Source organism: Pseudoalteromonas sp. GutCa3, assembly GCF_002836155.1.
In the GTDB taxonomy this organism is placed as follows: domain Bacteria; phylum Pseudomonadota; class Gammaproteobacteria; order Enterobacterales; family Alteromonadaceae; genus Pseudoalteromonas; species Pseudoalteromonas arctica.
In genome coordinates, this window is record NZ_PJBK01000102.1 from 1 (window position 1) to 57671 (window position 57671).

Genomic DNA, 57671 nt, shown 5'->3' on the forward strand with positions numbered 1-57671 from the left:
ACCAATTCGCTTAATTAAGTGATCAACTTTGAGGCAAGAAAATCTTGTCGATAACAAGGCAAAAATTTCGTTATTTAGTTGCTCTATATCAGAAATTTTTAACGCAGTTACCGTCAGATTTAATCCCTCAAATTGATTAAGTATTATTGCGGGTTGGTATAAGCACGTGGCATTTTTGAATCAGTCGTATAACGGTCACGCAGTTTATCTTGACGAGATTGTGTAGAAACCTCAACCCCATTAATAAACATTTTGTTCACGTGGCTGCTTAGTTCAAACGGGTCATTACTCCACATTACTAAATCAGCAGCTTTACCTACTGCAAGACTACCTGCATTAATGCCAAATACATCAGCAACGTTTGATGTAACCGCTTTTAACGCACCTTCTTGGCTCATACCATACGATACTGCATTACCAGCATCAAAACGCAGCTGGTAAATGTTGTGACTTGCATCACCACCTACCGTTAATAATACTTTAACGCCTGCTTTTTCAAGCACGCCTGCATTATCTAAACTCGCATGAAGCGAATCAAAACTTGCTGGTAAGCTGTCCATTGCACTAATAATTACTGGGATATTTGCTTTAGCAACGCGCTCTTTAACTACAACAGCGTCTTGTGCGCCGTTAAGTACTAAGTTAATACCAAATTGCTCTTTTACTTTAATAAGCTCAATAATATCTGCCGCACGTGATACACCAACCACTAATGGCATTTCGCCACTAAGGACTTTCACCATTACTTTGTCTTCAGTACTTGGCTTGTCGTCATCTTTTTTAGCTTTTTTACCGGCTTTCGTTTTGTGCTCATCAAGTTTATTAATAAGTGTTTGCAAAGTAAAAGCACGAGAGCCTTTACTGCGCTCACCTAAATAAACAATTAAAGCCGCTTGTTTTTGCATGTCGCTGTCAAAACTACCACTTAAATCAACAACACTCGCAAGGCCTGAAAAAATGCTATCACCACCATGAGGGGTAATTACATCGCGTGTTACACCGCCTTTACGAGCGTAAGGGATTAAGCTTGAATGTGCGTTGTAAGCAAGACTTACGTCAAAATCAATACCGGCTTTTTCCTCGCCTGCATCGCGAGAGCCTGCAACTGCACTTACTTCAACTAAACCAAGTTGATTTACACTTGCAATAAAGCCAGGGGTTACAATTTGGCCCTTTGCATCAATAATTTGATCTACTTTAATTTCAGTTGGGTTAATCGCTGTGATTTTACCATCTGTCATTACAATGCTTGCCGCTTCTAATACACCTTGATCAGATGACGTATGCAATGTTGCATTAATAATTGCTAGCGATTGTGCGCTTACAGCACCAGATGCTAATAATCCTGCAGCAACCAGAGAAAGCGAAAACGAACGTGATAAATTTTTCATTCTGGGTGCTCCTTATTGTTGACCTAACATAAAATCACTTGTTGCTTGATACGCGCTGTCGTTTCTATCGTAAACTTTTGCACCATCAACAAACACTTGTTCAGCTTTAGCATAAACACTAAATGGGCTTTGATTCCAAATAACAACATCGCCCTGCTTACCCGCTTCTAGTGAACCTGTTTTGTCATCAATACCTAACGACTTAGCAGCGTTAGCCGTGATCCATTTAATAGCGTGTTGCTCAGAAATATCAAAACCATTTTCGTTAGCACGGTACATAACCTTGCCAGCTTCTTGGTTTAAGCGCTGAATAGTAGTATCTGAATCTGAGTGAACAACCGCACATGAATTTTTAACTGCATCAACAATGGCTACGTTTTCTTGAACCATGTCGTAGGCTTCCATTTTAAAGCCCCACCAGTCTGGCCAAAGTGCAGCACACGAGCCATTCTCAGCAAGTAGGTCAGCAATTTTATACGCTTCTACACCGTGATGGAATGTACCCGCGTCGTAATTAAATTCTTTTGACAGGTCAATCATCATTGCCATTTCTTCAGCTTTATAACAATGATTATGAATACGTACTTCGCCCTCAAGCACACCACGAAGCGTATCGTGTTTAATATCACGTACTGGTGCTTCTGGGTTTAAACCGGCTTCATAATCGGCATCGTACTTATCCCATGCACGTTTGTATTCAGCGGCTTCAGCCCACGCCATACGATAACCAGCCATATTACCCATACGAGTTGAAGGCAATACACCTTGACGACCATAAACACGTTTAGGGTTTTCACCACACGCCATTTTTAAACCATACGGCGCCTCTGGAAATTTCATACCTTGCATAGTGTGTGCAGGGACGTTTTTAAGCGTAACGCCGCGTCCACCAAATAAGTTAGCTGAGCCTGGTAAAATTTGTAGAGAAGTAATGCCGCCTTCGCGTGCACGATTAAAGCCTGGATCTTGTGGCCAAACAGAATGCTCAACCCACACTTCTGCAGTGTTAGGGCTGGTCATTTCGTTACCATCTTGATGCGACTCAACCGAAGGGCTTGGGTATGCACCTAAATGTGAATGTACGTCAATAATACCCGGTGTTACCCATTTGCCTTGTGCATCAATTGTAATATCAGCAGTAGCAGTTAAGTCTTTACCAACTTGTTGTACTTTGCCGTCAACAAGTAATACATCAGCCTCATCTAAACGCTCACCAGTACCTGTAAGTACTGTTGCATTTGTAATAAGTGTGCTTGATGTAGAAACGGGTTGATAAGTGCTTGGATAAGGATTTTTGTTGATTGTTATTTTATCGTCTTGCGGGCCGTTTTCTTGGCAACCTACAAGTGCAGCAGCTAAGCCAACTGCTAATAAAGAAGGTGCAAATTTTTGCATGTTGTTTGGATCTCCTGTTTTTTTGCTACTTTAGCGAAAGCTAAGGAATAAAGCCAAAAAAACAGGTGAAAACGCAGTTAATTAAGATGAATATCTGTAATTATTTCTTTATATAATTGTTATACAACTTTTCAAGCGCACCTTCGGTTGTAAGCGATGGATCTTTACTAATAAAGTGCTTAACCGTACGCGTTACAAAATCAGAGTTTTGCTTATGTAGCTTAGAAAAATCTTTAATAATTGTATTACCATCTTTAGCTGCAGTTACTTTGTCATGACGATGACGATACTGGCTTAGCGCTTTATTAAAATCCCCTTGGTAGTCTTCAACCAAAATTTTATAAAAGTCACTTTTTTGTACGTTTAAATCATTAATGCAGTAATTTAGCGCCTCTTTAAAGTCGGTAAATATCATGCCTTCTACATCAAACTCTTTTGTTTTTTCACGTACTGCTACTTTGGCATCTTCTGTGGCATAGCTAAAACCAGTAAACGCTAAACGCTCAGCGGCTTCTTTTCCTAATTTCATACCCGCTTGAATACTATGGGCAAACTCATCGCTCATGTCGCCAAGTTCGTTTTCTTCCCACATGTTATAAACACGCAGTGGTTTTGCGTATTTAGTGGCAAGCTTTTTCTTCATTTTAGTGAAACGCTCATCAATCGTCATCAGCCTTTCGTTATGTAAAAGTGCATGACACTCATAACAAGCCGCAATAGATATAAAATCAGCTTCTTCACCTAAATCAACAATGCTTTGCAGCATATGCAGGGGCGGACAATGGTCGCGCTCTGTCGCTTCACAGCCACAATAAAAACACTGGTTAAAATGCTGCTGATCGCAAGCGTATGCTTGCTGATAATAACTGGCTAACGTTTTGCTCACCGTTGCTCCTAAAAAACACGACTAAATTATGGGGGCGATAATAACAGCCTGAAAAAATAAGTCATACCAATTACATTAAATTAGTAATCTATTATTGCGCTAATAAAGTAGCGCAATAACAAGGCGAAATTATAACGTGTAGTTGCTATCACTAATTACTCCCTGCATTGCTCTATCTCTTGCATCCATGCACTCGTACACGAACAATTTTTAACGCAGTAAGTGCGCTATTTAATGCGATAAAATGATTATTTTTTTAATTGGTATCAGTAGTTATATTTAAATCACGGCCGCTATTAAACCAAACAAGCCACCAAACACACCACCCCACACAACAAGCCAGCCTAAGTGCTCGCGGATCATGGTTTGAATAATCTCTTTAACCATTTTAGGGGTAAGCTCATCTAGGCGCTCATCAACTAATTTAAGTACTGTTTTATGTAGGCTTTCTGCACTATTACCTTGTGAAAGCGTTTGGGTTACTAATGCTTTAAAGTCGTCAGTTTGAGAAATCTCACTAAGCGACAATTGCATTTTTTCAATAAACTTTTCACGCATTGGCTCTATTGCTGCTGTGCCGCCAAACATCCCAAGCATGCTACCAAACTGAGATTGCTCTATTACCTCTAACAAATTGTCGAATGCAGGGTTTAAATCAACATTGCTAATTATTGGCTCAAAGTCGATATTGGGCTGCGCTTTATTAAGTAAATTATTAATTTTTTGCTCTGAAAAAAACTCCGTTAATATTAAGTTTCTAATTGCGATTTTAAAGCTTTCAAACTTAAGCGCTATAACGCCTGAGCCATATAAAAAAGGGACTTTTTCGAACAACATATGAATCGCTAATAAATTAGTTACCGCGCCAGAAAGTGCAAATAAACCAACTGATAACACAATTGCTTGGTTAAACATAAAACCTACAACAACACATAAACCCGCTAGCAAATTGGTTATTAAACTTTTGTTCATTTTTACTCCATTACAGTAAGTGTAATTTTTATGCAATATAGTCGTTAATTTTACAACGTTTAGATTGTTAAATTAATACCTTTTTGCCATAGTTTAAGTATCTGTTTAAAAGGCGAGCAATTGTTATGTGGAAAACAGTAAATGAGCACATCAGCCAAGCCATTAATTTTGACTTTAAACACACCTATAAACGCCAATTACAAAGTACAAATACCGACAAACTATTTCATATTACCAATGGTACGCATAACTTCTTCGTTAAAATAGCATTAAAAAGCGAACTCGAGCGTTTAGAAAGTGAATTTATTGGCTTAAAGCTTTTAGCGCAAAATAGTAATTTTAAAGTCCCTGAATGTATTACAACCGGTGCAAATATAGAGTTTTCGTTTATTGTTTTACAGTGGCTTGTTTTGGATAAACAACCTCACGACACGTGGGCAACTATGGGAAGCAGCCTCGCTATAATGCATCAAAAACACGACCAAGCCATGTTTGGTTTTGATGTAGACAACTACATAGCCACTACCATACAACCTAATCGCTGGCATAAAAAATGGGATGTATTTTACGCCGAAGAACGTATAGGGTGGCAATTACAGTTACTCGCTGAAAAAGGCATTAACTTTATTGAACCCGAGCGCTTAATTAATGCCGTTAAAGAACAGCTGCATAGTCATCAAGTTGAGCCCTCATTACTGCATGGCGATTTTTGGCGAGGAAATATGGGCTTTTTAAAAGCAGAGCCAACGGTATTTAACCCCGCTTGTTATTATGGTGATCGGGAAGTGGATATTGCAATGAGCGAACTATTTGCGCCACTGCCAAAAGACTTTTATAGCGCCTATAACCAGCACTACCCGCTTTCTCAAAATTACGAAAAACGTAAGTTAATATACCAGCTATACCCTATTTTAAATCACGCTAACATCTTTGCCGGTCACTATCTTACAGAAGCTAAACAACATATAGAAAAGCTGGTATTTGAAGGTATAAAATAAGTGTCATAAGCTGCATTTCAGCACTATATTTAATGAGTAAGTAGGCGTTCATCTGTAAGCGATTAAGTTGAATCTAACTTAATTATTTATAACTGGAGTGATTATGAAAGATTTTTTATCACAACGAATAACGTGCCCACACTGCGGACACCACATACATTTAGACTTAGACGCAAGCATGGGCGATCAAGACTACATAGAAGATTGCACTGCCTGCTGTAACCCAATTCATTTAAATATGCATATAGATCATGCTAACAATAAGTTAGAGCTACACGTAGACAGTGACGACGAACAAATATTTTAACTTAAGCCTGATGGCGTAAGTAGTTTTCTACCGTATTTACAATAGTGTAAGTTTGCTGATCAACTTCAATATTAAACTTGTCACCCACTTGCGCTGCACCAATGTTTGTAATGGCGAGCGTTTCCGGAATTAGGTGTAACCAAAAACCTTGTTCATCAACTTCGCCCACGGTTAAGCTTGCGCCATTTATCGCAACAAACCCTTTATATAACACATACTTTTGCCACTCTTTTGGCAGGCTTAATTGAATTTTACAGTTATTCTCACGCTTCACTATTTGAGAAATTTGTGACGTACAATGAATATGCCCAGACACTATATGCCCACCTAGCTCAGTACCAAACGTAACAGAGCGTTCGTAATTAACTAAACTACCTAACTCAAGCAGTCCTAAATTAGTTAACTTTAGGGTTTCGTCAATCACATCAAAATGCACTTGCGCTACCACATCGTGATTACTTAGCTCAACTTGCACAACTGTTAAACAACAGCCATTAATAGCAATACTTGCGCCTAAATCTAAATGCTTAACGTACTCATCGCTCACCGATACAACTAAGCGTAAAACACCGTCTGTTTGAGTCTTAGAGACCACCGTAGCTTGCGTTTGCACTATTCCTGTAAACATAAAATCACTTTAAATTATTACAAAGTGCTAGTTTAACGTATCAACTCATAAAATCATTCACTACTGTGATTTTTATTTAAACCCCAATAGATTACAATTACGCCCTATTTTATCAACTAGCTGTTTTTATGACCTTTTGCAATTGGGAAGCCAAGCGTTTACTTTCCCTCGCTTTACCTGTTTTTTTAGCGCAAGTTACACTTATTTTAATGTCGGTCGTCGACACAATTATGGCAGGTCAAGTTAGCCCTACTGACTTAGCTGCACTGTCTATTGCAACAGGAATATGGAACCCTTTATTACTTGGCCTTCAAGGTATTTTATTAGCGCTTACTGGTATTATTGCGCAGTTTTCGGGCAGTGATGACCGCAAAGGCATTAGCCACTATTTTCAACAAGCGCTTTATTTAACCGCTATTTTGAGCTTTACAGGCTTTGGAATTGCCCATTTAGCAGATGCTATTATTTTTAAGCTCGATACAACGCCTGCAATTGCAAACCTTGCCATTGACTACATTCACTTTGTGAAATGGGGTGTATTTGGATTTTTAATTTTTACGGTATACAGAAACGTTACCGAAGGTATGGGAATGACCAAGCCCGCGTTTTACATAAGCCTATTAGGTTTAGCTGTTAATATTCCGGTAAATTATATTTTCATAAATGGCTTATTTGGTTTTCCTGCTTATGGCGGCGCGGGCTGTGGCATTGCCACTGCAATTGTTTTAACTGTTATGGCAATAGCACAAGTCACTTACTGCCAAATGAGTAAAAAAGTAGATGCTAAAGGCCTGCTTTCATCATTCGAAAAACCTAATTTCACTACCATTGGTATTATTACTAAGTTAGGTATACCAATTTCACTCGCCACCTTTTTTGAAGTCACTTTATTTGCGTGTATACCGCTATTTATAGCGCATTTAGGTGCAGTAGCTATATCGGGGCATCAAATAGCAGCCAGTGTAACTACATTGCTATTTATGATGCCGCTGAGCCTATCAATCGCTATCAGCATTCGTATAGGTAACTTATACGGCCAAAAGAACATGACTCAATTAAAAGTTGCGGTTTCTACCAGCTATATTTTAGCCATTGCTGTGGCGTTATTTTTAGCGCTTATTACGTTTGCCGGTCGTGATTTAATTAGCCAACTGTATACCGACAGCCCTGCTGTTATGGCATTGGCTTCATCAATTATGATTTTAGCGTGTATTTACCAATTACCTGATGCACTTCAAGTTGCAGCAAATGGCATACTCCGTGGGTTAAAATACACCACGCCTATATCGTATATTACGTTTATATCGTATTGGTTAATCGGCTTTTGTTTAGGTTACGTATTGGCAAGAACAGACATAATTGTGCCAGCTATGGGGCCACACGGTTTCTGGACTGGGATAATAGTGGGACTTAGTGTCGCTGCTATTTTATTAATGCTAACGGTAAAAAAACGTCTAAAATATGAATTTCTTAAAATTGATGCACTCAATCAAAACTAATAAACTCAGCCTTAAAACATTACCAGCTACTTTGCTGGTAATGTGTTTTTTAACGCTTACTGGCTGCAACAAACCACAAAGTAGTATAAACGTTACTTATATTGAACGCTTAAGTAGCACAGTTGATACAAGCCCAACACAGCCTGCGCCACTCAAGCAACTCCCCTTACTGCAGCCTACCCCAATAGCACAAAGTGACTTAACACTGAGCATTGTTGAGCTTGCAGGCATTAGCCAATGTAAGCTTAACGTGCTTATAAGTGAGCACAATAACCAATTAGGAAAAACCGCCAGCGCTGCTGGGCAATTAAAATATCAAATAAACTTTATTAAAAGTGCACAGGTTTGCTTAAACACGCTTGATAAAAATAGTCCTAGTTACACAAAAATACTCGCAGCCAAAAACTACAAAGAAACACACCTAATGCACTTTTTTAACACCATGTTATTTAAAGAGCCTGAGCTAAATCGTACTTGGCAACTCACTTCAAACGAGCTTACTACTGAACCTGCTGGTTTTAGTGATACCGTACTTGCGCTAAAGCAACTTGTACTCATTAAGCAACAAATTAAGGCTAAAGAATTTAGTGAAATTAATAGCAATTCTATTTTTAGTGCACTCGAGCAGCTTAATAAATTTCAATTTAACCAGGCACTCATTCAATCGGTCCGCAAGCAGGTAGTGTTAAATAACAACGCCACGCAGTTTGTAAAAACATTAAACTTTAATACGCTGTGCCCACAGGATAAAAATAATAAAAACGCAAAAATCATAAGCAACGTATTTCAAAAGTTTTACCTAAAAGAAATTCAGCCCTATCAAGCGCAGTTAACTGGTTATCTAGAGGCACTACAACCGCTTTATAATGAGCTTTGGTTTAACGAAAGTATCTCAAGCCCTCAAATTAATAACTTAGTAAAAACGGGCTCAGCAAGTAACTTACTGAACTTACTAAAAAGCTCAGCTAAAAAACATGTGGTTTGGTGGCAAGTATTTTATAAAACGTGTGAAATAAGCCCAATATGAATAAAAAAACGGCAAATAAACTCAAAAACAACAAACTTGCTTGATTCACCAACCGCCACGCTATATATTAGCCGCCGTTGTTAAGCAATTAACACCTACTTAAATAAAGTAATACGACTGTAGCTCAGTTGGTTAGAGCACTACCTTGACATGGTAGGGGTCGGTGGTTCGAATCCACTCAGTCGTACCAACATTAATGAAACGTATAATTGAAGGAAAGAGCGCTACCTACTCTTGACCACCCGGTCCAAAGGTCAGTAGTTCGAATCCACTCATTCGTACCAAAATTTAAGTAAAATAAATAAAAGTACATCTGAAGGAAAAAGCACTACCTACTCTTGATCACCCGGTCCAAAGGTCAGTAGTTCGAATCCACTCAGTCGTACCAAATTTATTCTAATATCACAGAATAAATTTATTTAAGAATTCAAAAATTGTACGACTGTAGCTCAGTTGGTTAGAGCACTACCTTGACATGGTAGGGGTCGGTGGTTCGAATCCACTCAGTCGTACCACTTCAAAGTAATGAAAAAAACCTAAGTAAAAGCACTACCCACTCTTGATACCCGGTCCAAGGGTCAGCAGTTCGGATCCACTCAGTCGTACCAATTCAAAGTAATAAAAAAACCAAAGAAAAAGCACTACCTACTCTTAATCACCCGGTCCAAGGGTCAGCAGTTCGGATCCACTCAGTCGTACCAATTCAAAGTAATAAAAAACCAAAGAAAAAGAACTACCCACTCTTGATCACCCGGTCCAAGGGTCAGCAGTTCGAATCCACTCAGTCGTACCACTTAAAAGTAATGAAAAAAACCTAAGAAAAAGCACTACCCACTCTTGATCACCCGGTCCAAGGGTCGGTGGTTCGAATCCACTCAGTCGTACCAAATCAAAGTAATAAAAAACCAAAAGAAAAGCACTACCCACTCTTGATCACCCGGTCCAAGGGTCAGCAGTTCGAATCCACTCAGTCATACCAGTTCAAAACAATAATAAAATACCTCAAAGAAAAAGCACTACCCACTCTTGAACACTCAACTTCAACAGTTAATCATTAATTAACGATCGCTTACAACCAGGTTATAGCTTTATTTCTTGTAAATTATCCTTGTGAGTTTTGTTGACATTTCATGATTAAAATTCATTCAATTTACAGGGGGGTAATCGTGCGCGATTTGTAACCTAGCGGGCTCGGTAACGGCTCCTGCGTTACTCTAATGGCTAACATTTTTGTAAGAATAAGTAAAAATCGAGTAACAAAGAGTCAACAACCGCACTGTATAGGCGATGTTTTGATTAAAAAAGTACATACAGCTGCAAATTCAACCTCTAAGATCAACAGCCTCTAGTCTATTTTATTTAGTAATTCGTAACCTGCAAGTACATCACTCAACTCTTCATCAATGGTACTTTGACGAAGAGTATTAAACTCACTCGAAAGCTTATCAAGTAGCTCTTCAATATTTTTTTCAGCGCGTTGCATTGCGCCAAGACGGCTGCTATTTTCGCTGACCAACGACTCGGCACATGCACGATAAAGAGAAATAAAAATATACTCGCGGATCAATGCCCTTATTGTTGTAGAGTGCTTGCAGAGTACTTCTGGCAAAGCTTTAGTTGGCCATAAAATATTTTTAAAATTATCTCGCCATTGCTCGTCAAGTGGGAGTAATCGCTGAGACACACATTCATAAAGCGCGCCTTGTTTAGGTTGATTATAAAACACCAATACACCGCAACCAGGATTAAGAATTAAGCTTGATTCACTGTCTATTTGAATTTGCCTAACTAAGGTATCTATATCGTAAACACTCACTGGCACTGTGTATACTTTTACTAAATTAAAGCCGGCATCGGTAAGTCGAGATGCAGCACGTGCGCCTACTACCCAAATTAGAGGTGGCTGGGTCTCGTTACTTAGCGCTTTAATTGCAAAGTCGGTAATACTTTCATTAAATTGCCCTACCAATCCTTGATCTGAGCCGAATATGATCACACCCACTCTGCTTTCATTTATATTTTCGGGTTGTGGTGAAAATTGAAATGACATGTCATCACGCAAACTCGCACTTAATCCTAACTCAACTGCCCGGTAGTAATCGGTCAATGAGCTAATCGATTTTTCATATTGCCCAATACTCGAGGCAGCAAGTGCCTTCATCGTTTTCACAACGCCTTGTAAATCACTTGCACTGGCTATTTTATGGCGTAAATTAGCGGCACTATTGCTCATGTTGTTATTGCCTTCTTTTCAGACTCAAAATCAACAAGTGCGCGATTAGCCAACTCAACAATTGTTTGTCGATCGTCATCACTTAAGCTTTTAGCGGTATCAAATCTATCACACAAAGTATCGTCTAACTGCGCAACTGCTTTTTTAAGAATATTTTTTGCGTCGTTTATTTTTAGCAGTTCAATCGAATCTAAAAAGCCATTACTGAGTGCGAGTAATAGCATAATTTGCTCAGGCACTGGCATAGGTGATGATTCAGATTGATGTAAGCTCGCTCGAATACGCCGTCCATGTTCAATTATACGCCGTGTATCATCATCAAGTCGGGCACCAAAACGAGCAAAGGTTTCTAGCTCTTCAAATTGAGCATATGCAAGCTTTAAATCGCCAGCAACTGCACGAAACGCAGCACGCTGTGCTTTACCGCCCACACGAGAAACCGACTTACCAACGTCAACGGCTGGTAATACACCTAGAGCAAATAATGAGGGTGATAAATAAATTTGTCCGTCGGTAATCGAAATTAAATTAGTTGGAATATAGGCTGAAATATTTTGAGCTTCGGTCTCTATAATGGGGAGTGCGGTCAAGGAACCACCGCCACGTTCTTTATTTAAATGGGTCGCACGCTCTAGTAATCGTGAATGAATATAAAAAATATCCCCTGGAAATGCTTCTCGTCCGGGCGGTCGTCGTAACAACAAAGACAACTCGCGGTAAGCTCTTGCGTGCTTAGTTAAATCGTCATATACAATAAGTACATCACGTCCTTGCTCCATAAAATATTCTGCAATACTGGTTGCAGCGTAAGGCGCTATATACTGTAAGCCCGGTGGCTCATTACCCTCTGTTGCAACAACAACCGTATAAGCCATTGCATTTTGCGCGCGTAATATTGCTATTGATTTAGCGACCGTTGATGCCCGCTGACCAATAGCGCAATAAATACAAATTACATTTTGTTCTCGCTGATTTAAAATCGTGTCTATGGCTATAGCTGTTTTACCTGTTTGCCTGTCACCTAAAATAAGCTCTCGTTGTCCTCGCCCTATTGGGATCATCGCATCGATTACAATAAGTCCGGTTTGCAAAGGCGTAGTAACAGGAGAGCGGTCCATAATTGGTGCAGCTGGACGCTCTATTGGTAAACGCTGCTCGGTTTGTATAACGCTTCCACCGTCTAGTGCCTCGCCAAGTGGGTTTATCACTCGCCCTAATAGCGCATTGCCAACCGCTACATCCATTACACGACCACTGCGGCGCACTTCATCCCCAGCTTGTAAGTGGGCGTATTCACCTAAAAGCACAACACCAACTTCTTTTTCATCAATATTAAACGCAATTCCAAGCACATTACCGGGAAATATAATTAGTTCCTCAAAGCCAACGCCAGGTAATCCCGACACCTTCGCAATACCCGTTGATACACTGGTAATAATACCAACTTCATGTAAGTTCAATTGTGAGTTAACTATTTTTAGCCCTTGCTGAATGTGCTTAAACACATCACCAAACGCGTTTGTTAAACTGTGTATTTTTGTGTTTTTATTTTGAGTGTTTTCGCTAAGGTTACTCATCACTTATCAACAGGTTGAGAAGTTGTAGGCTGAGCTGTTTTTTGTTTTAGTAGCATATCAACTTCCTGCTCGATTGATTGTAAGTAATCGTCAATACTCCACACCAGCTTTTGTCCATTGACACATAACTCAATCCCGCTGATAAGGCTCTCATCGGTGGTGAATTTAATGGTAATATCTTTTGAAAACACAGTATTAATAGCATTCTTAAGTGCTAAACGCTGAGGTTCAGTTAGCTCAAACGCACTTTGAATTAAGGCAGGTACAAATTCACTATTTGTATTTAGCGCCTGCGCTAAAGTAGTTTTTTTGTCGTCATCAAGCTTATATAAGCGGGCTGTAAACACCTCACATATTTGTTGTTCTAAAGTTGTTGATGCCAGTTCAGTTAAGGTTTTGCGACTAATAGCAAATACCTCTTGCTTAACTTTTCGACTTAAAGACTCCTTTAAATTATCAGTCTCTTTTACTATATTTTGTTGATATTTAGTGCCCCAGCTTTGGACTCTTTTTTGCGCCTCTAATATAAGTGCTTGCTCTGCTTGCTTAGCACTCACGCTTACTTGTTGCATCTTTTGTGTACGTTGTTGTTCAAACTCTTCATTTTTCAGAAAAAACTTTTCACGCTCCGCCAGTGCTTCATTTTGGTTTGTTTCAGCATCGTCTAACTCAGCGGCTATACGCTCTTCTCGCCTATCAATAGCGTGCAAAATTGGTTTATATAAATAGCGTTTTAGTAACCACACCAAAATTAAAAAATTAACCACTTGGGCTGCAACTGTAAACCAATCAATTAGCATGGTTTAACTTCCTGCAGCTTGTGCAATAGCGTAGTTCCAAAACGGATTGGCAAAAATAAGAATCATCGACACGACAAAACAGTATATTGCGGTCGATTCAATCATCGCAAGCCCTACAAAGAGCGTACGCGTAATAGTTGCTGATGCATCAGGTTGCTGTGCTAATGCACTCAATGCCGTTGCTACTGCTTTGCCTTCGCCAAGCGATGGACCTAAACAACCAAAACTAATTGTAATTCCTGAAATAACGATTGATGCCATTGCTATCATTGTCATGCTATCCATGTTCTCTCCAAGTATGATGTGTAGAAATACGTGATTAATTAACTCGTTGTTTGGCTGGTTTTACTGAGCGCGTAGCCGCAGCAATATAAACGGCGGCTAAAATAGTAAAAATATAAGCCTGTACTAAGCCTGTAAGCAAACCCAGTGCCGTCATTACGATTGGGAATATAAAGGGTGTAATGGTTAACAAAATGCCAATGATCATTGCCCCGCTCATCATGTTGCCAAATAACCGCACAGCCAGAGCAAGTGTCCGTGATAATTCGCTAATAATATTAAATGGCAACATAATAAAAGTAGGAGCCATATAAGATTTTAAGTAATTGCCAAGCCCTTGTTCACTGATACCAAATAAAGGCACTGCAATAAATACGGTGAGCGCCAGTGCTGCTGCAGTCGATAACGATGCCGTGGGTGGCTCATAACCCGGAACAATGGTAAACATGCTCGCGGTTACTAAAAATAAAAACAGTGTGCCTAAAAAGCCAAGGTATTTTTTAGCGTCATTCAAGCCTACGTCTTCAATTTGTTGTGTGATCCCCGTTACTATAATTTCTAAAAAATTTTGCCAACGAGAACGCTTTAACGTGGTTGAAAGCTTACGGGTTATCAATATCGAACTAATCACCAAAACCAACATTAAAACCCAAGTGAAAACGATGGTTGCATTGAGTTTTAAAAAACCATTTTGCCAATAAATAACCGTATCAGGACTCAGGTGCATGATGTGTCACCTTTGCTAAATGAGAGGTTGATGCAGTACGGGTAACATAAGTGGTAATAAAACGGGCTATCAAAAAGCTAAATAAACACAGTGGTAATTGCAACCAAGATCTTGATAATAAGTCACTCGTCATCACACTATAAAAGCCACTTAAAGTAATTCCCATGCGTATAAATAAACTCAGCACAACCCATAGCGCTGGGTGAGTCGATACCATACTTTTTTGCACCGTCCACCATAGGCCACCAAAAAATAAGGCACCAAGCATTAGACCTACACTAACAATAATTAATACGCCGACTAGCTCATGCATCTTCGTCATCCTTTTGCTGATTATCACCGTGTTGATCTTGATGTATCGCGCTGTCTTCTTTGCTCATCCAGTGCCACGCGTTAAAGCACCCAAGTGCTAAACCCGCCACCAATAAAGCCAATGTCCATGAATGATCGCTTTCATAATGCGAATCTATATACACACCTAAACTTGCACCAAGTATGGTAGGCACTGCAACCGACCAACCAATGAGGCCCATCATTCCTAAACCAAACCATATTTTTTGATGAGAGTTAAGCCTTGCTTTTAGCTTACGCTGGGCTTTTATTTCTACTTGTTCTGCAAGTGTTGATGAACTGCTTTGTGAGTCTTTTGAACCTAGGTCGTCTTTTTTGTTTGTCATAAATAAATAGCTTTTAGTGGTTAAAGTCGAAAACGATTTAAAAAGCTACTTTCTAATTTAGCCATCACTGTTCTTACTTGTTGTGCTTGTTCATTGAGTGCCAAAAACTCTTTATCTACAGCGCTGCGAAGTGTTGCCAGATCAGTACCTAATATGGCACTTCGCACCGATACCAGCACAGTGTTTCCTGTTTTAATTAATACGCCCTCATCTACGGCTACAAATATCTCACCGTCTTTTTCGCAATTAAATGTCAAAATACCTGGGGTTAGAGGCGCAATACAGTCAAGGCGATTGGGTAAAAATCCGTACGATCCTTCGCTTGTTTCGGCAACAACATGAGTCACATCATGCCTGTCGAAAAATATCTCATACGGCAGCAATAATTTAAGGTGTATCTGAGTTTGCGTCACCGCTTGTATCCTCATTATTATTTACTGTGGATTTTATTCTGACCTCACTTATGGCACCTATCATATAAAGTGCACTCTCTGGCACGTTTTTAAATTCATCATTTAAAATGCGTTCACACCCATCTAGCGCATCATCAAGGCTAACAAGTTTGCCTTTATAACTAGTAAATTGCTCTGTTGTAAAAAATGGCTGAGTAAGAAAACGCTCTAAACGCCTTGCGCGTCCAACAATGTTGCGGTCCTCAACTGATAACTGTTCAAGCCCTAACATAGCAATAATATCTTTGAGTTCATTGTATTGCGCTAAGGTGCTACGTACCTTTTGTGCAAGTAAGTAGTGGCGCTCTCCCACAACCCCGGGGCTCGCCATTTTTGAATTAGATTGCAGGGGATCTATAGCCGGAAATAATCCTTCGCTAGCGCGTTTACGAGAGAGCACAATAGAAGCCGATAAATGAGAAAATGTATGAACTGCGGCCGGATCGGTAAAATCATCGGCAGGTACATACACCGCTTGAATAGAAGTAATAGCACCATTTTGTGTATTGGCAATTCGCTCTTCTAAGCCGGCAAGCTCTGTGCCCATAGTAGGCTGATAACCAAGCCTTGAAGGCATTTGCCCCATTAAGCCCGATACCTCAGAGCCTGCCTGAATAAAACGAAATATATTGTCGATTAGCAACAGCACATCTCGCTGCTCATCATCACGAAAATACTCAGCCATAGTTAAAGCTGCATGCCCCACCCTAAAACGACTCCCTGGTGGCTCGTTCATTTGCCCAAAAATCATCGCCATGTTTGGCAAAACGCCCGCGTCTTTCATTTCGCGATAAAGCTCTTCGCCTTCACGGCAACGCTCACCTATGCCACAAAATAGGCTAACACCTTTGTGCTTGCCCACCATATTGTGAATCATTTCAGTCAATAACACTGTTTTGCCAACACCTGCACCGCCAAACAATCCCGCTTTGCCACCACGTTCTAACGGCACCAGCAGATCAATTACTTTTATACCGGTTTCAAAAATCTCTGATTGGGTTGACCGTTCGGTTAATGGCACTGGCTTATTATGTACAGAGCGCCACTGAACATCTTTAAGCTCACCACCGCCATCAAGCGTGTTACCAAACACATCAAACATTCTCGATAAGGTTCCTTTACCAACAGGGGTAAGTAACGGTCCGCCACTGTCAACAACTTCCATGCCACGCGCAAGTCCTTGTGTAGGCGTGAGCGCAATTGCTCTTACATGATGCTCATTGCGCTGCTCTAGCACTTCAAAAATACACTGTTTATTTGCGCCAGCACTAAGCATTGAATTAATCGCAGGTAGCTTCTTGTCAAAACGCACGTCAATTACGCTGCCGCGTATAGCGGTAATTGTACCGAGATTTTCAAATTTACTAATCGTGGATTGAGCTACAAAATTCATTGATGCGCCTGCCACTGCCAATTACGAATTTCAGGGAGATCTTGCCCATGCTTATTAATATATTTTTTATGCTCAACAAGCTTTTCTTCAAGCTGTTTTTTTAGTGCGTCTCTTTTTGTACCCAAGTTTGGCAGGCGTTCCAGTGTGTCTAACACTAAATGAAAACGATCAATCTCGTTTAATACCGTCATATCAAAAGCAGTTGTAATAGTGCCTTCTTCTTTATACCCGCGAACATGAATATTATGATGATTATTACGCTTGTACGTAAGCCTATGAATAAGCGTTGGGTAGCCATGAAATGCAAAAATAACCGGCTTATTAATAGTAAACAGAGTGTCAAAATCCTCTGCGATTAACCCGTGAGGATGTTCGGTATTAGGCTGTAAACGCATCAAATCAACCACGTTAACGACCCGGATTCTAAGATTACTAAAATGCTCGTGTAAAATCATAACGGCAGCCATCGTTTCCAATGTTGGCACATCACCACAACAAGCCATCACCACATCAGGTGTTGCATCTACGCTATTACCCGCCCATTGCCAAATGCCAATCCCTGCCTCGCAATGTTTAACAGCTGCCACCATATCTAACCATTGCGGAGCAGGATGTTTGCCTGCAATAACTACATTAACGTAATGACGACTTCGCAAACAATGATCCATTACCGACAGCAAGCAGTTAGCATCAGGCGGTAAATAAACGCGCACAATTTCAGCTTTTTTATTAATAACATGATCGATAAAACCCGGATCTTGATGGGTAAAACCGTTGTGATCTTGTCGCCATACATGCGATGCCAGTAAATAATTAAGTGAAGCTATTTTTTTACGCCATGGTAAACCTGCCGCCACTTTTAACCATTTAGCATGTTGATTAAACATCGAGTCAATAATATGAATAAACGCTTCATAACTATTAAACAAACCATGGCGGCCGGTTAATAAATATCCTTCAAGCCAACCTTCGCATTGATGTTCACTCAGCATTTCCATTACTCTGCCACTAGGCGAAAGCTGCTCATCGTTGCTATGGGTTGCTGCATTCCACTGTCTATCGGTTACCTCTAACAGTGCACCTAAACCATTGGATACTGTTTCGTCGGGTCCAAATACTCTAAAATTACGTTGCTCGTCATTAAGCTCAACTATATCTCTCAAAAATGGACCTAAAACTCTGGTATCACCAATTCCGCGTATACCGGGAGAGATTACTTCGCATGCATAATCGCGAAAATCAGGCATATGTAAATCTTCTAGCAGCAACCCACCATTCGCATGAGGATTTGCTCCCATACGGCGATTCCCCGTTGGGGCCAATTCAGCAAGCTCTGGTAATAAACGCCCTTGTGAATCGAAAAGTGTTTCTGGATGATAGCTACGCAGCCAGCTTTCTAATAATTGCAAATGATCTGGATGAGCTGATGGGCTAGAAATAGGAACCTGATGCGCACGCGATGTTCCCTCTATCTGAAAACCATCTACGAGCTTTGGACCCGTCCACCCTTTAGGTGAAATGAGGATAATCATTGGCCAACGTGGACGAGTTGGATCGTTATTATCGAGAGCATCTTTTTTTATTTTTTTTATTTGATGTATTGCGACATCAAGTGCTTTAGCCATAGCCTGATGCATTAGCTCAGGCTCATGTCCTTCAACAAAAATAGGGCTCCAGCCATAACCAAACATTAATTGCTCTAATTCTTCATGGGTAATACGCGCTAAAACGGTAGGATTCGCAATTTTATACCCATTCAAATGCAATATAGGGAGAACAGCACCGTCACTGATAGGATTAAGAAACTTATTAGAATGCCATGCAGTTGCAATAGGCCCTGTTTCTGCCTCACCATCACCCACCACACAAGCAACTATTAAGTCTGGATTATCAAATACAGCTCCAAACGAATGACTCAAAGAATAGCCCAGCTCGCCACCTTCATGAATCGAGCCCGGACACTCGGGCGATACATGACTAGGAATGCCACCGGGAAACGAAAACTGTAAAAACAGTTTTTGCATACCTGCTTTATCTTGGCTTATATCAGGGTAAATTTCACTGTAGGTGCCCTCAAGATAGGTATTAGCAACCATAGCTTGCCCGCCATGCCCTGGGCCAGATACATAAATCATATTTAGATCGTGTATTTTAATAACACGATTTAAATGCGCATAAATAAAATTTTGCCCGGGTGTTGTTCCCCAGTGCCCAAGCAACATATTTTTAATATCACTTAGTATCAGTGGGCGCTCTAAAAGTGGGTTATCGCATAAATAAATTTGACCTACCGACAGGTAATTCGTGGCACGCCAATATGCGTCAATTAACTCTAATTCTTTTGATGTTAATGAAGGAAGAATCATATGCAGGGTTTCCATCTTGTCGCATCCAAAAATGCTTAAGCCATGCTCTATATAAGAGCATGGCGAGGATTAGCCAGCGCACTAACTACGCAGTGGTAGTTATGTCCTGTTTTTTTTGCTCGAATTCTTTTTTGTCAATATCGCCGCTGGCGTATCTTTCATTAAGAATATCAATTGCTGTTTTATTAGACTCTAACCCATAGCGTCTATGGGTTCGGTAGCTATAACCCCAATGGCTTAAACTCGATATGAGCAATAACCACATACCAAACCATAAAAACCAACCCCAACCTGAGTACCACTCACTCCAAAATTCATGACCCATTTTAATCTCCACTTAAAATATGGAGCGCAAAACACTTACACCCCAATTAATACAATGAGTGTAAGTGAGTGATATTATTGGTTCTGTTCGCTAGCGTACGCATTTATTATTGTTAATCATAAGCAGTTGTTTTATTGAGCATATACTTGCTGTTTCTATTAAATTTTGTTTCTATTAAAGTTAATTTCTATTAAGCCAACCTTTACGCCAAAAAATAAATATCATTGCTGCCGTTATCAAAATAAAAACACACCACAAAACGGGATATGCCCAAGTCCAGTTTAGCTCTGGCATGTATTTAAAGTTCATTCCATAAATTCCAGCTATAAATGTTAACGGTATAAAAACAGAAGATATAATAGTAAGCACTTTCATAATTTCATTCATACGATTTGAAATAGCTGACATGTATAGCTCACTTAAACCGCTTACCATTTCACGGTATGACTCAATAATTTCAACAATTTGAATATTATGCTCATACACATCTCTAAGGTAAGGGCGCGTAGAGTCATCTATTCTGCCTCCTTCCTCGCGATACAAATGGTCGATAACCTCTCGCATAGGCCAAACAATTCTTCTTAATAATGCCAATTCTCGTTTAATACTATGGATATGATGCAGTACGTGGGGAGTTGGATTTTCAAGTGTTGTTACTTCAAGTTCCTCAAGGATATCGCCATATTGTTCAAGTACCGGAAAACATTTATCAACCAGTTCATCAAGTAATGCATAAAGTAAATAACCAGTACCATTTTTGCGAATACGACGATTTTCTGTATGCAAACGACCGCGAACGGATTGCCACACGTCTCCTGGTTTTTCTTGAAAACTCAGTAAAACATTGTCATATAAAAGTAAGCTAACTTGCTCAATATCAAGGATTGTATTATTGGGCTCATGCGTCTCTAGCTTCAACATGCTTAATACAACAAATAAATGATCGTCAAAAAATTCGATACGAGGTCGCTGAGGTACATGTAAAATATCTTCTGCGGTGAGCGTATGAAATGCGAAATGATGTTGAAGTAAACCAACAATATAAGAGTCTGTATTACTCACGTGGATCCACCTCACCGTTGCCCACTCAGGTTGGGGAGTTTTTAAAAACTCATCAATATCGCTAACCTCTTTGGCTTCTATACGGCTAGCTGAATAATCTATATAACGTATAACAGCATTGTTTGATCTTGTTGGCGCTAAAACACCAGCAACGTATTCAACTTTGGGTGACGGCCCAGAAATAGTGTTATATTTATGTTTTTTCGACTTGCGCACGTTATATAGCCCCAATGCTGGAGCACCCAACTTTCTCTTTTTATTATGTATTAACATTATATGCTCGATTACTTTATTTAAAGTTAGCTGAATAAAGTGAGTATTCTCAACACTTACAGCGCGAATAAAAGTCAGTCACAAAGCCACGCTACTCAAAAATAAGCATAGAGTCCGTGCGCTAACACTCAAATATAATGCCAGTTTTAAAAATACACTTCGCACGTTCTAATTATTCTTGTTATAGCGCTACCTAAAAATCAATGAAAAATAACATTGCTTGTTCGTCAGCGCACAGACCTTTGTTTTTCAAAAGCCGAAACTGGAAATATTAATCTACTTATCGTTTGTACTTTACAGCTTATAAAGCATGGTTTTTTATAGATAAGCATTAGGGTCTGTTGACCTTTTAAGATAGAAATTTGTTCTATCTAGAGGCTATTTAATCGCGGCGCAAGGTTTGCAACCTAGCGGGCTCGGTAAAAACCGAGCAAAGCTTCCGCATCCAGCTCACGCTCTAGGACAAACCCAAAGGGCTGCGCATGTTTAACCTCAAAAGATAAACGTGCCCTAAATAAGAAGAAAGCACTTGATAAGCAAAAGCGCGTTAAAAACTGCAAAAAATAATGCATTACAAATGCAAATAACCCACTAAAAAGGATCATTATTATGTTACGTAGTATGAAAGACTTAGAAGGTTGTGCAATCGCTGCTAGTGACGGTATTGTAGGCAAAGAAAAAGATTTTTTGTTTGATGACCTAGCATGGGTGATACGTTATTTTGTTGTAGAAACAGGCACGTGGCTATCGAGTCGCAAAGTTTTAATTTCCCCTATTGCGGTGCAAAACCCAAATTGGGATGAAAAGATTTTCCCTGTTTTAATCAGTAAAGACCAAGTTAAAAATAGTCCTGGTATTGATACTAATAAACCCGTTTCACGACAACATGAAATGGATTACCTAAATTACTATGGATACCCGTATTACTGGATCGGTACTAATTTTTGGGGAAGCGGGATATATCCCTACTCCTTATATCCTGGCAATGACATTTTTGAACATAGTGTCGAAGGTGCCCGCAGCGCAAATCTAATTCATAAAAGTATAAAAAGTCAGCATGATCAAAAAGGGGATCCTAATCTTCGTAGTTGCAAAGCTATTATTGGCTATAACATACACGCTAAAGACGGAGACATTGGCCATGTATCAGGGTTTTTAGTTGAAGAAAATACATGGGCGGTTCGTTACCTAATTGTTGAGACGAGCAATTGGTGGGGAGGACATCAAGCACTTATCCCGTCAGCATGGATTTACGAAGTGCAATGGCTCGACAACTCAATTTCAACTGATTTAGTTCGTAAAGCGATAAAAGATGCGCCGGTATATGAGCCAAATAAAGAGATAACTCAGGACTTTGAAGCAGCTGTTTTTCATCACTATGAACTTGCTGCATACTGGGAAAAAATTGCTAAAACAGTAAATAAACAAAGTTAAAACAGGCACAAATTCCAAAACAAGCGTGTCTTAATCTGCCTTTTATAACACTCTTACCAAGCAAATATTCAAGGACGATATTTGCTTTTATACTTAAAAACGTTTCCTCCAAATGTTACTTGTAAAACTCAGGTAAAATTCAAATAAAATAAGAGCAATACACATCAATACACATCAATACACATCAATATAAAACAATTTTTTATTTGAATTTAAATTGTATTCAATTAAATCCACTTTATAAGAAAAACCGTAGTTGAGTAAATCACTTATACTATCAATACTCGTATCTGCCTTTCGATAGGTAAGTAGCTGCTTAATATCGTGGGCATAATGTCCTTGACGTGGAAATATAGTTGTTAAATCATTTTTCCACTGCGCTTTCATAGCAGCTAAAATACGTAACTTATCATCTACCATTACATAATGTTTAGCGGGGTACTGCTCTTTTATTGCTGCAAGCATTTGCTCTTTGTGAACATATATCAACACCCTTCCCTCCACTGCATCCCATAAACCGGAGCGTAAAATTTTAAGTGGTTGTAATACAATATCGCCATCAGACAAAATAACGGTGGGGCCAAATTGTTGTAAATGTTTAATCACAGCAAGTGCGTTAGGATAAAGCCTTTCTTTATATGGATAATTAATTAAAAAAGAAGAAATCAGATGCAGTCTCGGATCATCAGAATGTTCCATTCGATAACACTGTAGTGCGCCCAAATAGTCGGCATAACCGAGTTCTTTACGAAGTTTTTCAAAAATAGACCAGTAATGGTCACTATTTTCACAACCAAATTCACCTTCTAAAAAATCTTTCAAATGGCTTAAAATAGTATCGCTATCGAGCAATGTATTATCAACATCTAGTAAAAATACGATATCGGGAACTGTTTGCACGCGCTGTCCTTAAAATAATTTAAGTACTTTATATTTTATTATATGAGTTTATTAATATTGACTCTGTACGGTATCGCGCCAAACAATGATTATTAAAGCTCATATATTCAACGCTCGTTACCTTCTCAAAATTACTATAAATACAGATAATGGGTGATTTATGTTCGCTGTGGCACAGACTCAAAATTGCAAAGCCATTAGGATAAAGCGGTCATACAAATTGTAGAATAGTCTTTTAAGCTATACGTAGTACTGCTTTTATACCAATTTGCTTAATTAAGTGAGCTATTTTGAGGTAAGAAAACCGTGTCGATAACAAGGCAAAAATTTCGTTATTTAGTTGTTCTTTATCAGAAATTTTTAACACAGTTAGCGTCAGGTTTATGCCCTCAAATTGATCAAGTATTATTGCACATTGGTATTACTATGATAAATCGAGCTTACATTCCACTTAAGATTGAGAATAATGTAACTACACTCAATGTTTTAATTTGGTATTAAGTTTTTTATTTTATCGAGTAATATTTTAGGAATAATCACATGAGTAATAACATCTCAAGTAATTCAGTATCAAAAACTAAACCTAATTTGAATAAAGAAGGTCTCAGCCGACATGACATGATTGAAGCTAAAGCTTACTCATTAGCGAGTGATCGTGACTTTACCGGTGACAATCACTTAAATGATTGGCTTGAAGCTGAAAAGGAAGTAGACGGACAACTACCAAAGTAGGTTAAATGTAAAAAGCCCACTAACAGCAGAACATACACAAATTTTAAACCGAATATATTTATATTCGGTTTATAAATTTATTTTAGAGCCCAGGCTCAATGAACAACTTGCTAGGCTGTTCTTTTGACGCTCTTAAACATTTATTTGATTCCAAAATATATTAACTGATAATGGATAGTTTTCTAACGTTAGGTTTTTTTTCCATATAAGACTCCAACCTGTCTGTTTCTCTTTTTACAACCTCATAGCACTCGCATGACTGAGATTCTAATTGAGGTCGGTCTATCACACTAATATGACCACGTTTATAAGTGATAATACCCAGCTTTTGTAGTTTACCAGCGGCCTCAGTTACTCCCTCACGTCTTACGCCTAACATATTTGCTATTAGCTCTTGAGTCATTATTAAATTGTTACTCGGTAAACGGTCAATCGATAGTAAAAGCCAGCGGCTTAGTTGTTGCACTATACTATGATGACGATTACAAACTGCGGTTTGCGCTGTTTGGGTAATTAATGATTGCGTGTAACGTAACATGAGCATACGCATATCAGGCTCGCTATTAAATTGCCTGCGTAATTCACAAGCGGGTAAGCGATAAGCAGTACCAGCACTTTGCACAATAGCCCGGTTAGGAGTGCTTTCTCCCCCCATAAATACAGCTATACCTACCACCCCTTCATTACCGATAACTGATATTTCAGCAGATGAGCCATCAATCATCACATACAATAATGAAACAATACTATCTATTGGAAAATAAACGTAATCGAGCTTTTCACTTGTTTCATAAATAACTTCTCCAAGGGATAAATTGACTCGCTTTAAAAGCGGAAACATGCGGTGTTGTGCGTCAGTAGATAAAGCATTAAGCAGTTTGTTCTTCAATTGACCCATCTAATGTGAATTTCCTTTTTATATGCCCAACTTATAACTAATAAAACCTAAAAGTAATGGCTTTGAAAGTATGTAAGTCAGGATATTTTAATAATAAACTCGGATTTGTTTATACAGTTATTAGGCGCTAGAAATGAAAGGTCGTTGCTTTTTGATAATAAAAATTGTTCTATTTTTATTAAATAATTTTAAGGTGCCTTTAATTATTTTATATACGTTTATTCACTTTAAATATAAGCCGACACTCCCAGCTGTACTTCACTGAAATAATAAAATACTCAATACAACAAGGCGAATATGTACGCTAACACACATAGTCTAAATTTATCTGCCTTTAGTTGATATATATGCATAATGGTTGATGAAATTTAGAGATAATCCACACCATAACATGGCGACAACTCACTGTTATAAAACACAAAATAGAACTCTACTATTAGACTATGTGTGTTGACGAACCGACCCTTAACGAAGCTTGTTATATGTTGATGTATGTATTCAACAATAAGATAAACTTTATGAATATTTTTAATGATTACTTGCTCACCTCTAATAACCAAAATAATTTAAAACATCTTTTTTTAAATCCAGTGATAAATTTAACCGTCAATATCTTCACTACGACGTTTAGTCTCAAGTATTTACCACGATGAATAAAAATAAGCTTATCAACATCCTTTCGCCATTTTTCCCTTGGCTTAAATCAGCTCCCCCAAAAGAACAAATCCCCATTCGATCAGAGCTCTTAAGTGCTGAACAAATGGAAAAACATGCAAAATTACTAGCAAAAAGTCATATTTTAGATGCTAAAAACACTCAAGATCAGCTACTTGAGCGCCTAGACGAAAACGAAAAAGTACTGATTAAAGCCAATAGTTTATTAACCATTGCCGTTAAAGCAAAGCAGCCTATAGTGCCCTCTGGTGAGTGGTTACTCGATAATTTTTATCTTATTGAAGAGCAAATTCGTACCGCTCGGCTTCATTTACCTAAGCACTATAGTCAGGAACTGCCACGTTTAGAGCAAGGTGCCTCTTTAGGTATGCCCCGAGTTTATGATATTGCGTTAAATGTAATTTCCCATGGCGACGGGCGTGTAGATAGCGAAATTCTAGCGCAATTTTTAGCCGCGTATCAAACAGTAACAACGCTTAACCTTGGTGAACTCTGGGCCATTCCAATTATGCTAAGGTTAGCCTTAATTGAAAACCTACAACGCGTAAGTACACGTATCATAATCGCACGCCAGCACCTAAATCTAGCCCAACAGTGGGCTAATCAAATGTTAGAAATTGCTGAGCAAGACCCTAATAGTTTAATTTTAGTTATTGCCGACATGGCACGCTCAAAGCCTCCTATGGAAAGCGCTTTTGTAGCAGAGCTAACTCGTTTATTACAAGGGCATGGTTCGGCATTAGCACTTCCCCTTACTTGGATTGAACAACAACTAGCTGATTCGAGTTTAACCATAGAGCAACTAGTACAAAAAGAGAATCAGCAACAAGCCGCTGATCAAGTATCAATTAGCAATAACATTAGTAGCTTACGCTGGTTGACCGCGATGAACTGGGCGGATTTTGTAGAAGATCATAGCGCTGTAGAACACATTTTGCGCCAAGATATAAAGGGTGTGTATGGTTATATGGACTTTATCACGCGAGATAGTTACAGAAAAATCATAGATCAACTCGCTAAGCGAAGCTCATTTTCAGAAGTCGATATAGCTAAAAAAGCAATAAAATTAGCCCAGCAGGCTGATCAAGCCCAAACAATATCAAACACAACGCTTGCGCCTAACCATGTAGGCTACTATTTAATTGATAAAGGTATTACGCAATTAAAGCAGCGCATAACAGTAAAAACGTCTATTTTGAAAACGTTATTTTCGCAAGCCAAGCGTATAACATTAATACTTTATTTAGGAGCAATTATATCCTTAACAGCCCTAATTAGTGCCTCTTTTATGGCTATGGTCGTTCCTGATAACATACCTCACTGGCAGTTTATTCTTTTAATAATTTTAACTTTATTCGGAGCAAGTCAATTAGCCTCAGCACTCGTAAACTGGATAGTTACCTTGCTAGTCGACCCACAACGATTACCCAGAATGGACTATTCAAAAGGGTTGCCAGCGCAAAATAAAACATTCGTAGTAATCCCTACAATGCTTACCAGCTCTATAGGTATTGAGCAGTTATTAGAAGTACTCGAAGTTAGATTTTTAGGTAATCGCGATCAACATATACACTTTGCTCTACTGACCGACTTTACTGATGCAGAGCAACAAACACTCCCCACAGACGAAGCGTTGCTATCGCAAGTACGCCTTGGTATAGAAAACCTTAATGCCAAATATGCAGAGCCTTCTCTTTTACAGCAAGAAAGTCGCTTTTTTTTACTGCATCGCCCACGAACCTGGAATCCAAAAGAGCAAATTTGGATGGGGTTTGAACGTAAACGCGGAAAATTATCAGATCTAAACGCACTACTTCGAAACCCAATAGAACATGCATTTGAACTTATCGTCGGTGATATTAACGCTATACAAAAAGTTAAATATGTCATTACTTTAGATACCGATACACAACTTCCACGAGATTGTGCCCGTCAGTTAGTTGCGACCATGGCGCACCCTTTAAATCAACCAAGATTTGATGAAAAAAGACAATGTATTGTAGGCGGCTACGGCATTTTACAACCACGTATGGCAGCAAGTCTATCGGGACATAACCCTTCTCGTTACTCGCAATTATTTGGTGAAGAACCGGGTATCGACCCATATACGCGTTCAATATCCGATGTATACCAATACCTCTTTTCACAAGGCTCATTTATCGGTAAAGGTATATACGATATAGATGCATTTGAACAAACACTTGGTAACCGTTTACCACAAAACCAAATACTCAGCCATGATTTACTCGAAGGTTGCTATGCTCGCTCGGGGTTGATTAGTGATGTGCACTTGTACGAAGAATATCCTACACGTTACAACACTGATATGTGTCGGCGTGAGCGCTGGATCAGAGGAGATTGGCAAATTGTGCGCTGGTTACTTCCTCGTGTTTTAAACACTCGAAGCGATAAATGTCAAAATCCTTTGTCACCTTTATCACGTTGGAAAATTCTTGATAATTTACGTCGAAGTATCGAACCATTCGCAATCTTTTTATTACTTACGGTAGGTTGGTTTACAGCAGCTAATCCATTGAAATGGACCCTTGCCATAAGTGCTATTTATTTATTACCGCCATTGCTGAGCGCGCTAATTTCGTCTATGCGCAAACCCGCAGAAATGCTGATGTCCCACCATTTGCATGATGTTTTACAGTGCTTTGTTCGTCAGCTTATTCAAATCGGTTTTCGTTTAGCATGTTTACCTTTTGAGGCTGTGTTTAACTTAACCGCAATATTACGTAGTGCGGGTCGAATGCTGTTTACTCAACGTCGTTTATTAGAGTGGCATGTCACAGATCATAAATCTAATTATGTAGTAAATGCCTTAATAAATAGTTATTACACTATGTGGACTGCGCCATTTATTGCGATTACTTTAATCGCTTCGCTACTTTACTTTGCCCCTTTACACTTAACCTTTACAAATATATTAGCTGTATTTCCTCTACTTTTATTATGGCTTTTATCACCGGTTATAACATGGTGGTTTAGTGAGCCTAAACTCGATAATTTAGCGCCACTGAGCGACAAGCAACAATTATTTTTACAAACTATTGCCCGTAAAACATGGGCTTTTTTCGACCACTTTAACACTGCAGACGATCATTGGTTAATTCCCGATAACTATCAAGAGGAAGCCGGTCCTGTTATTGCGCACCGTACATCGCCTACTAATATTGGTCTGTCTTTGCTGGCTAACGTTAGCGCCTATGATTTTGGTTTTATTGTACAAAGTGATTTAATTCAACGCACGCAAAATTGCTTTAATACCCTCGATAAACTCGAGCGTCACGAAGGGCATTTTTATAACTGGTACGACACACAAACATTGCAACCTTTGCCACCGCGCTATATTTCATCAGTAGATAGCGGTAACTTAGCCGGTCACCTTTTAACTTTACAAATAGCATTAAAAGAACTCCCTTCTAAACCTATTGTTCACCCACAAATGTTTGAAGGCATAAGTATCACTTTGGCTATTGTGGCAAACTTGTTTAAAACATTGCAATTAGACTCAGAGCAAAATAAAAACAATATTATCGATACCGCTATTAATGCCATGAGCTCAATACTTAACGCTGTTCGTATCACTGCGCCTACAAATCTATATGACGTTGAACAGCACTTAATTACACTCAATAATAATGCGCGAATATTGTTAGAGAATATAAAGCAAGACGCTACTAATGATTTAGATACAAAGTCGCAAGAGCATAAAGTATGGACTCAAGACTTACACAGGCAATGCCAGCGTACCCTAAACGAACTCTATTTATTTTCGCCATGGCTCAAACTAACTAATCCGCCGGTTAGCTTAAAACTGCTATTTCTTGATTCTAATATTTTGACAATGCATCAATTAGTTAAACGTTGCCCCGACACTATTAACGCAATTGATGCGCTTTTATCATCGGTATTACCATCCGACGAAACTCAGTGGCTTTCTTCATTACGTATTCATACTTTAGCCAGTACACAGCTTGCCAAAGATTGCATTTCGCAATGTGACAAATTAGCCAACAGAGCGATTGAATTTGCACAAATGGAATATGCATTTTTATATGATGAGTCTCGCCATTTATTGGCTATTGGTTATAACGTAGATGAGCATCGACGTGACACCAGTTTTTACGATTTACTGGCATCTGAAGCACGTTTAGCCAGTTTTATTGCTATAGCACAAGGTAAATTGCCACAGCAAACCTGGTTCGCTCTAAGTCGCCTACTAACCAGCGCTGGCGCCGAGCCGGTGCTGGTATCGTGGAGTGGCTCTATGTTTGAGTACCTTATGCCCATGTTAGTTATGCCTAGCTACGACGGTACATTGCTTGAACAGACTTGCCGTGCAGCGGTTACCCGACAAATTGATTATGGAAAAAGACAAAACGTACCGTGGGGCATATCTGAGTCGGCATACAATACGGTAGATGCTTCTCTTAATTTTCAATATCATGCCTTTGGCGTACCGGGTTTAGGGCTAAAACGAGGCTTATCAGAAGACCTCGTCATCGCTCCCTACGCGTCTGCATTGGCATTAATGGTTAACCCACAAGCCGCGTGCGAAAATCTTCAACTGTTAGCTGATAGTGGACTTGAGGGACATTACGGATTGTATGAGGCAATAGATTACACCCCTGCCCGTTTATCCAGAGATCAAAAAAGCGCAGTCATTCGCTCCTTTATGGCTCACCATCAAGGTATGAGCTTACTTGCATTGGCATATCATTTACTTGACCAGCCTATGCAAAAACGCTTTGAATCAGACCCTTTACTGCAATCAGCTTTGCTATTACTACAAGAGCGCGTGCCTAAAACATCTATATTCCAACCTCATATAGACCAATACGCAGAGAGCGGGGCTTTATTTGAACATGCAAAAATAAAGGTTAATCCACCTATTCCAGCCATTACCCCGACACCCCAAGTACAGCTACTTTCAAATGGTCGTTACCATGTAATGCTTACAAATGCAGGAGGTGGCTACAGCCGCTGGACCGACTTAGCCGTTACACGGTGGCGTGAGGATCCTACTTGCGACAATTGGGGAACATTTGTCTATATTAGAGATACAGCCACAGGCGACTTTTGGTCGGCAGCCCACCAGCCAACGCTAAAACCAGCCCAGTCGTATAGCGCATCATTTTCTGAAGGTCGCGCTGAGTTTCGCCGAAGCGATCAACATATAGAAACTTACACTGAAATCGTTGTCTCTCCGGAGGACGATATTGAACTTCGTCGTATACGCTTAAGTAATCACTCACCCGATACCCGTACAATTGATATAACCACTTATGCAGAAGTTGTAATGGCAAACCCTGCAGCCGACCTTATGCAACCGTCATTTAGTAATTTGTTTGTACAAACTGAAATACTTCCATGTGGCAATGCCATTTTATGTACTCGTCGTGCACGCTCTGCTGATGAAAAAACACCTTGGATGTTTCATTTACTTTCAACACGCGTCAATAGCAGTACAACAAAAGTCGGACCCCTGTCTTGTACAACTGATCGCATGCAATTTATTGGTAGAGGTCGCTCTTTGGTTTCACCACAAGCAATGCTAGAAATGGGCGAACTTGACGCTAAACAAGGGTCTGTGCTTGATCCTATTGTTGCTATTCGCGCCCCTGTGACTTTACTTGCTGGCAGTGTAGTAACACTCGATGTAATAACGGGTATGGCACAAAGTAGACAGGCTTGCCTTGCGCTAATTGCTAAATATCAAGATCATCACATTACCGATCGAGCACTTGATTTAGCATGGACTCATAGCGATGTGACCTTACGCCAAATTAACGCCAATGAAGCAGATGCTCAACTCTACCGGCAGTTGGCTGGGTATATTTTGTATGCCAATGCAACTCTTCGGGCTAACGCATCTGTATTAATACAAAATCGTCGAGGACAATCTGGACTATGGGGCTACTCAATTTCTGGCGACTTACCTATCATATTATTAAAAGTAGCCAGCGGTAATAATATTGAAATTGCCCGCCAACTTATTCAATGCCATGCATATTGGCGCTTAAAAGGGCTTGTCGCTGATTTAGTCATTTGGAATGAAGAACAAGTTGGTTACCGACAAGGTTTGCAAGACCAAATTATGGGGCTAATCGCAACGGGTACTGAGTCTCATTATATTGATCGCCCTGGCGGGATATTCGTTCGCTCAGCAGAACAAATTTCGAATGAAGACCGCATACTGTTACAAGCCGTTTCGCGGATTATTATTGATCAAAGTGGCACATTGGCAGAGCAAGTAAACCGTCGAACGCTTGCAGAGAAAAACGTAAAGGGACTAATCCCAACTCAAGCATTACATCCCAAAATCAATCAAGCGCTTGGCAATACTCAAGAAAACTTACTTTTAAATAATGGACTGGGTGGGTTTAGTGAAGATGGTCGCGAATATATTATTACCACCACCGAAGCGAATCCAACTCCTCTGCCTTGGGTTAATGTGCTAGCAAACGCACATTTTGGCAGCGTTATTGACGAAAATGGTTTTGCTTATACGTGGAGCGAAAACGCCCATGAGTTTCGTTTAACGCCGTGGAGTGCAGACACTACAGGCTCATCTGGTGGCGAAGCCTTTTATTTACGTGATGAAGATACAGGTAAATTTTGGTCACCTTGTGCGATGCCAAAACGTGGGGCTAATCCCTATATAACCCGCCATGGCTTTGGTTATAGTACCTTTGAGCACAGTGAAACCGGTATCGAATCCTCTCTTTGTGTGTATGTAGATACACTCGACGCCGTAAAATACTCGGTATTAAAAATTAAAAACAACTCATTAACTACCAGGCGCCTAAGTGCAACAGGTTATGTTGAATGGGTACTTGGCGATCTTCGTTCTAAAACAGCGCTACACCTTGTAACAGAAATTGATGCTAAGAGCGGTGCATTGGTTGCCTCTAATGCCTATAACTCAGAGTTTGGTGGCAGAGTTGCTTTTTTTGACGTTGATGATATGTCACGAACACTAACAGGAGACCGTAGCGAGTTTATTGGTCGCAATAAAACATTACACGACCCCCAGGCAATGACTCGTACTCATTTATCTGGCAACTTAGGAGCGGCACTCGATCCGTGCGGTGCAATTCAAGTCCCTTTTGAACTGCAAAGTGAACAAGAGCGCACAATTATTTTTAGGCTCGGTGCTGCGCAAAATAAAGAGCAAGCAAGTACGCTTGCTTTAAAACTCAGAAAACCCGGTACAGCACGCATTGCACTCGAAAAAGTCACTGATTTTTGGCAGCAAACACTCGGCAGTGTGCAGGTTAACACCCCCGACCCTGCATTGAATGTATTAGCAAATGGCTGGCTTGTGTACCAAACTTTAGCATGTCGTTTTTGGGCTCGCAGTGGGTTTTATCAAAGTGGTGGCGCGTTTGGCTTTCGCGATCAGTTACAAGATGCCATGGCATTAATACATGCTTCGCCTGCATTACTAAGGGATCACATACTGTACTGCGCCACACGTCAGTATAGCGAAGGTGATGTGCAACATTGGTGGCACCCACCATCAGGGCGCGGTGTAAGAACACGCTGTTCAGACGATTATTTATGGCTACCATTAGCTACGTGTCGTTACATAAAAGGCACTGATGACATAACTATTTTAGATGAGCTAATGCCCTTTATTGAAGGTCGCCCCCTTAAAGACGACGAAGAATCCTATTACGACTTACCCTCTGTGAGTGCAGCAAGGTCGAGCCTTTACAAGCATTGCGTGTTGGCAATTGAGCATGGTTTACACTTTGGAGAAAAAGGTTTACCGTTAATGGGCTCAGGAGATTGGAATGACGGTATGAGCCTTGTTGGAATACACGGCAAAGGCGAAAGCGTTTGGCTGGGGTTCTTTTTATATAAAATACTACAAGAATTTTCTCCTATTGCTGCATTACATGGCGATATAGAGTTTGCTACTCGTTGTGACGATGAAGCACAAAAACTACAAGGTAACCTAGCTAAACACGCATGGGACGGAGCTTGGTATCGTCGCGCATGGTTTGACGACGGAACCGCGCTGGGCTCATCACAAAGCCCAGAGTGCACTATTGACTCAATAGCGCAAAGTTGGTCAGTGCTCTCTGGTGCAGCTAATAATGAGCGCTCTACGCAAGCAATGTCGTCTTTGTATCAGCATTTGGTCAATAGCGATGATAAATTAATCCAATTACTCAATCCGCCTTTTGATAAATCAAAAATGAACCCTGGTTATATAAAAGGTTACGTCCCGGGCGTGCGCGAAAATGGCGGGCAGTATACGCATGCCGCTATTTGGGCAAGCATGGCATTTGCTCAACAAGGCGACAAAAAAAGAGCGTGGGAATTGATGAATATAATCAATCCATTAAATCATGCTAAAAACGCCGAACAAGTTGAAACCTATAAAGGCGAACCTTATGTCGTAGCCGCCGATGTTTATGCCGTTGCTCCGCATATTGGACGAGGCGGTTGGACGTGGTATACCGGATCTGCGGGTTGGTTATACCGACTAATAATAGAATCTTTATTAGGTGTAACACGAACAGGAAATAAGCTAACCATTTCACCGTGTATTCCAGAGGATTGGAGCACCTACTCAATCGACTATCGCTTCGAGAGCACCTATTACCATATTACAATTGAGCAAATTATAGGGGATGAAAAACATAATAAAAGTGAGCTAATACTTGACGGTATAGCGCTTGAATCAACTTATATTCCACTTGAAAACGATAAGCAAAAGCATGAAGTTCACCTAAGCGTTTACTCAATGACTTCTAATAAATTGAAACCAAGTAAAATATAAACAAACGAATTAAGGATACAAAATGAGTAGTAATACAGATAATAACACTCGCCCAGATTACGACAGTGTTATCCAGGATATCGCTGATTATGTATTAACGTTTGAAGTATCAAGCGCAGAAGCACTAAACACTGCACGTAATTGTTTAATGGATACCTTAGGCTGTGGGCTGCTCGCTTTAAAGTTTTCACAATGTACCAAACTTCTTGGTCCAATTGTCAAAGGGACCGTTGTTCCTAATGGCGCACGAGTACCTGGGACCTCGCTCATACTCGACCCTGTTAAAGCAGCGTGGGACATTGGTTGTACCATCCGCTGGCTCGATTACAACGATACGTGGTTAGCTGCTGAATGGGGGCACCCTTCTGATAACTTAGGTGCTATTTTAGCTGTAGCCGATCACTTGTCTCAAGTCAGAATCGCAAATTCACAGCCTCCCCTGACTATGCGAGACGTACTTGAAGCCATGATTATGGCGCATGAAATTCAAGGCGTTATCGCATTAGAAAATTCTTTTAATCGTGTTGGCTTATGCCATGTATTATTGGTGCGTGTAGCCTCAACGGCTGTTGTCACAAAAATGATGGGTGGCAGCAGAGAGCAAATAATGGCAGCCATATCTCAAGCATGGGTTGATGGTTCTGCACTGCGTACTTATCGTCATGCACCAAACACTGGGTCTCGTAAATCTTGGGCTGCGGGCGATGCAACTGCCAGAGCAGTTTATTTAGCTGATATGGCAATGCGCGGTGAAATGGGTATACCCAGTGCATTAACAGCTGCGCAATGGGGGTTTTATGATGTCTCTTTCTCCAAAACTAATAAAGACCAAGCACTAAAGCCTGAAGCGCAGCGCACGTTTTCGTTCTCCCAAGGTTACGGTTCATATGTAATGGAAAACATTTTGTTTAAAATTTCTTTTCCAGCAGAGTTTCATGCGCAAACAGCAGCAGAAGCCTCCGTTATTTTGCACCCTCAAGTAAAGTCGCGTTTAGACGATATTGAGAAAATAGTGATCCGCACCCACGAGTCAGCCATACGCATTATTTCTAAAACAGGACCGCTTGCCAACGCAGCTGACCGCGACCATTGCTTACAATATATGATTGCCGTTCCTTTGGCATTTGGGAACTTAACTAGCGATCATTATGAGGACGACTTTCACAACACGCACCCTATCATCGATAAACTACGCGACAAAATGGAGGTATTAGAAGATAAACGCTTTACAGCTGAATACTTAGAGGCGGACAAACGCTCTATTGCCAATGCAATTCAAGTTTTCTTTAACGATGGTAGTAAAACAGAAGAAGTGGTTGTGCAGTACCCTTTGGGTCATCGCCGTCGCCGTGAGGAAGGCATTCCATTATTAGAGCTTAAATTCAAATCTAATTTAGCAACACGCCTTGCAACCCAACAATGCCAAACCATATTTACCCTTTGTAAAGATCAAGCCAAGCTTGAAAATACGCCAGTAAACAGCTTTATGGACTTATTTGTTATTCAATAAGTTAAATTGCAGTATGTACGGTGATACTGTAATACCAATTCGCTTAATTAAGCGATCTATTTTTAGGTAATAAAATAGCTCATTAACAAAGCGAGCTTATAATATACAATTGTTTTATATAAATATTTTTAAAACGAAGCTTTAACAAAACACAACGAACGGGACTTATTATGACTAATGAAATTAAACACTCAATCGCAAACTTTGCAGCCTTAGAAACTTCAATAGCAAATGGGGAAGAACAATCGGTAAAAGAATTATTAGCAGATCAGTCAATGCAAGAGCTAGAAAAAAGCTACCTGTTAGACTTAGCTAAACTCGGTAATAACAGCGCTATCATAAAGCTATTAAATGATATTCCCGTAAAAAAATAGACGCTCGTGGCTATGTTATTACTCCATAGCTAGCGAGTTAATCCATGTTGTAAGGTAATAATTGATTATTCTCGTTTTACTTATGATGACTTGTTTTATTTAGGCTATTAATATAATCAATAAGATTATTTAAAGGTATTGGTTTGGAAAAATAATAGCCTTGAACCCTTATACTGCTGAATTGAGATAAATAGGCGATCAGCTCAGCATTTTCAACACCTTCAATGACCACTATTTTTTTAAGCTCTGTACAAATCTTGATGATACCTTCTAATAAAGCGCGTTCTTGGCCCTCATGCTCAGCACCAATCGTGAACTCCCGATCTATTTTTATAATATTAGCAGGCTGCCTCGACAAGTAAGAAAGGCTAGAATACCCAGCGCCAAAGTCATCAATCGCAACGTTAAAGCCCTTAGCCATCAGCTCTCTAAGAACGCCTTCGATAACCCCTTTTTCTGACATGACTGTTTCAGTCACTTCAACGGTGAGCCGATGTGGCTCTATATCTTTATCAGAGACTAATTGGCAAATATATGCAACAAACCCTTGCAGCTGTAATTGCTGGGGTGAAAAATTAACAGCCACAGTAATATTTTTTAACTGCGCAGTATTACTCATATCTTTAAGTACCTGTGTTAGTACTTGTTTGCCAACTTCTAATATTTGCCCCGTTTGCTCTGCTATAGGTATAAAAATAGCCGGGGAAATATACGCACCATTACTTTTCCATCGCACCAAACTCTCAACACTAATCACTTTGTTATCAGATAAACTATGGATTGGTTGGTAATACACTTCTAAGTCACCATTTTTAAGCGCTTTTTGAAGCTCTCCTCTAATGTGGACTATTTCTTTATGCTTATCATCCATTAGCTTATGATAAAAACAAAGCTGATTCCCTCCAAGGGTTTTCGCACTGTCCATAGCAATATCTGCATGCTGTAATAGTACTTTTGAATTTCCTACTCTTTCTTTAGACATCGATATACCAGCGCTGGCTGTAAGATAAATATCAACGTCCTCTAAATAATAAACGTTTGCTAAAGAGCTTATTAATACTGATATTTCTTCTCTTAGTTTATCTTTACTTATATTGCTGTAATAAAGAATAAACTCATCATTACCAAAGCGTGCTATTGAGTCGGTTGTCAGCGCGTTATTTTTAAGTCTTCTTGCAACTAACTTGAGAACTTTATCGCCTATGGCATGCCCTAAACTATTATTTATAGAACTAAAGCCATCTAGGTTTATAAAAACCATTGCACACGGTGAGTTTAACGCTTTAGCCTGCTTAGACTGTTTAGCGCTTATTTCATCATCTAGCGCATCTCGGCGAATTAGTCCTGTTAACTCATCATATTTAGCCATTTTAAACAGCTTTTTTGATTGTTGTTTTAGTAGGTATGAAGAGTCTGAAGCAAGTATAAAAATATAGATAAAGATGAAAGTAAGCCAAATTATAATTTGTTCGACTTTTGCTCTTTCTTTTAATGCGGAGTAGTTATTAATAAAACTATATATATTGTGATTTAAAATGCCCATTACATCGACTTTTTCTACAATATAGTCACTGTATAAACTCAATAGTATATTTAAATTGTATACGTTTTGCTTTTTAGCATTAACAGAAAAGTAAACTTGAGGCGTCAATTCAATAAATACATCAAACGTATTTAGATAATCTATGTACCTGTTCTCAATTAATAAATTCATGTCTAGTAAAGCTAAAACTTGATACTTACCGCCAGTAACTGAATTTATAGGTATCGAAAACATAATAGTCGGCGTACTCGTTTTCAACGTTAATGAATTAGCTGCAAATCTAACTTCATCCGTAGTTGTATTTAACCAGTTCACTACAGACTCACTTGATAGAAATCCACTGGAAATAAATTGCTTAGAAAATATGTCACCTTCAACTAACGTAAGATTTTCATCAAGAATAAGCATCCCTTTGATGATTTTATAATCTCTCGCATAATTTTTCATATCAACAGCGGCAAGCTTTAAAAAATTATCATGACTCACTTTTTCTAATCTCGACTTAATTCGAGATAATGACTTTTTATGCTCATCAAGATTTTTATTAAGCATTGTCCCCACTAAGCTTATTTTTTCTCGTGCTTTTTCTTCTTCACTACTCACTGTTTTTACTGCACTAGCGTACCATAACGACACACCCGTAAAGATAACTAAAAACATGACTGTTTTGGTAAACTTAGCCCCTTTAGTTATCGTTGCAGAACATAAAATTTTAATAATGAGCGCTGAGAAAAAAGAAAAAACCATAACGGCATTTAAAGCAGAAATAAATGGATTATCACTAATTAAAAAAAACTTTTCGTCAACGACTCCCCACAAGCTCAATTGAAAATTTAAGAAAAAAGCACATCCTAAAATGCCTAATACAGGAGTCACATATTTAATTTTTTTTGAAAATTTAAAATTAAATAATAAAGTTAAGATTGAGCCTAAAACTAGCGATATTAAAGCGGTACTAATAGAAATTATAGGCATCAGAGGTGCTTCAAGTAAAATACTCTCCAACCCACCCAAAATTACTACAACAACAAAAAACTGAATAAAGCCTAAATATAAAATACTTGCTGCTGATTGAGTTAGAGATAACCGCATGAGTCTGTTGTAACCTTCTAATTTGAGTCGCCAAGATCTTAAACTGTAAAGCAACTGCCGTATTAGTACAGTTAAATTTAATTATTTTGTATTATATTAAATAAAAAATTACGCCCTTTATAACTAGATATTAGATTGAGGGAATAATCTAATGAAAAGTAAGTAGATTCATAGTCATGCCATATCATCTGCTTCTCATTTTAATACCAACCTGCATAAATATTTGAACAATTTAAACGAGTTAAATCACTCTATAACGTTGTTAAATAGACCCCGTATATAAGCAAATTGGTATAACTGAGTAAACTAGGATTGACTGTCCGGATATGTTGAGCACACCGAATCATTTTACTTAACTCGATTAAAAGAAAAGATCCTTGATATAAATTGATATCACATACATTTGATTGAACTGACACCTTAGTAATACACTAATATTGCCAGTTCAATCAGTCGATTACATATCTGAAAACCGGTTAGCCGATTGCACAATTCTTTTTATCTCATTTTCTTCAATATCTTTTATTGTATCAAGCAACGTTTTTGCGCTTTCGATATCTACACGAGAATATATATGAATGTATAACTCAATAACTTGTTCATGATGGTTTACTATTTTCTCCATAATGTCCGAGATATCTAGCTCTTCAAAGAGTGAGTTGCAATCAACGCGCTCAATAATTGAGTGCTTTTCAATGTAATCAAAACACCAGGTGTTTAGCGCTTTTACGTCTGCCGTATTTTCAAATCCTTGTACAATATTCTCTAAACTCTCCTCATGCTCAGATAGGTAGCGAAGCATCATTCGTGCTCCCTCATCCTTATTTTGTTTAGAGCTCTGGTTTAGGCTATCTTTTAAGTTTTTGTGAAATAAAACGGTCCAATTGAGTACATCTCTAATTGTTTCAATTTGCATTTATTGCTCCTAAGTTTAATGATATCTATACAATATTTTAATATGAAGCATGCTAATTTTTAGGATTAGGCTCACTCGCCTGAGTGTGTTGTAAATACTGAAATAGCTCACTGTCGGTCGATAATACCAATGTTGTGTTTTGGCTAAGGGCAAGTTCAAGCGCCTGCAACGAACGGGTAAATGCATAAAATGCGACTGCTTGATCATTTTTGTTATAGGCTGAGGCGTAAATAGCGGCTGCTTTAGCATCAGCTTTACCTCTAATTTCTGTTACTGCTCGGTAGGCTTCAGATTGAATTTTATCTAAGTCTCGCTCTCTGTTACCTTGTATACGGGCAGCTTCGCCTTTTCCTTCTGACAAAAAGCGTTCTGCTATTTGACGACGTTCGCTGATCATACGTTCATAGATTTTAGGGCGTACACTTTCATTATAATTAATACGTTTAAAGCGAATATCCATAAGCTCAATACCAAATACGCGCACTTTTTTTGCCGCCTCATTAAATATATCTTGCTCGACAACTAAACGTCCCATGCTTATAGGCACTAAACTACCAATATTCTGCTCTTTTTCAGCCTCGGTGAGTGACGAGTCACGCAAAGGTTGGCGACCTTTCGTTGTACGAATAATTTCGATTAATTCGTGTGTGGCTACTGCATTACGCGTTTCACTACCAAAAATATCATCGAGCCTAGACTGTGCGCTTCGCTCATCACCTAAACGTAAAAAATACTGCAACGGATCGGTAACCTGCCACCGCGCATAAAGACTTACAGAAATATAAAGCTTATCTTTGGTCGGCATATCAGAAGGTGTTCCTTCCCATTCCAGCACGCGCTTATCAATAAAATTAACTTGCTGAACAAAAGGCATTTTGAGTTGAATACCCGCCTCTCTAATTGGCTCTCCAACCGGTTTACCAAACTGAGTAATAACGACCTGCTCTACTTCGTTAACCGTATATAAAGCGCTATACAAAGTAACCCCTACAAGTGCAGCTAAAATACTGCTGCCAACGATTAAATAAGATTTCATGGCTGCTGTCCTTTTAGTGAAGTTAAATTGAGTAAAGGTAATACACCGCGTGCTTCGCTATCGATAATAATTTTATTTTTTATCGTTGGCATAACATCTGTCATTGTTTCTATATATATTCGTCTGCGTGTTACCTCAGGTGCCAGTTGGTACTGTGCAAACAGCGCATTAAAACGCAGAGCGTCGCCTTCAGCTTCATTAACTCGCTTAAGGCGATAACCGTCAGCCTCTCTTATTCGTTGATCGCGCTCCCCCTCAGCAAGCGGAATAACGCGGTTATATTCGCGACGCGCTTCGTTAATCAACTTTTCTTTCTCTTGTTGAGCCTGATTAACTTCATTGAACGACCCTTGTACTGGTACGGGTGGGTTAATATTTTTTAGTTGAACCTGATCAATACTAATCCCCATTACATATTTGGTTGCCAATGCCTGCATTTTTTGTAATGCCTCAATTTCAATCCCTTGCCTGCCAATGGTAATTACTTCATCTACAGTTCTATCGCCTACAACTTCACGCATAACTGATTCAGACACATATCGTAAAGTGCCTGCCGGGTCGCGCACCTCAAATAAGTACTTTTGGGGATCGGCTATCCGATATTGAATTACCCATTCAATCAGCGCAGTGTTTAAATCGCCCGTTACCATTTGGGTTTCTTCGCGTTGATTTGTTGCAGGTGAAATTTTTGGCGCAAATGCGCGAATATTATTTTCAGGATTAATATTTTGATCTGGGTCGGAGGCTCCTGGAGTAGAAAAACCAAACTCCTGCTTTAATTGCCGCTTGGTAGGCACTATTGTGACGTGATCAACACCTAATGGGATTTTTACATGTAAGCCCGCAGGCAGAATTTCTTGAAACTTACCAAACCTTAATACCAAAGCAACTGAATCACTGGGAACGGTATAGACTGCGCTATAGCCTGTAGCAATCAATCCCAAAAACAGTACTATGGTTAAACTTGTGCTAAATTTTCCACTCAGCAACTTCTTATACTTTTGAAACGCACCGCTCATCACTTTATCGATATCTGGCGGACCGCTTTTACTTTTAGAATTTGGACTATTTTCGTTTTGTGTAGAAATAATATTCTCCTTTTTAAGAAACCAAAAATATGGAGCCTTATTACTACTTTAGATTGTCATAAGCCCTAGGGCCTGTTGATCTTTCAAGGTTAAATTTGCAGCAGTCTGTTTGGTATTTAGGCAAGGCAGAGCCTATGTAGTGTGGTTATTCCCCATAAATGGGCGATAACGTAGCATTAATGCCAAACAGGCGCTGCCCAAAGGGTTCTTTCTAGGGGCTATTTACTCTTTGTTGCTCGGTTTTTACTTAGCCCACTAGGTTACAAACCTCGCGCCGCGATTAAATAGCCCCTAGTTTGAACAAATTTTAACCCGCAAAGATCAACAGACCCTAGCCTAAAGCGCCAACGTGCTTCGCAATCTAGGTGATAACTTCCTCTGTATAATTTAAGGGTAATAATTTAGGGGTAATGATTTAAGGAATAGTTTTAAGATTTAAATTCATGCACTTATAGATTAATTTAAAGCCAAAAAACCTTAGTAAGACATTAGCGTATTTATTTTAATTGGTCTGTTCGGTACGCCACATAGCGTGTTTTAAACAATAGGTTTAATTGATAAATAAAGGGTTAAGTACAACTAATGAGTACACATTATTGAATACCCATTAGCCCCTTCACGCCCTATTATGGCGTTGAATTAATTGATTTATTGCTCTTTTTTGAGGCAACCACTCGAATATATAAAACCCCAAGTATTGCAGAAAGAACCGAAGCCACTAAAACCGATGTTTTTGCGTTATGAAGATGCTCGGCTTGCCCATCAAACCCCAACGTAGCAATAAAGGTAGACATGGTGAATCCAATCCCAGCGATAAGTGAAGCACCAATAACATGCTGGAGATTGATACCCTCAGGCAAGCAACCTATTTTGTAGCGTAAAGCAAGCCAACACGCACCCGAAATACCAATAAACTTACCAACAACAAGACCACTAATAATACCTAAGCCAACGGGATCACTGAGACTTTCAATAAATGAACTAAAGTTAAAAACCACACCCGCATTAACTAAAGCAAACAGCGGTAAAATAAACAGTGCGACAGGCAGGTGCAGCACATCTTCCCACCGACGCAAAGGTGTACCTGCATTTTCGGCTAAATCACGAATTTCGAGTACCTGTTTATGATCCTGCCTGCTAGCCAGAACATCTACTTTCTCTATTTCTTTTTGCATAGAGGTAATGGTTGTTTTTGCCTTTTCAAGCGACCTTCCTGAGCCCAACATTGAGCGTGCAGGAGCCGTTAAAGCAATAGCAACACCTGCTACAGTAGGATGCACACCTGACTGTAACATCATCCACCAGGTGGCAAGACCAATTATAGTGTAAAAAAGCGGTTGTCTTATTCCGGCATAATTGGCGGCTACTAAAAAAGTAAATAGAACAACGGCGCATGACAAATACATCACCGATATTTCTTGGGTATAAAACACGGCAATAACGAGTATTGCCCCCACATCGTCAACAATCGCAAGACCTACAATAAAAGCCAACAAGCTTGTTGGTATATGTTTTCTTACAATTGTAAGCACACCTAATGCAAACGCAGTGTCGGTTGCCATGGGTATACCCCAACCAATCAGTGAATCTTGCCCCCAGTTAAACAACGAATAAATACCAGCCGGCACGACCATTCCGCCTATGGCGCAAAAAATGAGCATGTGTCTATTTTTGGGCTCAGCTAGATCTCCAGCAAGTACCTCTCGTTTTATTTCAAGCCCAAGCAATAAGAAAAATATCACCATCAAACCATCATTAATAATGTGTTTAAGCGAGGTTTTTAGCTCAAAGTTTCCTAATGAGATCCCAATAGGCGTATGCACTAAGTTCAGATAGGTAGCTGAATAAGCTGAATTTGCCCACCATAGTGCAATGATTGTAGATACCAGAAGAAACAAACTAGAGGTGGTTTGAGCACGCATAAAATTAGAAAATGGGTCGTGCATATAGTCTAAGCCACGATTTAGTATATTTTTAGAATCGTTAGGCATATCAGGTAGCCTTATAAATTGTGGGTGTTCGTTTTATAAAAACTTTTAAGATTTAAGTTCTCCAGTTTTACTATCAGTCAACAAACACTTCGCCTTAAAATTACTCACATTAAGACGAAGTGCACACCCCTAATTAATCTTACGTAAAATTAGATTAGAGATAGATATAATCATTGTGTTATTACGTTATAAGGGTAAATATTTTCGCGGTTTTGGAATGCCAAAATAGCCGTATTTTTAATTATTCCTTGCTCAATGTTTATTGCACGGCGAATGGTTTCATCTTTTTGCCACTGCAAAGCACCTTTAAGTATCGTTTGTAAATATACAATGAGCGCCGCAGAGATTGAACGCGTCGCGCTTTCCCATAAATAACTCGGTGTATGATCAACGCCATAATAATCCGTGTTGTTATATCGAAATAAAGGGTTTTTAAACGTTGTCGGCTTTGCAAAAAAGAATCCCATTCCCTCATCACAGCTAACATCAATAATTAAGCTGTTAGGTTTTAAGCAGTCGGCTTCTGATTCAATTACAAAGTTAACCGGATGAGCTGTTTCTTGATAAGTCCCGTTCACGATAATATCGGCTTCGCTAATAAGATCGCTAAGTGGTCGATTAGTCCCATCATGTTCAACAACCATCATGCGAGCTTCTCCTTCAAGACCTTCTCGTACCTTAACATAGTGACAATCTAATATTTCTTCACGGACTTCGTGATCAGGGCGCTGAATACAAATTGTAATATCTCTAAAACCATGCGCTTTAAGGGCGTAAATAGCGCCTCTACTCACTGCACCAAAACTAAATATAATCGTTTTACGTTGATCGCCATAATGACCATCAATACCCTTAAGTTGCAAAGCATGTATTACAGCGCAATACCCTGCCATTTCATTGTTTTTATAAAAAGTATGGCGCCCTACATTTCCTTGTGGTGACCACACATACATATCTTCAAAAGCAATTAAGGTAAGTTTACGTTCAATTGCCGCTTGTGTTATTTCATGCTGTTGAACGCAGTGGGCATAACCCCAAATAGTGCCTCCTTCGCGCATTTCTTCTAAGTCAGCAAGTACAGGCTTTGCGATAATGGCAGTGCCAATATGGGTAAGTATTTCGCTGCGAGATGCAATGCCACCCGTTAACGTTGCAATATATTCATCGCTAACATTAAAAGCGGTGCCATAGCCTTGTTCAAACACCATTTGTTTTCTAAGATTTTCGGGAATTCGTAATAAGTGCTCTGGGTGAATAGGATACCGTCTTTCATCTGTCTTGCGGGATGTTCCGATAACGCCGATAGTTAATTCACTCATGCTAAGTCCTGTTTATAAAGTAAGTACGCTTGAGTTCATCAACGAATCATCATACTTCGCCAATAAACTTAGGCGGTGTTTTTTCTGTACGTTTTTGGCTCGGATGAACCAACTCTATTTTACAAAGGTGTAATTTTGACAATAAATAATGAAGAGCAGTGAGTTAACTTGCATTGAGTTGCAAGCTGAAGACTATTACCTTTTGAGTAAAAGTGCTGACTGAGTATATCAGAAATAAGTATTACTAACTTGGGTATCTCAAACTGAAATAAAGGGAGTACTCGCTAATTACTGAGGTTTTAACTTAATGATTTACTCTGTAGAGCAGATTTAATCAGCTTTGTATTGGGTTAGCTGAACGTTTGGCTTTTATATCAACTCCGGCTATGTGCCAGTGTAGGTCGGATAAGCGAAGCGCCATCCGACACAGTAAAATACCTTGCCAATTATTATCAACATTTTATGTTGTCGAGTGGCTGGAGAGTGCCAATTGCGGACAGTGGCTTCATAGTCACTTGTTATGTTTTGTCATATACAAGTTCTATCACTCTTTTTTGGGATAATTGAAAACCTAATGCTAAGGCGTAAGTAAAACACCCCATAAGTGCGAGCATACCAATTACAGCCGCACCTTTTGAACCTATAGGTTCACCTTTTTGAATTAAATCTGTAACTTGAAAAAATATAGGTATTAGCTTTGTTCCGAAAAAAAGTGAGGATACACCCAATATCATTGCAGTAGGAATTGCAGCGATTAGCGGAAGGCTTTTAAAAAAATTTATATTTGACATTAACACTCCTTATTAAATTAAAAACATAACAGCTTTATCAGAGGACTATTTCTCTATTTTAGCGCGAAAACACCCTTATTTTATGAGCTTATATTAATAGCAAAAAGCATAAGTTATTGCTAGCTATATATATTATGCTTAAGACGGGTAATTTGAACATATAAAAAAGAGGGGAATTAGTCATTAATTATTCACTCAATGGCTGATTCTCGCTTACAGCAGGCTTCAGCAAAGTGCAATTTGCGGACATTGATGAATATAATGTATGAAGTCATAATTTAACCTCTTTGGCTTGTTTAAATCTTGCCATGAGCAATTCTTTGACTAATACTCGGGCCTTCTCTACATCAAATGCTCTAGCGGCATACCCTTTTGCAAGAATTTCTTGAGGTAAATATTCATCAAACTTATCTATGGCTTTTTCTGCAATAGCATCAGCTAAATCAATTGCTGATATGGTTTGATCATCCCGAAAGCTTTTAAGAGCCCTGATGACATCATCAATTAAGGTATTCTCAACTTCTATAATTCCTGCAAATGCACCTGCTCCAAACCCTTTGTGTATTAGTACTGCAACGAGTGTATTTACAACCTTATCGCCGGCCCAGGGCAAAACAACGGCTGTATTGCCATACTGTAAGAAATGCGTACTTTCAAGTTTTGCAGTTTTAAAAAAGTCAGCACCTTCTTTGAAAAGTGCTTGAGCAACTGCATCACCAAATTCAATTCTTTGTTCACCAACTTGAACTCTGTAGTCACCTTCTTCCAGAATTTTAAGCATTTCTTGTCTCACTACATCATGAACAGCCATCCCTGAACCACCAAATTTAGGTGGTTTCCCTCCTTTTGCATGCTGTACTGAAATCACTTTTTTGTCTGTATCGACTAGCTCAACCACCCAACGTTTACCCGCAAATACAATATGTTGGCCCTCTAAAATAAGGCTATCTACGGGTAATGTCCCTAGTGTTTTACTACCCGTTATAATTCTAAATTCTTCAGGGGTTTTAAAAACGGCATAAAACGTATAATGATTTGTTATTTTTTCACCCATAAAACCTAAAACCAGTTCACCACTTCCTAACTGGGTAATAAGATCTACCTTACCCATGTGAGATAGCAAATCTTTAAAATGTGTAACAGTAACTTGTTGGAATGGACCGTCTTTACAAAGTAATACGTAGATTTGATCTGCTCTTATACCCCCCCATTGCGCGATGAGAGCTAAAACTTGATGAAGTAATGTTGAAAAGTGATAGAGCGAAGTGTCTGCTGGTTCGTACCACTTACTTGCAACCAATAACCGTATCATCGCTAGCGATTGAACCAATTCAAGCCGCAGTTTATCTACAATACTCGATTTTTCTGTAAGGTCAGCCTCAGTTATCAGCATTCGCAAAATACTAGCGCCACCACGCCTACCTGAACGACCCATGCGCTGCCGTAAACTTGCAATAGAATGCGGCGCAGTAACTTGCACGACAGAGTTAACCTTGCCTATATCAATGCCTAACTCCAAAGTCATAGTACACACTGCTGTAGTGGGCATTTGATCTTGCTGAAGCCGAGCTTCAAGTGTTTCTCGCATTTCTTTGGCTAACGAGCCATGATGTGGAAAAAACTCGTTAGGCACAGTGTTACTCTCACACATCTCAGCAAGAGTGGTCGCAATGCTTTCGGTGCGACTTCTGCTGTTTGCAAACACTAAGTGGTTTCCACCTCGGCAAAGGCCATATAAATCGTTACATACGCTTTGCTCCGCAGTAACCGCCTCATCTGTTACTACAGCGCTTTCAATGTATCCCTTCACTTGCATTTTTAACGTTGATGAAGACTGCGTTTGCTTTATTATTTTACAAGACAGTGATTTATTGGGTCTTAAAGATGCCGGGACACTTTCTAAGTCACCTAAAGTGGCACTTAAAGCGGTTCTGGGTATTGGTGCGTTTAGACGGCCAAGCAAATGCTCTAAGCGGTGCAGTAAGCTCAATAAGTGATGGCCACGCTCAGTACCAATAAATGCGTGAAATTCATCTATAACTATATGCTTTAAATTCTGAAAAGCAGATTTTACCCAGCCACTGTCTCTTATTAATAATGACTCTAGGGACTCTGGCGTTATTAACATGATGCCAGATGGATTTCGTTTCAGCTTATTTTTTCGACCTTGAGGGCTATCACCATGCCAAGGTGTAACTTGTATGTCTAACAAGTCTGACAAGCTTTCTAGCCTTCGATCTTGATCGTTTATTAACGCCTTTAGCGGGCTGATATATAAAATGCCTACACCGCTTACTTGATCTGCGATGCTACTTATTGCAGGTAAAAAAAATGCTTCGGTTTTACCTGCGGCAGTAGAGGCACTAATAAGCACATCAGTATTGCCTGAAAGAATAGGGTCAATTGCTAAACATTGTATCTCTCTGAGCCGATCCCAACCTTGTTTAAAAATCCACTGCTGAATGCGCAAATCGAGCTTTTCGTGTGCGTCAATCATAATTTGAAGTCAGCTAACTCATCGTCTTCAGGTTCAATGTCTAGCTCTACATCGGAAGGTTTTTCCTCTGCAATATCAACATTTTTTATTAAACTGTCCCACGAAATGTTTGGATTTTGATCAATCACGGCAAGCATATCTAAAAACGCTTTGATCGTATTTCTTGGCGTTCTGAAGTAAGCGTCTCCAATTGTTTTACTGCAATGGACTAAAAATGCTTTAAGGGACTCGTCAGGAACTAAATATAGCGATTCATCACCTGATGCGAAAACATGTCTCAGGTTTTTAAGTAGTATAAATAACTCTTCTGGCGTTAAACTTGCCAAATGCAATGCTGGAGATGAGTAATCAATAACACCAGCTTGCTTTGCAAACGTATTGCCAGCTAAACGAGATTGCAGCGCCTCATAGCTATATAACCCTTTTCTTGGATCAAGTAAAAACTCGGGTGTACCACCGAGTAAAAACCCTAAGTACTCAGCCGATCCTTGTAAGCAGTCGTTGAGTATTCTTAGAATTTGCTCGTAATTTGATAATCGTGCTTGGGTGCTATTGAGTTTGTATAAATTTACCATTTCATCGAGGTTAACTAATAACCCTTCATAGCCAGCTTGCCTTACAAATAAACTCATAAGCTTTAGAGAGTCATAAAACGACGCATCTGAGATAATACTTCTTATACCAAGATCTTTGCGAGCATCTGTTTTTGTTGCATATTCTGCTCTTAACCATTTTACAGCGTTGTTCTTAAGTTGCTCGTTATCTGTTTCATGGCCAGTCCAGTATGCTTCTATAACTTTTGCAAAGTCGTAACCACCTACAAGCTCAGAGAGAGACGCGAGCCTTTCGTGGATCACTGTGGTTATTTCTTTGCTTGTATTATCTGCTTCTTTTCGTGCCTCGGTAATAAACTTTTCAACCACACTGGTCAATGCATTACCATCAGGCTTATTACGAGTAGACATGTTTCTCATTAACTCAGAATACAAGTTTCTGGCTTGTCCAGATGATGCATGAATACGACGGTCAGGAGATAGATCTGCATTAACAGTAACTAACTTGCGCTCTAATGCTATCGCTCTTACTACACTTAAAAAGAATGTTTTACCTGAGCCGTATTCGCCAATAATTAACCGAAAAGCAGAGCCGCCCTCTGTCACTCTGTCGATATCTTTAATGAGCGCTTTAAGCTCATTACCACGACCTACTTGTATATGCTGTATGCCGACTTTTGGGGTAACACCCGATTTAAGAGACTGTATAATTGCATCGCGCTCTTTTGATCTAATTTTTTTTGCTGCCATTGTTATAACTCCCTTATCTCTTCGACTATCTCTTCGACTATTTCTTCATCAATGTATATATCACCGTCATCATCAATTACTGGTGCATCCACTAAATCAAATGACCAGTCATTAATGGTTTCTATAGCACCATCGACCATTAATTTTAGCTCACTACACATTTGAGCTACCTCTTCGCGACCCCATTGCGCTTTAGCACATAGCTTTTCAAACAACTGGCTATGAGCCTGATCTAATCCTTCAACTTCGTTTGTAGACTCTACAACTTCAACATAATCGCTTTCATCTTCATCTGAGGTAAAGATCTTTTCCAGCATATTTTTAGCTTCTGTTGTTTGGCTTTCATGAAGGGCTAAGATTGTTTCATCTAAGCTAAATTCTGATGAATTTTGACTTTTTGGCGCAAGCTGATGACTACTTGTAGTAAGCTGATGAATATCACTCGTGACAGACTCTTTATTCAACCCTAAATTCGTGTAGAGCTTCTCGATTTGTTTTACTTCTTTGTTATCGACGTTGCCATCAGCGAGCGCAATAGACAGAATAAACCGCTTCACAAATTCTATTTCTGTTTCACCTAAATTATTAAGTCTATTTTTTAAACCCGCATTATCCGATGGGGTAACTAATCGCCATGTAAGATAAGCCTTTAAAGATCGCTTTTCTGTATCCGTTAATTTCTCATCATGAGCAATTAGCTTTTCTAGCTCAGAACTTTCTGACTCATCTACAACCCCATCTATGTTTGCAACCATCACACCTAAGCGAAGTGCGACACCCACTTGGTTAAATACATGACTAGGGACAAACTCTTCCCCATGCCCTGGAGTAAATAAGACAAGTTTGCCATCTAATTTAGGTTTTGCATGGTGGTAACGTAAGTCAGGTGCAATACCTATATCAGCAAAGCTCGCTAGGTTATAAATGAGTTCACTTTCCTTTTTATTTATCGCTTTTGGTGCTGGTAAGTCTGTTTGCAACCAAAATTCAGAAACGTTTGTTACCCCATCATTTTCTAAAATGATAGCCTTAGCCCACTTTTTAAACTTTTCAATTAATGGTGATGGTTGGCTATTAGTAATAGCGCGTGGAAGTAACATCAGTGCAGCTAAGTCATCTCTACTAGTGCCTGCTTTACCTAAGTAACGGCTATAACTAGCGAGCTCTTCAGCGGCTTTATCAGCAATAGGTATTAGCTTTTTAATAGGGGCTTTTAATATACTCGGGTCTGGTAAACTATCTAGTAAAATTTTAACGCTAGGGATACCACCGCTGGCGGCAAAGTACTCAGCGTTTAACTTGGTTTTATTTGGTTTAACTTGCATTCCCTCAGAGAATTTTTGATTGTAGTAAAGTTTAAAAAGTGCATCAAACTCTACATCGCAACGCCTAGCTGCGGTTTTTAAATTGTATTGGTCTGTATTTTTGATCCATTCAAGTGCCAACTCATCATCCACTTTTTCTGTGGCAACGATTTGCTCTGAAAGGCGTAATTTAAAAAGTAGTGAATGACGCGTCTTCGGTAATGTATGTTTTTTACCTTTAAGTAATTTAGGTTTAACTAAATACATAAACTCTAAGAGATTTGCTGAATAACCCGCAAAAGAGCGATTTGAAGCAAACACTTTATGTAAACGAAGTACTTCATCAAAAATATCTTCAAATTGTTCCTCTCCAATTTTATTATCTTGACCATTCTCAACAACAAATCTTTCAAATCCGTAAAAGTACAAAAATACAAAGCCAATTGGGGTGTTGCCCGCACTTCTATCGGTTGCTAACCAATCAAGGTAGGCACCTCTAGACTCTTTAGATAATAAACCGTAGCTTGGCCAGTAGCCTAAAGATTCATCAGTTGGGAATTCGTTTGAATTAGTCCGTGGTGATATTACTGGTAAGTCTGTACAAATTAATGCTGGTTCAGAGCGATAACCAACCAATGATTCCATCACCCCACCTACGTACAGAAACCCTTTTAACTTTCGACTGTGAATAGTAACTTCTTGACCCTTGCTTAACCATTGAGCTTGTTTACCCTTATTGATATAGGTGTCTTCAGATACATTACTCTCAAAAATATTAAATGTGGCTAAATCGTCTTCAGAATTTGTCGAACTATCAGCACTTTCTATAGTTGGGGTAGATGTATTAACAACAGTGATGCGAGGTTTTGGAGTTGTCTCCTTTGAGGTTGCTAATTCATTAGTTTGTTCGTGTAATTCAACACTTACTGATGCTTTATCAATTTTAATAGATTTTATTGGGCTGATTGCATCATTGGATAGAGCAGATATAGAAGACTTAGAGGCTGACGTATTATGAGTGCCTTTTATGTCCGAGCTTGGATTATCTAATACTCGAGGCTTTGCTTTATTTGAATTTGAGCGTGAACTGGTAATTAACCAAATTATCAATATAACAACTGCAATTATAAAAATGAATTCCATGTAACATCCCTTTAAAAATGGTTGGTACCATTTTGGTATTTAAAACTCCATCAACTACTAACATATTACTAAAAAAATCAGAAATGTATAATACTGCTGCTAGCTAATTGCAATTATTCTTAATCAAACAATAAAATCGTCTTTAATAAAGCTTAATTTTGTATAAGGCTCTCCACTGATGTGACTTGACCATCAGTATTGTGCTCTTAAATTTGCAAAATTTTAAGATAAACTTGAGCTTAATCCATAGCTAGTGACTGACTGCTTCTCGCTCACTGCAGACTATCAGCTGTATTTGCTTTTTAGTTGCTTATTACACAAACTGCGCAACTACGTCTTTTTACAAAAACTACGTCACGTCTAATATTATTCATTTTCACAACATGGTCGAAAGTTGATAATCCAGTTAAAAACCAAAGGAAGACGTCGATGAAGGCAGCTTAAATCGAAATAATAAAAGTTTAAAAAATGATGTTAAACGCTATTACAAATCGTGATATTGAACAAGCGACTCACACTTTACTTAAATGCATTAATAATTTAACTATTGAGAAATGAGATAGTTGCTGCGAGTTTATAAAGTGTTTGGGTTTAGTAAAAAGAAAGCTTAACGAGTGAAGCAGTCTAACAACTCCAAAACTATTGCTTTAGTTCTATTATTCTAGTTCTATTGCTTTAGTTTTGGCGCTTATTAAAGGGATAATATTTACCCTTTCATTTGTTCAAGCTCTTTGCCTTTGGTTTCGTGTAAAAACTTAAATACAAATATAACTGAAACAAACGCGCAAAATGCGTAAAAACCATAAGCCCCTGCTAAACCTATACCGGTGAGCATGACAGGGAACGACCAGGTAATTAAAAAGTTAGCTATCCACTGGGCAAAGCCGGTAACTGCAAGGCCAGAGCCGCGAATTTGGTTAGGGAACATTTCGCCTAACATAACCCACATTACAGGGCCCCACGATAGATTAAAAAAGAACACATACGCATTAGCGGCTATTAAAGCAACTATGCCCTGCTCTCCTAATTCTAAGTTACCTGTTGAGCCAATATCTGCGTTTAAAAAGGCATAAACAATAACCGAAAGTGTCACCGTCATACCAATTGAGCCGGTTAACAAAAAAGGTTTTCTGCCAATTTTGTCTATAAAATACATGGTAATAAACACCGCTAAAATACTTACAAAGCCGCTTATTATATTAATAAGTAACGCGTCAGATTCAGTAAAGCCTGCTGCTTGCCAAAGTACCGCGCCGTAGTAAAAAACAACGTTAATGCCGACTAATTGCTGAAATGTAGCTAAGCCAGTTCCTATCCAAACAATGGGGCGTAAACGTTTTTTAAGTTTATCTGATTGTTTTAAATAGGAATTATAAAAGCTTTTTATTTGCGCTTTACCCACCTTTTATATACCCTTAATAGTCTTTATAACAATATCTTCGTATAGCTTTTTCTGAGTAATTTATGCACTATAAAACATCAAACATTTCTAACAACATTGACGAAGAATCGATTCCTGATGACTGCATTAGCAATCTAACCGTAGATAATATTGTATTTGCTATTCATGAAGGTAAGTTAAAGGTGTTGCTGGTTAAATATAATCGGGGCCTTGCAACAAGCCAATGGGGTTTAATTGGTCATTGGGTTCGTAAAGATGAAAACTTAGACCTTGCAGCTCTGCGTGTTGTTAAAAGTACGACCGGTGTTGAAAACCTGTACTTAGATCAGTTAGGTGCATTTGGTAATGTAGACCGCTACCCTGCTAGACGTATTATTACTATTGTTTATTATTCGCTCGTTCGCTTTGAAGAAACCAACCTTGTGAGCGGCGATAATGCTTTAGAGTGTGAATGGTTTGATGTAAATAGTGTACCCGCTTTAATGTTTGACCATGCCGATATTTTAAAAAGTGGCTTAGACTACTTACGCTACAAAGTAAGACACGAGCCTATTGGTTTTAGCTTACTCCCTGAAAAATTCACCCTGCTTGAGCTACAAGGAATTTACGAGTCGATTTTAAATAAATCACTCGATAAACCTAACTTTAGACGTAAGTTTCAAAAAATGAACTTATTAATAAACTGCAAAGAAAAACAAACCAACGTAGCTCACAGAGCCGCAACGCTTTATCGTTTTGATATAAACGTGTACGAAAAATTAAGAGAGTTTGGTTTTACGTATGAGTTTTAATTGCTTAAAAACCTTATTGGATTGAGGTTTACTCTTTATGAACTAACTCTATATTGCTAAAGTGTATGCGTTACTTATAATTTATTCCCATTATCAATACACACTAATCAAAAAGGAGCTTTTTACTTGAAACTTACGCCGCCCTAGGCAACCACTCCCTTTTTCATCAGCACGTTGCGTGCAACCTTAATCGCCATCTGCGCGAGAATCATTGTTATTTAAATAAAATACTCCCCTATACTTTGGGAAACTAACTAATTAGGTTTATTACATGTTTGATCACGTAAAAAGAGATTGGCTCTCTAATGTTCGTGGTGATGTGCTTGCTGGTATTGTTGTGGCACTTGCCCTAATACCTGAAGCGATTGCCTTTTCTATTATTGCGGGTGTTGATCCTAAAGTGGGTTTATACGCCTCATTTTGTATCGCCGTTATTATTGCCTTTGTAGGCGGACGCCCTGGCATGATATCGGCTGCTACCGGTGCAATGGCGCTGTTAATGGTAACGCTGGTTAAAGATCATGGTCTGGAATACTTACTGGTTGCTACCTTACTTACTGGTGTACTACAAATATTTGCAGGCTTTTTAAAGCTCGGTGAGTTAATGCGGTTTGTATCGCGCTCTGTTGTTACAGGGTTTGTAAACGCATTAGCGATTTTAATATTTATGGCGCAATTACCTGAGCTTACCAATGTTACTTGGCATGTTTATGCGATGACTGCAGCGGGTTTGGGTATTATTTACTTATTTCCGTATATTCCAACAATTGGCAAAATACTTCCCTCCCCTTTAGTGTGTATTGTTGTTATTACCTCGCTTGCACTGTTTTTAGGGCTTGATATAAGAACTGTTGGCGACATGGGCGAACTGCCAGACACCCTGCCTATATTTTTATGGCCCGATGTACCGCTAACGCTCGAAACGCTGCAAATTGTTTTACCGTATTCGATTGGTCTTGCGGTTGTGGGCTTACTTGAATCGATGATGACCGCTACTATTGTTGATGACTTAACCGATACAACGAGCGATCGTAATAAAGAGTGTAAAGGTCAAGGTATTGCAAATATTGGCGCAGGTTTATTTGGTGGTATGGCGGGTTGCGCCATGATTGGACAATCAATTATTAACGTTAAATCGGGGGGACTTGGCAGGCTTTCAACATTTATTGCCGGTTTATTTTTAATCATTATGGTGGTGTTTTTAGATGAGTGGCTGCGTTTAATTCCTATGGCGGCATTAGTTGCAGTAATGATTATGGTATCGATTGGTACGTTTTCGTGGACATCCGTTAAAGATTTAAAAAAGAACCCTCTTTCGTCAAACGTAGTGATGATTTCAACCGTTATTGTGGTAGTTGCCACGCATAATCTAGCCATTGGTGTTTTAGTTGGCGTATTGCTAGCTACGTTGTTTTTTGCGAACAAAATTGGTCGCTTTATGGTTGTTACAACTAAGCACGATGAAACTAAAAACCTAGTAACTTATGAAGTTGTAGGTCAGGTATTTTTTGCCTCAGCAGAGCAATTTATTGCTTCGTTCGATTTTAAAAGTGCGGTAACAAATATTGTTATAGATTTAACCCATGCACATTTTTGGGATATAACCGGTGTATCGTCACTCGATAAGGTGGTTATTAAATTTAGACGCGAAGGCGCAACAGTTAATATTGTTGGTATGAATAGCGCAACCGAAACAGTTGTTGATAAGTTTGGCGTACATAACGACCCTAAAGAAGTCGATAAACTACTTGGCGGTCATTAAGGAGAATGCAATGGAAAAAATAATTACCTGTATCGATGGCTCTGTCATTACACACGCTGTAACCGAAGCTGCTATTTGGGCTTCAAAAAAGTTAGATAAATCAATTAGCTTTATACATATGCTTGAAAAAATACAACAAACTAATGTAGGTAACTACACCGGTACGATTGGTTTAGGTGCCCAATCGGCTTTGCTTGAAGAAATGACAAAACTCGATGAACATCGTAGTAAAGTTTCTTTAAAACTAGCAGATGAATTACTCGACTCGGTTGCTGTACAAGCAAAAATTGCTCATATTCAAAACTATGAATTAATTAAACGTCACGGTGATGTAATCGACGCTATTATTGATTTTAAAGATGATACTCGCTTAATCGTTATTGGTCGAAATGGTGTTGATCATCGTGTTGATTTAAATGCACTTGGTTCACACATCGAAACGCTCGTGCGTAGCGCCTCGCAACCAATATTGCTTATTTCTAGAAAGTTTAAGCAACCTAAATCATTTATGATTGCATACGATGGTCGCGAAACAGCCGACAAAGCACTGCAACAAGTTATTGATGGCGGTTTATTACATGGGCTTCATTGTCATTTAGTGAGTATTAATAATAATGAGAAGAACTTAGAAGAGAAGTTTCTTAACGCTCAATTTAAGCTTAGTAATATGGGTTTTGAAGTGTCTGCAAGCTTTTTAGAGGGCAATATTTTTGACTCGTTAATGCAATACAAAGAGCAAAATAATATTGATTTGATTGTTATGGGGGCTTTTGGGCATTCGAAGTTAAGGCAGTTTTTTGTGGGCAGTAATACCATTAAAATGCTCGAAAACAACGATGTGCCAGTTATTATATTAAAGTAAGTGGTTGTTTTAAGTAATCACCACTTTAAAGTAAGCAACTGTTTTAAATGATATTTTAATGACCCACTTTAAAAAGCCTAAAATCACTTAACTGATTTTAGGCTTTTTTGTTTTTGGCTTAGCTTCAAACTTTTCAAATAAAAACTGAATAAACGACGTAACCTTTTGAGCCACAAATTTTCTATGCGGATAAATAGCAAATAAACCAAACTCAAAGGTTTTATAACCTTGCAT

At 39.1% G+C, this 57671-nt stretch carries 42 protein-coding genes, 2 tRNA genes and 1 pseudogene (1 of these 45 running past the window's edge); 14 read left to right on the forward strand and 31 right to left on the reverse strand.

Annotated features, from left to right (window positions below; translation table 11 throughout):
- Positions 1-143: 143 nt before the first annotated feature.
- The 4 genes from CXF64_RS19240 to CXF64_RS19255 form a co-directional block, all read right to left on the reverse strand.
- Positions 144-1391 carry an amidohydrolase family protein gene (locus CXF64_RS19240; RefSeq protein WP_101217810.1) on the reverse strand — a complete coding sequence of 416 codons (1248 nt, stop codon included), beginning with the start codon at positions 1389-1391 and terminating at the stop codon, positions 144-146.
- Positions 1392-1403: 12 nt separating this feature from the next.
- Positions 1404-2786, reverse strand: coding sequence for an amidohydrolase (locus tag CXF64_RS19245; RefSeq protein ID WP_007585115.1), 1383 nt, complete (start codon positions 2784-2786; stop codon positions 1404-1406).
- A 100-nt stretch (positions 2787-2886) separates the two neighbouring features.
- Entirely contained in the window at positions 2887-3672 is a 786-nt protein-coding gene (locus CXF64_RS19250; RefSeq protein ID WP_024590332.1) for a hypothetical protein, read from the reverse strand.
- 279 nt (positions 3673-3951) lie between these two features.
- A complete protein-coding gene (locus CXF64_RS19255; protein ID WP_101217811.1) occupies positions 3952-4644 on the reverse strand; it encodes a DUF445 domain-containing protein in 693 nt (230 codons plus the stop codon).
- Positions 4645-4769: 125 nt separating this feature from the next.
- Here CXF64_RS19255 and CXF64_RS19260 point away from each other — a divergent pair, with 125 nt between their 5' ends.
- Positions 4770-5642: a fructosamine kinase family protein gene (locus CXF64_RS19260; RefSeq protein WP_101217812.1), complete on the forward strand. Its 873-nt coding sequence runs from the start codon at positions 4770-4772 to the stop codon at positions 5640-5642.
- Positions 5643-5745: 103 nt separating this feature from the next.
- Positions 5746-5949 (forward strand): CPXCG motif-containing cysteine-rich protein, encoded by a 204-nt coding sequence (locus CXF64_RS19265; RefSeq protein ID WP_008166246.1) that lies wholly within the window; start codon positions 5746-5748, stop codon positions 5947-5949.
- 1 nt (position 5950) lies between these two features.
- Here the strand turns inward: CXF64_RS19265 and CXF64_RS19270 are convergent, their stop codons facing one another.
- Entirely contained in the window at positions 5951-6577 is a 627-nt protein-coding gene (locus CXF64_RS19270; protein WP_101217813.1) for a riboflavin synthase subunit alpha, read from the reverse strand.
- A gap of 128 nt (positions 6578-6705) precedes the next feature.
- Between CXF64_RS19270 and CXF64_RS19275 the strand changes: the two genes are divergently transcribed.
- From CXF64_RS19275 to CXF64_RS19290, 4 genes are all read left to right on the forward strand, one after another.
- Positions 6706-8076, forward strand: coding sequence for an MATE family efflux transporter (locus CXF64_RS19275; protein ID WP_007585131.1), 1371 nt, complete (start codon positions 6706-6708; stop codon positions 8074-8076).
- The gene (locus CXF64_RS19280) at positions 8057-9103 is read left to right on the forward strand and encodes a DUF3080 family protein (RefSeq protein WP_101217814.1); all 1047 of its coding nucleotides are present in this window, start codon (positions 8057-8059) and stop codon (positions 9101-9103) included. The genes CXF64_RS19275 and CXF64_RS19280 overlap by 20 nt, the downstream gene beginning before the upstream one ends.
- Positions 9104-9216: 113 nt before the next feature.
- Positions 9217-9293, forward strand: a tRNA-Val gene (locus CXF64_RS19285).
- A 248-nt stretch (positions 9294-9541) separates the two neighbouring features.
- Positions 9542-9618, forward strand: a tRNA-Val gene (locus CXF64_RS19290).
- Positions 9619-10448: 830 nt separating this feature from the next.
- Here the strand turns inward: CXF64_RS19290 and CXF64_RS19295 are convergent.
- From CXF64_RS19295 to corA, 12 genes are all read right to left on the reverse strand, one after another.
- Positions 10449-11336 (reverse strand): F0F1 ATP synthase subunit gamma, encoded by an 888-nt coding sequence (locus CXF64_RS19295; RefSeq protein ID WP_101217815.1) that lies wholly within the window; start codon positions 11334-11336, stop codon positions 10449-10451.
- Positions 11333-12913 (reverse strand): alternate F1F0 ATPase, F1 subunit alpha, encoded by a 1581-nt coding sequence (locus tag CXF64_RS19300; protein WP_101217816.1) that lies wholly within the window; start codon positions 12911-12913, stop codon positions 11333-11335. Before CXF64_RS19300 ends, CXF64_RS19295 begins: the two co-directional genes overlap by 4 nt.
- On the reverse strand, positions 12913-13713 hold the full coding sequence (locus tag CXF64_RS19305; protein ID WP_101217817.1) for a F0F1 ATP synthase subunit delta: 801 nt from the start codon (positions 13711-13713) through the stop codon (positions 12913-12915). Before CXF64_RS19305 ends, CXF64_RS19300 begins: the two co-directional genes overlap by 1 nt.
- A gap of 3 nt (positions 13714-13716) precedes the next feature.
- Entirely contained in the window at positions 13717-13998 is a 282-nt protein-coding gene (locus CXF64_RS19310) for a F0F1 ATP synthase subunit C (protein ID WP_010552606.1), read from the reverse strand.
- Positions 13999-14032: 34 nt separating this feature from the next.
- Positions 14033-14722: a F0F1 ATP synthase subunit A gene (locus tag CXF64_RS19315; RefSeq protein ID WP_101217818.1), complete on the reverse strand. Its 690-nt coding sequence runs from the start codon at positions 14720-14722 to the stop codon at positions 14033-14035.
- Positions 14706-15035: an ATP synthase subunit I gene (locus tag CXF64_RS19320; RefSeq protein ID WP_010552604.1), complete on the reverse strand. Its 330-nt coding sequence runs from the start codon at positions 15033-15035 to the stop codon at positions 14706-14708. Before CXF64_RS19320 ends, CXF64_RS19315 begins: the two co-directional genes overlap by 17 nt.
- Complete coding sequence (locus CXF64_RS19325; RefSeq protein WP_024609582.1) at positions 15028-15399, reverse strand: AtpZ/AtpI family protein; 372 nt, start codon at positions 15397-15399, stop codon at positions 15028-15030. The genes CXF64_RS19320 and CXF64_RS19325 overlap by 8 nt, the downstream gene beginning before the upstream one ends.
- A gap of 20 nt (positions 15400-15419) precedes the next feature.
- Complete coding sequence (locus CXF64_RS19330; RefSeq protein WP_024609583.1) at positions 15420-15812, reverse strand: F0F1 ATP synthase subunit epsilon; 393 nt, start codon at positions 15810-15812, stop codon at positions 15420-15422.
- Positions 15787-17244, reverse strand: coding sequence for a F0F1 ATP synthase subunit beta (atpD, locus tag CXF64_RS19335; RefSeq protein ID WP_101217819.1), 1458 nt, complete (start codon positions 17242-17244; stop codon positions 15787-15789). Before atpD ends, CXF64_RS19330 begins: the two co-directional genes overlap by 26 nt.
- The gene (locus CXF64_RS19340) at positions 17241-19625 is read right to left on the reverse strand and encodes a phosphoketolase family protein (RefSeq protein WP_198551151.1); all 2385 of its coding nucleotides are present in this window, start codon (positions 19623-19625) and stop codon (positions 17241-17243) included. Before CXF64_RS19340 ends, atpD begins: the two co-directional genes overlap by 4 nt.
- A 70-nt stretch (positions 19626-19695) precedes the next feature.
- A complete protein-coding gene (locus tag CXF64_RS19345) occupies positions 19696-19935 on the reverse strand; it encodes an SHOCT domain-containing protein (RefSeq protein ID WP_008168384.1) in 240 nt (79 codons plus the stop codon).
- Between the two features lie 180 nt (positions 19936-20115).
- Complete coding sequence (gene corA, locus CXF64_RS19350; protein ID WP_232783813.1) at positions 20116-21213, reverse strand: magnesium/cobalt transporter CorA; 1098 nt, start codon at positions 21211-21213, stop codon at positions 20116-20118.
- Between the two features lie 666 nt (positions 21214-21879).
- Between corA and CXF64_RS19360 the strand changes: the two genes are divergently transcribed.
- Positions 21880-22704, forward strand: coding sequence for a PRC-barrel domain-containing protein (locus CXF64_RS19360; RefSeq protein WP_024590346.1), 825 nt, complete (start codon positions 21880-21882; stop codon positions 22702-22704).
- A 174-nt stretch (positions 22705-22878) separates the two neighbouring features.
- Here the strand turns inward: CXF64_RS19360 and CXF64_RS19365 are convergent, their stop codons facing one another.
- Positions 22879-23604: an HAD family hydrolase gene (locus tag CXF64_RS19365; RefSeq protein WP_101217822.1), complete on the reverse strand. Its 726-nt coding sequence runs from the start codon at positions 23602-23604 to the stop codon at positions 22879-22881.
- 540 nt (positions 23605-24144) lie between these two features.
- On the opposite strand from CXF64_RS19365, the gene CXF64_RS19370 reads away from it, so the two are divergent.
- A complete protein-coding gene (locus tag CXF64_RS19370) occupies positions 24145-24336 on the forward strand; it encodes a DUF2934 domain-containing protein (protein ID WP_024590348.1) in 192 nt (63 codons plus the stop codon).
- A gap of 160 nt (positions 24337-24496) precedes the next feature.
- Here CXF64_RS19370 and CXF64_RS19375 read toward each other — a convergent pair whose 3' ends face one another.
- On the reverse strand, positions 24497-25234 hold the full coding sequence (locus tag CXF64_RS19375; protein ID WP_024590349.1) for a Crp/Fnr family transcriptional regulator: 738 nt from the start codon (positions 25232-25234) through the stop codon (positions 24497-24499).
- A gap of 649 nt (positions 25235-25883) precedes the next feature.
- On the opposite strand from CXF64_RS19375, the gene CXF64_RS19380 reads away from it, so the two are divergent.
- From CXF64_RS19380 to CXF64_RS19390, 3 genes are all read left to right on the forward strand, one after another.
- Complete coding sequence (locus CXF64_RS19380; protein ID WP_101217823.1) at positions 25884-34712, forward strand: GH36-type glycosyl hydrolase domain-containing protein; 8829 nt, start codon at positions 25884-25886, stop codon at positions 34710-34712.
- A gap of 22 nt (positions 34713-34734) precedes the next feature.
- The gene (locus CXF64_RS19385; protein WP_101163435.1) at positions 34735-36222 is read left to right on the forward strand and encodes a bifunctional 2-methylcitrate dehydratase/aconitate hydratase; all 1488 of its coding nucleotides are present in this window, start codon (positions 34735-34737) and stop codon (positions 36220-36222) included.
- Between the two features lie 170 nt (positions 36223-36392).
- A complete protein-coding gene (locus CXF64_RS19390; protein WP_024590352.1) occupies positions 36393-36596 on the forward strand; it encodes a hypothetical protein in 204 nt (67 codons plus the stop codon).
- Between the two features lie 76 nt (positions 36597-36672).
- Here the strand turns inward: CXF64_RS19390 and CXF64_RS19395 are convergent, their stop codons facing one another.
- The 11 genes and pseudogenes from CXF64_RS19395 to CXF64_RS19440 form a co-directional block, all read right to left on the reverse strand.
- The gene (locus CXF64_RS19395; protein WP_101217824.1) at positions 36673-39231 is read right to left on the reverse strand and encodes a putative bifunctional diguanylate cyclase/phosphodiesterase; all 2559 of its coding nucleotides are present in this window, start codon (positions 39229-39231) and stop codon (positions 36673-36675) included.
- 457 nt (positions 39232-39688) lie between these two features.
- On the reverse strand, positions 39689-40147 hold the full coding sequence (locus CXF64_RS19400; RefSeq protein ID WP_101162941.1) for an ATPase: 459 nt from the start codon (positions 40145-40147) through the stop codon (positions 39689-39691).
- 52 nt (positions 40148-40199) lie between these two features.
- Complete coding sequence (hflC, locus tag CXF64_RS19405; protein ID WP_101217825.1) at positions 40200-41183, reverse strand: protease modulator HflC; 984 nt, start codon at positions 41181-41183, stop codon at positions 40200-40202.
- A complete protein-coding gene (gene hflK / locus CXF64_RS19410) occupies positions 41180-42121 on the reverse strand; it encodes an FtsH protease activity modulator HflK (RefSeq protein ID WP_008168365.1) in 942 nt (313 codons plus the stop codon). Before hflK ends, hflC begins: the two co-directional genes overlap by 4 nt.
- A gap of 776 nt (positions 42122-42897) precedes the next feature.
- Positions 42898-44262 (reverse strand): Na+/H+ antiporter NhaA, encoded by a 1365-nt coding sequence (nhaA, locus tag CXF64_RS19415; protein WP_101217827.1) that lies wholly within the window; start codon positions 44260-44262, stop codon positions 42898-42900.
- 170 nt (positions 44263-44432) lie between these two features.
- On the reverse strand, positions 44433-45581 hold the full coding sequence (locus CXF64_RS19420) for a N(5)-(carboxyethyl)ornithine synthase (protein ID WP_024607592.1): 1149 nt from the start codon (positions 45579-45581) through the stop codon (positions 44433-44435).
- Between the two features lie 518 nt (positions 45582-46099).
- The gene (locus CXF64_RS20775) at positions 46100-46372 is read right to left on the reverse strand and encodes a hypothetical protein (protein ID WP_133120252.1); all 273 of its coding nucleotides are present in this window, start codon (positions 46370-46372) and stop codon (positions 46100-46102) included.
- A 271-nt stretch (positions 46373-46643) separates the two neighbouring features.
- Positions 46644-48869: a DEAD/DEAH box helicase gene (locus CXF64_RS19425; protein ID WP_101217828.1), complete on the reverse strand. Its 2226-nt coding sequence runs from the start codon at positions 48867-48869 to the stop codon at positions 46644-46646.
- Positions 48866-50173, reverse strand: a complete 1308-nt coding sequence (locus CXF64_RS19430; RefSeq protein WP_101217829.1) for an ATP-binding protein — start codon at positions 50171-50173, stop codon at positions 48866-48868. The genes CXF64_RS19425 and CXF64_RS19430 overlap by 4 nt, the downstream gene beginning before the upstream one ends.
- 2 nt (positions 50174-50175) lie before the next feature.
- Positions 50176-52620: a tellurite resistance TerB family protein gene (locus CXF64_RS19435; RefSeq protein WP_101217830.1), complete on the reverse strand. Its 2445-nt coding sequence runs from the start codon at positions 52618-52620 to the stop codon at positions 50176-50178.
- 706 nt (positions 52621-53326) lie between these two features.
- Positions 53327-53971: pseudogene (locus CXF64_RS19440) on the reverse strand (MFS transporter); the annotation flags it as partial.
- A gap of 113 nt (positions 53972-54084) precedes the next feature.
- Here CXF64_RS19440 and CXF64_RS19445 point away from each other — a divergent pair.
- The 3 genes from CXF64_RS19445 (at position 54085) to CXF64_RS19455 (ending at position 57437) form a co-directional block, all read left to right on the forward strand.
- The gene (locus CXF64_RS19445; protein ID WP_101217831.1) at positions 54085-54813 is read left to right on the forward strand and encodes an NUDIX hydrolase; all 729 of its coding nucleotides are present in this window, start codon (positions 54085-54087) and stop codon (positions 54811-54813) included.
- 271 nt (positions 54814-55084) lie between these two features.
- Entirely contained in the window at positions 55085-56575 is a 1491-nt protein-coding gene (locus tag CXF64_RS19450) for a SulP family inorganic anion transporter (protein ID WP_101217832.1), read from the forward strand.
- Positions 56576-56585: 10 nt separating this feature from the next.
- Entirely contained in the window at positions 56586-57437 is an 852-nt protein-coding gene (locus CXF64_RS19455) for a universal stress protein (RefSeq protein ID WP_101217833.1), read from the forward strand.
- Between the two features lie 87 nt (positions 57438-57524).
- On the opposite strand, the gene CXF64_RS19460 is transcribed toward CXF64_RS19455, so the two are convergent.
- Positions 57525-57671 carry the 3' portion of a LysR family transcriptional regulator gene (locus CXF64_RS19460; RefSeq protein WP_101217834.1) on the reverse strand. 771 nt of this gene lie beyond the right edge of the window, so only the last 147 of its 918 coding nucleotides appear in the window; its start codon lies off the right edge, out of view; it ends in the stop codon at positions 57525-57527.

Coding starts and splice junctions, on each gene's coding strand:
- CXF64_RS19390 (WP_024590352.1), top strand. CDS start 36,393: ATGACTAATGAAATTAAACACTCAATCGCAAACTTTGCAGCCTTAGAA.
- CXF64_RS19325 (WP_024609582.1), bottom strand. CDS start 15,399: ATGACAAACAAAAAAGACGACCTAGGTTCAAAAGACTCACAAAGCAGT.
- CXF64_RS19400 (WP_101162941.1), bottom strand. CDS start 40,147: ATGCAAATTGAAACAATTAGAGATGTACTCAATTGGACCGTTTTATTT.
- CXF64_RS19385 (WP_101163435.1), top strand. CDS start 34,735: ATGAGTAGTAATACAGATAATAACACTCGCCCAGATTACGACAGTGTT.
- CXF64_RS19255 (WP_101217811.1), bottom strand. CDS start 4,644: ATGAACAAAAGTTTAATAACCAATTTGCTAGCGGGTTTATGTGTTGTT.
- CXF64_RS19395 (WP_101217824.1), bottom strand. CDS start 39,231: ATGCGGTTATCTCTAACTCAATCAGCAGCAAGTATTTTATATTTAGGC.
- CXF64_RS19295 (WP_101217815.1), bottom strand. CDS start 11,336: ATGAGCAATAGTGCCGCTAATTTACGCCATAAAATAGCCAGTGCAAGT.
- CXF64_RS19265 (WP_008166246.1), top strand. CDS start 5,746: ATGAAAGATTTTTTATCACAACGAATAACGTGCCCACACTGCGGACAC.
- CXF64_RS19280 (WP_101217814.1), top strand. CDS start 8,057: ATGCACTCAATCAAAACTAATAAACTCAGCCTTAAAACATTACCAGCT.
- CXF64_RS19300 (WP_101217816.1), bottom strand. CDS start 12,913: ATGAGTAACCTTAGCGAAAACACTCAAAATAAAAACACAAAAATACAC.
- CXF64_RS19380 (WP_101217823.1), top strand. CDS start 25,884: ATGAATAAAAATAAGCTTATCAACATCCTTTCGCCATTTTTCCCTTGG.
- atpD (WP_101217819.1), bottom strand. CDS start 17,244: ATGAATTTTGTAGCTCAATCCACGATTAGTAAATTTGAAAATCTCGGT.
- CXF64_RS19370 (WP_024590348.1), top strand. CDS start 24,145: ATGAGTAATAACATCTCAAGTAATTCAGTATCAAAAACTAAACCTAAT.
- CXF64_RS20775 (WP_133120252.1), bottom strand. CDS start 46,372: ATGTCAAATATAAATTTTTTTAAAAGCCTTCCGCTAATCGCTGCAATT.
- CXF64_RS19320 (WP_010552604.1), bottom strand. CDS start 15,035: ATGCATGAGCTAGTCGGCGTATTAATTATTGTTAGTGTAGGTCTAATG.
- CXF64_RS19345 (WP_008168384.1), bottom strand. CDS start 19,935: ATGGGTCATGAATTTTGGAGTGAGTGGTACTCAGGTTGGGGTTGGTTT.
- CXF64_RS19315 (WP_101217818.1), bottom strand. CDS start 14,722: ATGCACCTGAGTCCTGATACGGTTATTTATTGGCAAAATGGTTTTTTA.
- CXF64_RS19420 (WP_024607592.1), bottom strand. CDS start 45,581: ATGAGTGAATTAACTATCGGCGTTATCGGAACATCCCGCAAGACAGAT.
- nhaA (WP_101217827.1), bottom strand. CDS start 44,262: ATGCCTAACGATTCTAAAAATATACTAAATCGTGGCTTAGACTATATG.
- CXF64_RS19450 (WP_101217832.1), top strand. CDS start 55,085: ATGTTTGATCACGTAAAAAGAGATTGGCTCTCTAATGTTCGTGGTGAT.
- CXF64_RS19425 (WP_101217828.1), bottom strand. CDS start 48,869: ATGATTGACGCACACGAAAAGCTCGATTTGCGCATTCAGCAGTGGATT.
- CXF64_RS19435 (WP_101217830.1), bottom strand. CDS start 52,620: ATGGAATTCATTTTTATAATTGCAGTTGTTATATTGATAATTTGGTTA.
- CXF64_RS19245 (WP_007585115.1), bottom strand. CDS start 2,786: ATGCAAAAATTTGCACCTTCTTTATTAGCAGTTGGCTTAGCTGCTGCA.
- CXF64_RS19260 (WP_101217812.1), top strand. CDS start 4,770: ATGTGGAAAACAGTAAATGAGCACATCAGCCAAGCCATTAATTTTGAC.
- CXF64_RS19455 (WP_101217833.1), top strand. CDS start 56,586: ATGGAAAAAATAATTACCTGTATCGATGGCTCTGTCATTACACACGCT.
- CXF64_RS19240 (WP_101217810.1), bottom strand. CDS start 1,391: ATGAAAAATTTATCACGTTCGTTTTCGCTTTCTCTGGTTGCTGCAGGA.
- CXF64_RS19305 (WP_101217817.1), bottom strand. CDS start 13,713: ATGCTAATTGATTGGTTTACAGTTGCAGCCCAAGTGGTTAATTTTTTA.
- CXF64_RS19340 (WP_198551151.1), bottom strand. CDS start 19,625: ATGGAAACCCTGCATATGATTCTTCCTTCATTAACATCAAAAGAATTA.
- CXF64_RS19360 (WP_024590346.1), top strand. CDS start 21,880: ATGTTACGTAGTATGAAAGACTTAGAAGGTTGTGCAATCGCTGCTAGT.
- CXF64_RS19310 (WP_010552606.1), bottom strand. CDS start 13,998: ATGGATAGCATGACAATGATAGCAATGGCATCAATCGTTATTTCAGGA.
- CXF64_RS19270 (WP_101217813.1), bottom strand. CDS start 6,577: ATGTTTACAGGAATAGTGCAAACGCAAGCTACGGTGGTCTCTAAGACT.
- CXF64_RS19430 (WP_101217829.1), bottom strand. CDS start 50,173: ATGGCAGCAAAAAAAATTAGATCAAAAGAGCGCGATGCAATTATACAG.
- CXF64_RS19445 (WP_101217831.1), top strand. CDS start 54,085: ATGCACTATAAAACATCAAACATTTCTAACAACATTGACGAAGAATCG.
- CXF64_RS19375 (WP_024590349.1), bottom strand. CDS start 25,234: ATGGGTCAATTGAAGAACAAACTGCTTAATGCTTTATCTACTGACGCA.
- hflC (WP_101217825.1), bottom strand. CDS start 41,183: ATGAAATCTTATTTAATCGTTGGCAGCAGTATTTTAGCTGCACTTGTA.
- CXF64_RS19275 (WP_007585131.1), top strand. CDS start 6,706: ATGACCTTTTGCAATTGGGAAGCCAAGCGTTTACTTTCCCTCGCTTTA.